Source organism: Mesorhizobium sp. WSM4308 (assembly GCF_002294905.1).
Taxonomy (GTDB): Bacteria; Pseudomonadota; Alphaproteobacteria; order Rhizobiales; family Rhizobiaceae; genus Mesorhizobium.
The window spans coordinates 1-57,671 of the sequence record NZ_NSFW01000019.1 but is presented as its reverse complement, the minus strand read 5'-3'; the positions used below and the strand labels follow the sequence as shown (position 1 = coordinate 57,671).

Below are 57,671 nucleotides of genomic sequence, written 5' to 3'. Positions count from 1 at the left end.
AGAACTCGCCGATGCTTCCTATGAAGCCCAGCGGGAGCAAGCCGGCCGCGCGGGCGGCAAACAGAACAGAAAGGTTCGGCGTCAAAAGAAGGTCGAATCCTGGGGCGCCGCCAACAGCGGCGCTGAAGTCTTCAGGGCCAAGCGCCATTGCGACCATCCTTGGATGCGCCGACGCAATGGCCGCAAGCCTTTGCAAGGCGCCCGGGGTCTCAATCTGGGCAAGGAACCGGATGCCTCCCTGCGGAAGATTTCTTTCACGTTCTAGTTCCGAAACCGCATTCGCGATCTCTATAACCCACTCTGCCGAATCCGTCTTCGGAAGAACCAGTGCGTCAACACCCGCCATCACGGCTGCATCGAGATCGGCCGCCAAGGCGCGCAGACCATGATTCACGCGGACCAAAACAGATGCGCCTTTCCGGCCCACCTCTGCCACGCATTCAGGAAGCTGCTGCCGTGACTCTCCTTTCCGATCCTGGGGCACGGAATCCTCCAGGTCGAGAATGACGCCATCTGCGCCCCGCTCATGGGCCGTCTCTACAAAGCGCGGAACGTGAACAGGAACGAAGAGCAGGGATCTCCAGCGCGGTACAGACATCGCGCCTTCAACGGCCGCAAAGGTGTCCTTGATCATGGAGACGCCTTTGCGGCCGATTTTAGCGCGGGCGCTGCCAGTGAGCTTTCTAGGCGGCCGGTGCGCTGAAATGATCCGAGGTACACAGGCATTTTGTAAACCGCGAGCAGTCTCACCTTACTGAAACGCGCGCTCACGCTGACGCGGCTCTTTCGCGCAAAAGCGCCCGCACCTCCTCGCGGACAGCCTCGGTATGAGAGCCAAGAGCCGGGACTGGGCGAAGCGAGGGGAGCTCCGAGTTGAAAATCGCCGCCGGCGCTATCGTCTCGACGGCTCCATCGGGTGTTCCAACCTGCACCCTGCGAATGTGTGGATGCTTTGAAACATCCACCACTTCGTTCAGTCGGCCATATGCCAGGCCGGCCGCCTCGAGCTCCTGCATCGCATCGTGGCAGGATAGTTCAAAAAACCGCTGTTCAATGATCTCATCAAGTTGCGCACGATGAGCGAGGCGCTCCATATTGTCAGCAAAACCAGGTGCGCGTGTGAGCCCGGACTGCTTCAGGAATTTCTCGCAGAAATTCACCCATTCGCGGTCATTCTGAACCGAAAAGATGACCTCTTTGCCGTCGGCACAGCGATAGGCACCATACGGCGCGAGCGACGGGTGTTTCACGCCTGCGCGTACCGTCTGGTAGCCGCTGTAATCATTTTGCAAAACCGGCACGTTCATCCAGTCGGCGACGGCATCAAACAGTGACACCTGGATGCTGGTCCCTTCGCCGGTGACCTCGCGGTGGTACAGTGCCTGAAGAATGGCGCTGTGCGCTGTCATGCCCGCCGAGATATCGCAAACCGAGACCCCTACACGCGCAGGCCCCTGTTGGTTGCCGGTGATAGCGCATAGACCTGTTTCGGCCTGGACGATCAGATCGTAGGCCTTCAAATGGGAATACGGCCCTGACTCCCCGAAACCAGAAATGTCGCAGGTGATCAGCCGCGGATATCGTCGACGCAGATCAGCGGACGCGAACCCCAGTTTTTCTATGCTGCCCGGCTTTAGATTCTGGATGAAGACATCAGCACTGGCAATGAGCGTGTCGAGGACGGCGCGATCCGCCTCCAACCTCAGGTCTAGACAGACCGACTCCTTACCCCGGTTGAGCCAGACGAAGTACGCGCTCTGCCCCCGCACCAGCTTGTCGTAGTTTCGGGCAAAGTCCCCTTCGGGCCTTTCGACCTTGATCACCCGGGCGCCTGCGTCAGCAAGGCGAGACGATGCGTAGGGAGCTGCAACGGCCTGTTCGACCGCCACAACCGTGATGTCCTTGAGACTGTTTAGCATCAGGGCGCTTCCTACGCGGCTTTCAGGTTTTGTGCCCGACGCCGATCAAGCATGGCGAGCAACCGATTTTGTTCGTTGCCTACAATGGAAAGACCTTCGTCGATGCCCATGCCAGGCTTCGCGAGCATCATGTCCGCCTGTGTTGCCACCGAAATGTGAACCGTCGCTCGCGCGGAGAGATCCGTCTCGCTGCAGCTGCCTCCCACATAGGCGTCCACGTTGTTCTCTTTGCACAGAAGCACCGCACGGGCGCTGTCGGCGATCGAGCCCACGTCCGGCGTCTTGATCTGCACGAGATGGGTCGCCTTAGCCTCCGCAAACAGACGCACATCCTCTAAGGTGTTGCAGCGTTCATCGACAACGATGCGCGCACGTGACGCGCGCGCATTCAGAATGCCGACGATCTGCCCGTAATTTTCGACCTGCGCCGGCGTAGACCCGAAGTCGGCTGGCGATTCGATATTCACCGTGAACTCCGGAACCGCGTCAGCAACCTTACTGATGAAGTCGGCGATGCGCTGGACGTCGAGCCCGATCTCCATACCGATCCAGCCGTACACATCGAAATGCAGCACCGGAGAATAGTCTGGTTGGCCGATTTGCTTGACGCGGTGCGCCACCCATTTGACGAAATCCAGAAAGGTTTCTCCCCCAACGCCGAATTTGCTACGCGAGTTGATGAGGCCATGCGGGATCACATCCACCCCCTTCAGGATCATTTTATCGACATTGATTTCGCGCGCATCACCGCTCTGGCAATAAATTGGGACACGACGATGCGGCATGGATAGGCAAAATTCCGAACAAACCACCTCCGCCATGGTACGACGCGCAGCATGGGCAGCAGCGCTTAAAAGGGCTTGGCTGACCCCATATTCGATGCATAGTGGGAGTCGTTTCCCAGTATGGAGATCGAAGACACTGGAGCAGGCTGTCAAAAAGCTGGACGCATCAATGTTTAAGAGCCGCGGGACAACAACACGTGACGTGAGATCCATGATGGCTCCGACGTCAAACAGGGGGTCACGCCCGCCAGCCCCTGAGTATTGCACTCCCATCATATCGCCCCAGGCGACCATATCGTCTTCCAGGACAAGCCCGACGCTTAAGCAAGCTGCCGGAACACGGATATCACGGAAGCCGGGCGTCAATGGCTCGCCGACGTAAACAAAACCGTCCTGGCCAACCCCTGCCCTAATGGCAGCTTGATCGTCATAAAAGAAGGCGCCGTTGCCGGGCGTGAGAATGACGTCTTTGATCTGCACTGAATTATACTCGAGTTTGGCCAAGCTATGAGCTGCGGCCGGATTTGCGCGCTCTGTCCTAAGTTATGCCCCGTTCGGAATCGGTTTTGCCAATATAAAGCCCCGAACGTGCCCATCTCGTTTTAAGATACGATAAAGTTGTTTTACGGGCGTCAGCGGGGACGGCACCGTCCGCCTCCCCTCTTGGTCGCGGTGCGCCGGATCGTCGCCCCTGCTTCCATAACAGAAGCTAGGCGATCAATCCGTCCGGCCAGCTCCCATCTCGGACCGCCACTTTCAACCATGGTTAGTATAAACCAAGCGATCAAGGATCAAGCAATCTTTTTGGCATGATTTTGGAAGACAGGATCAGCCGCTGATCGATCCGAGGAGCTGGCCTATAAGCTCCAGTCGAGGCCAGTGCCTTCATACCGGAGTTACTACAGCTGGCCAAGGCGCGGCTAATCTGTACCTCTAGTTATGCAGCGGCCGCGCAAGGATGGCTACCCCTTCATTGCGGTCGACATGCGCGCCCGATCCTATGGCTAGGACGATTGATGGCCCAGGCGCTCGGATGTCAATGGACGGAGCGGAAACAGAATCCATAGAGTGTAGGATACCTATAAGATCTCCCGACCTCACTTCATCCAACACAGAGCAGCGAGGTTCGAAGATACCCTGCGCGGGCGATTTCAACTCGTCTGATATCAGCGTCTCAAGGGTCTGACTGGACCTTTTGTTACGGAAAGACACGTCCTCGACTTTTCCTTCGACGAGTCCAAGCATAACGAGCGCGTTGCGAACTCCAGCTTCATAAATCGCTAGAGCTTCTGCGCTAACCGTACCACCGCCGAATTCCGCGCAAACGAATACCTTCCCTAGGCTATGTGCCCAACTGTCGAACATCCCAGCCGTGTCGTCATGTTGCCAGAGCAATGTTACGGGCAGCTTAAATGCCGCTGCCATTGCGAGCGTCTTAGCCATGAGATCCGCATCAGCAATTGGATGCGTGATGACCGCCGGGGGAAAATCCCACGTTGGGCCGAAGCTGTGCAGATCGAAAACGATGTCGGCATTTGGCAACAATACGCGTGAAACCGCATCCGCGATTCGTTCCGTAACAGACCCGTCGGCACGGCCCGGAAACACGCGGTTCAGATTCAAACCATCAAGCGGAGTATTGCGGCTCCATGCTTGAACTGCCAATGGATTAAGCACTGGCAGCACGATGATCCTACCACTGGTTTGCGCTTGTGGCAGCCACTCGATAAGCCGCCGCGCGACTAATGGCCCCTCCATTTCATTGCCATGATTCCCACCGGTGATAAGAAGGCGCGGTCCATCGCCCTTATTAAGACTAAAAACCGGAAGCGAGAACTCTTCATGGTCGGCGCCTCCCGGCACAACGAGGTGTCCTCTGCTCACGCCATGCGCATCGAGATCAAACGTAAGATGTGGTGCTTCGTTCATTGCTTAACCTATTGCGGGTGATCTGGCGACTTTGACCGGGCATATGGTCTTGTACACGGCTATTTTTTTCGCCTGGAACTATGCACACGCGGTCACCACTTCGCCAATATAATGTCCGAGACGGCACCATCGCGTTTTCAGATGACCAGGGCTCGCTCTGCTGACCTGTCCCTTGGTTCGTCACCTTGATCCCGGTGCACTAAGGGAGGAGGAAGGTCAAAGTCGCGGTGGGTAGCCGATTTCAGAAATCGCGCGATCAGCCGGTTGACGTTGGCTAGCTGTTCGTTGTTCAGACGGGCGAAGGATCTGTGCGATCCGGTCAGCGCCGTTGACCTCGAATTCCATCCTGGCGCGCAGCAAGAGGATCGGCAGGTCTGAGCTTGCTGGCGAGCAAGGCCGGCCGATCCCAGACATAGTCCGAATCCTTGATCCGCATGTGCCAGATGATAATTGCAAGAGCTTTACTGGTTTCCGTTTTGGACCAGGTGGCCATTTTATCCGCCCGTTGAAGCCCCGAACAGATGCTTGTCGCCAGTCCGTAGGAATAGGTCGGACGCATCATCAGGAAGTGGATCTGCCACGCCAGTTAGGCAGCGGCTTCCTGTAATGTTCGCTGCATGCTCGGTCGAGAACGCCACCAGACGGCATAGAGGACAAGCATCCAGATTAAAGGCAGAAGCATCAAAAGAGAAGCGACTGCAGCAATCGTCGGGTCGATTTGGTGGCGGATATTCTCCAGCATCTTCAAGGGCAACGTCCGCACCGACAGACCGCCGACCAAAGACGTTATGACCGCTTCATCGAATGACTGGAGGAATGCGAACATGGCGCCGCCGATCACTCCCGGCCTGATTAACGGCAGTGTTACGCGAAAAAACGTTTGCAGTGGTCCGGCACGCATACTCTTGGCCGCCTGCTCTAACGTCCGATCGAAGTTGGCCAACGTCGCAGAAACGATCACCACCACAATTCCAACAGCGCCGATACTGTGAGCGAGGGCGATACCACCCTTTGTGCCGATTAGACCAATCTGGATGAGACCCAGATAAGTCGCGATACCGACCACGATAACTGGAAAGGTGATAGGCGTGATTATGATCATTGTCAGCACGCCGCGAAGTCTTGCGCTTATTCGGCTCAATCCGAAAGCAGCAAGTGTTCCCAATAGAGTAGAAATAACAGCTACCTCGACACCAATCTCGACGCTGGTCCAAGCTGCTCCGCTCCAAGATGCATCGCCGAAAAACGAGCGATACCATTGAAGCGACAGGCCCGAAGGCGGAAATTGCAAAAATGCCCCGGAACTGAACGACATGATGACAACGATTATCCCTGGGAATAAAAGAAAGGCCATCACCAAAACGATAAAAACGATCGCGACGACTTTAGGCCATCGCCTTTCCGCCCCAGGCACGTAGCGCCGTCCCGTCCACCGTTTGACACGATAGGGACGCAGAATTTCGCTGAAGTTTCGTTTGATAACAAGAACAATGGGTAGTCGGGACATCGAGCCCTTCGGAGCTCGAGTTTGGCTTTGCTCTTGTTTGCCGGAGAGGTCAAGCCCGACCATGGAAAGCACCACAATGGCAAACCCGAGAAGGATGAAGGACGCAGCGGCAATGCGCGGAATATCGAACGAGCTATTCACCTCGGCCGCAATGAAGGTTGAAAGCATGGCATCGCGCAATCCCCCAAGTGCCGCCGGCGTGATATAGAATCCTAGGCAGAACACAAAAACTAGGAGCGAGCCACTCCGTGCGCCTGGAATGCTAAGGGGGAGAAATACACGCCTGAAAGCGGTGAAAGGTCCCGCTCCCATACTGCGTGCAGCAGCCATCAAGGACCGATCGATCCCCATCATCGCACTAACCAAGGGAAGTATCATCATCGGCAGCATGATGTGGACCATGCCAATATAGACCGCGGTTCGGTTATAGATGAGTTGCAGAGGTCGATCGATCAATCCGACGTCCAGCAAGATGTTGTTGATGACCCCGCGATCCCCAAGAATAACAATCCATGCGTAGGTACGCGCCAGCCCACTGGTCAAATAGGGGATGATCACGAGAGCGATGAGCGTCATGCGCAGAGTCTTGGATGCCGTGACGATCAGATACGCGGTTGGATAGCCTACGATTAAGCAGATGGCAGTTGCGACCAGACTTATTTCTATCGTTTGAAAGAGCACCCGCACATTAGCTGGCTGGGCGAAAAACGCTCCGTAGTATTGGAACGAGAAATCGGGGGCATTGACACTGCTTAGGAAAAGCAAGGTTATAGGGGCACCGAAAACCACAAGCAAAAGCGCGAACGCGGGCGCGGTTAACCCAAGTGGCACCTTGGCCATTCTGCGCAAAAGCTTCATGGATATCCCTTATCAATCGCTTATGGCGAAACGAAGCGAATGTCTGACCGCAGCCACGTGAGGCAAACCTCCTCGCCTGGCTGGAAAACAGGTTGGTCTGCCGCGACATGTTCCCGGACGATGAGAACATTGTTGCCAACGCGAACATGGTATTTTCGCAGAGGGCCGGCAAAAATCATATCGTCGACCGCACCGGCAACATATTGCCGCTGGTCCGTTTGAGCCCACTCCGCAGTCTTCGGAAGTACACTGATGCGCTCTGGCCTTATCATCGCAACGGTGCCGATTTGCGGCGCGTTGCCCCCTCTGGCCAGCAACAAGGCATCCTCGAGAATGTTCGCCTCACCCAGAAATTTAGCGACAAAGCACGATGATGGCCGATCATAGAGGGCCTCTGGTGTATCGATTTGCTCGACACGTCCTGCGCGCATTACAACAATCCGGTCTGACAGAGTAAGCGCCTCCTCCTGGTCATGCGTAACGCACACCGTCGTGATACCGAACTCCTTGTGCAAGCTCTTCATCTCGATCTGCATCTGCTCACGCAGGTTACGGTCGAGTGCGCCAAGCGGTTCATCAAGTAATAGGAAGGGTGGATCGGCAATCAGCGCGCGGGCTAGCGCCACGCGCTGCTGCTGACCGCCACTCAATTGGGATGGCATGCGACCGCCGAATTCCCCTAGATGCACGCGCTCAAGCATACGGGCTACCCGAACCTTCCTCTGATCGGGAGCCATGCCCCGCATTTCGAGAGGGAATTCCAGGTTTCGAGCCACTGTGAGATGCGGGAACAGCGCATAGCTCTGGAACACAATTCCTTGATCGCGCCGGTAGGACGGGACCGAAGCCACTGAATGGCCGGCGATCATAATATCACCCGAACTCGGGGCCTCAAAGCCGGCCAAGAGCATCAGGGTAGTGGTCTTACCCGAGCCGCTCGGGCCGAGAATCGTCAAGAACTCGCCGCGACGCACGGTCAGCGACAGATCCCTGACCGCCGGAACACTCCCGTACATCTTGGTAACACTGCTGAACTGAATTTGTGGCACCGATTGGTTCACATCTGCAGCGTCAACTTCCGAACGGGGGGCGGTATTCATTGCGTGCATGTTCACTGTGGCTCCTCCACCATCGCTGGCGTGCATTAGCAGGCATTTGCCGTACCTTCTGCCGTCGTACCCGATGCCGTGAGCGGAGAGGCTAGTGGGCTACCCCGCTCCCCGTCACATTTTCAGCATCAGTTTCGACTTTAGCCCGGTATGGAGTTACCCCGACCGGACTTTCGCACTTCAACCAACCCTACTGCAGGATCCACTCATTCCACCGCTGGATAAGCATCTCAGTGTTGGAAACACCGCTGGGGCCTACCTCATTGTACCATTTGCCGTTGATGGAAACGCTGCTCTTGATGTAATCTGGGTGGGTAGGGAGCTTGCGCGCAACTTTCTCGGGAAGAAGTTTGAACGCATTGCCGTTGCTTGGTCCCTCAGGAAACAATTGGCAAAATGCTGCCTGACGTTCCGCGCGAGTGGCGAATTCGATAAACTTCTGCGCAGCCTTCGCGTTGGGTGAACCCTTTGGAATGACCCAATAATCCCACTGCAGCTTCGCCTGGTTTCGATTGATCTCCGTCGCGGCGCCCTGATCGATCAACAGTAGAGCTCTTCCGTCATACGATTGAGCGATGTCAACGACCTTATCATGCAACATCTGTTGAATCTCTGATCCGCTGCTCCACCACTTACGGATGTGCGGCTTTATTTTGTCCAAACTGGCAAACACCCGGTCGATATCCATCGGGTAGAGCTTATCGGGAGATACACCGTCCGCTAACAGGGCCTCTTCCCAGGGTCCTTCTGAACCAAACTGGCCGGACACCAAGGTGCGAACGCCGGGAAACTTATCAGCATCCCAGAATTCAGCCCAGTTTGTCGGCCGGGGTTTATCAGCTGGGAATACGTCTGTGCTATATACCATATTATATGAGTAAATCAAATTTGCCACGCCAAACGGTTGCTTGGCAAATTCATAAATTCCGTCTAGCTCTTCTTTCCTGAACAAGGAGTAATCAATTTCTTCAAGAATTCCTTTCTTAGCTGCGACCAAGCCGGACCCTTGCGTAAGCGCCCCGACATCTACCGTGACATTGCCCGATTTTACCATCAACTCGACCTGTCCCATACCCATGTCGTCGGTGATTGGGTTGACCTTGATACCGGTCTCAGCTTCAAATGGCTTAGCGTAAGCCTCAATGTTAGCCTTTCCCCAATCGCCGCCGCCTAGCACTACGTTGATCTGGTTGGGTGTTTGGGCCGCAACGCGGCCCGCAATTGAAGACAGAGCGCCAGCCGCCATGGCGGTCGATGTCGCCTGCAGCAATCGTCGGCGATTTATTTCGTATTTCATGTCGTTACCCTCTTCTTGTGATCTCAGCCTTGATTAGCCAAGGTTGTTTTGCTTGGACAATGTCATGGTGCTAGAGCAGCCTCGGCCAAGTTGACCCAGTATCCAATGCCGTATGGCAGTGCTTCATCGTTAAAGTCGTAGGTTGGATTATGGAGAGCAGCAGTCGATCCATTTCCAAGCAGTATACATGCCCCCGGCCGCGCCTCTAGCATGTACGCGAAGTCCTCTGACCCCAAACTAGGTTTGACTTTGGGGTTCACCGATGAATGGCCGACCAGAGCACGCGCCACCTCTGTTGCCCGACGCGTTTGATCGGGATGATTGACAGTGAGGGGCTCCAGGCGGCGATGCTGAAACTCGACCTTCGCCCCGGAAGCGCGTGCAATATTTTCCGCGCACGCCTCAATCTGTTTTTCAGCGAAGTCGCGCAAAATCGGTGACAGTGTCCTGACTGTTCCGGCAATCTCCGCGCGTTCGGGAATGATGTTGTAAGCTTGTCCGGCGTTCAGCTTTGTGACGGAGATCACCAGGGACTCGGTGGGGTCCGTGTTGCGTGAGACTAGTGTCTGCAAGCCTAAAATGATCTGAGCTGCAACAACGACGGGGTCAATTGTCAGATGGGGAGCGGCCGCGTGACCCCCTCTGCCTTTGACCACAATATCGAACTCGTCGAGCGCGGCAAAAATCGAACCTTCGCAAATGCCGAACGCACCAACCTCCATGCCTGGCCAATTGTGCATGCCAAAGACCTGAGATATCCCGAAACGGTCCATGATCCCCTCCTGGACCATTCTTTGGCCGCCGCGGCCATCTTCCTCGGCAGGTTGGAAGATCAGGGCAACGGACCCTTTGAAGTTCCGGGTCGCGGCGAGGTATTTCGCGGCGCCAAGGAGCATTGCAGTATGCCCGTCGTGACCACACGCGTGCATCTGTCCGGACCTTTTCGACGTCCAAGGTTTGCCTGAAGCTTCGAGTATAGGCAGAGCGTCCATGTCGGCCCGCAACCCGATAGTGGGCCCATCTCCGAGTTGACCTTGGATCAACGCAACCACGCCGGTTTCAGCTATCCTGCACTCGATGTGGTTAATCCCGAAGGAAGCCAGCTTTTCCGCCACAAATGCCGCTGTGTCATTCACCCGATAGTCAAGCTCCGGATTCTCGTGCAGGTACCGGCGCCAAGTCATCGCTTCGATCTCGATCTCCTTGAACCTGTCAACGCCAACCATAGGCACGTTCCCGCATTTGAGTAATTTGGATCAGGCGCCGGTGCGTAATTAATGATCGATGCCACCGGTGTTTTCGTCAAATGCAGTTTGGATATCGTAACCATCTAGAACCGAGATAGCCCCGCGTTCAGGCCTCGGTGTTGGCGCCGGCGACTGCGACCCGATAACAAGCCGTTTGCCCTCAAATGGATAAGCTTCGGCCTTAGAGGACCAGCTGCGAAGTGCTGGCAATCATAAACTCTGGCTCTGCTGGCAACGGCCAATGGCAAAGGTCTGAGTAGGAAGAGCTGTCACCATCGCGACACTCCTCCCCCTCCCACGACCTACTTTCCAGGACTGCATGCGCTTTGCCACTCAATCCGCAAACCGCAGACCCTAGGCGGCGTGGACAAATTCGATGTTAGCAGGGTCGCTTTCCTGCGATCGGGTTGTTAGCATTGGGAATGACACTGGAAGAAGAGAGCGAACGAGCTACGTCGATGCTGATTGGCAAGGTTGTTCGCCGTGTCATGCGCCACCGCGATGGAGAGGTGGTGATCGAGTTTGAGGATGGCAGCCGATTTTTCGCGGATAGCGACAGCCCTCTCGAACTGTCCATCACCTTGGCGGAATAGTATATCCGCCTTACGGAATTTCGGACGTCGATGCGATTGACGTAGCCCAAGAGGATTGATTCAAGGCTGCTTTTTGGAGGCAGGTTTGAGCAGGGGCGATCTCACCGAAGCAGAATGGCGTGTTCTCAAGGGCTTGCTGCCCATCGACCCTGACAAACGCGGCCGAGGTAGACCTCCCAAGCAGAATCGTTCGATCATCAACGGCATTCTCTGGCGGCTCCGCTGCGGCGCTCCATGGCGGGATGTCCCGCCCAAATACGGCAGTTGGAACACCATCTATCGTCGGTTCCGACGCTGGAGCGAGGCCGGGGTCTGGGAGACCGTGGCGGTAATGCTCGCCGAGGTCATGGCGGACAGCGGCCACTACAGCATCGACAGCACCACAGTTCGCGCCCATGTCTCGGCAGCGGGCGGAAAAGGGGGACTCGTGCACCGGACGCCTTCCTTGCGGACAAGGGCTACGATGCCGATACCATTCGCGCCGATCTCGCCGAGCGGAAGATTAAACCCGTCATACCCGGCCGATCAAACCGCCGCGTGAAGATCGAGTATGACCGGGCGCTCTACAAGCAGCGGAACCGAATCGAGCGCATGTTCGGCCACCTCAAAATCAACCGGGCCATTGCCACCCGCTACGATCAATTGGCCAATAGCTTCCTCGGAATGGTCTACCTAGCCACCGCCAGATACTGGCTCAAATTTGTCCACGCCGCCTAGCATCACGCCCGATAAAGTGTTGGCGGGATTTCGCTCAGGAGTTCCGCGCCGCGCTCTGTCACGAGCACGTGTGCGCCGGCACCAAATAGGTAGCCACTTTCGCTGCACAAAATGTTTGGCATGTGCAGGGTCATGCCAGCTCGGAGTGGTTCATTTACATCGGGCTCCAGGCTTAGGTCGCCGCGCTCAGTCCAATTGATGCCAGTTTGGTATCCTGTTCGTTGGCGGAAGACGCCCTTGCGTCCAGATCGCTTCAACACCTCGCCCCCAGCAGCGTGAACGTCCGCCGGCGTAGCACCTGGTCGAATCGAGGAGACAAGGGCCGCAATGACCTCTTCAGCCAAGCCGTGCAAAGATTCGGTTTCGGGATGTTTGCCAAGGACTGCGCATCGAACCATTCCCACTGTATACCCGTGTTTCGAAGCCCCTATCTCCAGAAAGGCAGGTTCGTTGTTGCTGAGAGGATGATGGGTCGCTGGCGCATGGGGCAACTTCACTCGCTCTCCAAACAAAATGGTACCCGGCGCAAGCCCGATATCCCCAGCGGCGTTGCTGGGGTCGTTTGTTACCGCCGCAGCTAGGGCCGCTGCCATTTCGATCTCCGTAATGCCGGGACGAAGCGATTGCTGAAAGGTTCGAATTGCCACGTCAGTGAGTCGAACAGCATCGCGCATACACGCCAACTCAAGTTCTCCTTTCACTGCTGACACTGACGAGACCAGTCGGGTGACGTCAGTAATCTTCAGATCCGGGAGCTGGTCTTGGACTGCGCGCACGTCGGCGGGCGCGAGATTCCAGCAGCCAAGCTCGAAACCGACTCGCTTATTGTCCAGTCCGAGTCGACGCAATACATCGGCGCAGACCCTGCCAAAATCAGGCTGATGTGTATAGGTTTCAATTTCCTCGATGCAGCTATATGAACGTACTGCCTGCTCGTCATATTCTCGGACAACAAATATCGGGACCCGACCCGGCATCAGAATAAGAGGGAAAGGCGCGAAATATCCACCGCTCCCATCGTAGCCGCTGAGATACTTCAAGTGGCCGTGCGCCGTTACTACGATTGCGTCCAAGCCTGCCGTAGCAACCGCATCCAGCACATTGTTTTGCCGGCGCTCATACTCTGATATCGGAAACGGTACACCAGTCAGAGGAATTGCGGAGCGTGTCGTCGCCATATCTCACCTCAATCAGTGTGTCGTGGTTTGGTTGCGCAAAACGCGCGATCGCGTCCATGTTCGAAATTGAACAAAAGCTTCGCCGGCTCATGCGGGGTGACAATCCCCTTTCCTGGCGGCTAGCGTCAAATGCTGTTTTTATATCGGCTGCATCTCGCAGCGAGATGCGCATAGTGCCTTCATCGGCCGCTCAATGCAGGCAACGCTGGTCTCCGACAGCTTTGTTCTCGCCAGAGGATCGCCGACAAAGGCGCCGAGTTGCTCGGCAAGCTCGTCAGCCTCGGCCAGAAGAACCATGCTGACGACCTTGAGCTTGGCAGCGAGTCGGCGCGCCTTCGCATTCTTGCCGGCGAAGCCGCCGACGCCGGGGGAACTGTGCCGGCGCCACGCAACAGCATGTTTGCACTGATGTAAGGCCGCTGCGACACCAGCGACGGCTCTCCGCCGCCACCTCCGCATCTCGCTACCAGATGACACTAATACAAAGACTGCATTTGGCGCATCCGACGTGTAAGAGGATCGTGTCGCGCGAAGTGGTTAAGCTTGGCGGAACCGAATCGGTCGGAGCAATGAGCAAAGCGGCGGGCGCAGATGCGGATGTAGTTTCGCCGAAGACGTTTGCGCCGCTCAGGAATACGACATTTCGCTCAATCTGGTTTAGCCTCTCAAGTCTCTTCCCTTGGCTGGCTGATGCAGACCGTTGCTATCAGCTGGCTAATGGCAACGGTTCCGACCTCCGATCTGATGGTTGCGCTCGAGCAGGCTTCGTCTAACCTGCCCGCTTTCATTTTGTCCATTTTCGCTAGGGGTTCTCGCCGACAACTTCAGCCGTCGAAGAGTCATGTTCGCCGGCCGATGCCTAATGGTAATAGCATCCGCGATGCTACGGCTTCAGTGGTGCTGGGCTTTATCGCCCCGTGGATGATCTTCGGCTTCAGCTTCTTGATCGCAAGTGGTGCCGCGCTCAACGATACCGCCTGGCAGGCTTCTGTTGGCGATATTGTGGACCGACGCGAAGTTCCCGCTGCCGTCACCCTCCTCTCCATTGGCTTCAACACTGCACGGACCGTGGGACCGGCGCTCGCGGCATCATGATTGCGTCGTTCGGACTTATGACGGCTTTCGCTATGTTTACACTCACCTATATGATCCCTTTGGTCACCATATGGCGATGCAAATGGAAGGTTCGCTCCTCACTTCTCCCACGTGAGTCAATGAGGACGGCCATCTATGACAGGCTGCGCTTCACAGCGATGTCATCGGAAATCAAGACGGCGATCGCCCGCGGAACCTTCTTTGGCCTGTCGGGCATCGCCATACTCGCACTGCTGCCATTGGTTGTCCGCGATCAGCTGGGCGAAGGACCGCTCGCCTATGGCACCATCATCGCCGGCTTCGGCACAGGCGCCGTCATGGCTGGCGTCGCCAACAGCCTATTAAGACGGAGCTTGTCAGAAGAGCAACTAATGACGCTGGCATGCGTCGCCTGTGCGGCGTGCTCCCTTTTTCTGGCACTGCCTCTTCCATTGCGAGCGGCGTCCTGTTTCCCCTTCGCGAGGGTCGCGAGGCCGAGCCCGACCCTTTGGAGGAATTCGACGCGCCGGCAGTCGCCCTCAGTCTCAAGCCGAGAAGCGGCCCCATCGTGGTCAAAGTCGAGTACCTCATACTCGTGGAAAATCTAGAAGAATTCCTCGCCATGCGCGGGTGCCGGCATGTACAGAGTCGCGTTGGTGCTCGGCACTGGACTCTCCAGCGCAACCTTCAGGAGCCTGTGCTATGGACGGAGACATTCCGTACGCCGACCTGGACCGACTACCTTCGCCTGAATCATCGCCTTACCGAGGCCGACAAGGAACTGGACGAGAGAATCATCCTCCTCCACAAAGGAAAGCATTCTCCACGAATAACATTGTCAATCGAGCGCCCCACGAGTGCTCCACGCAAGCCTGAGTCATCAACGCCTTTTTTCCCCCGCCATTCAACGAAACGGCCAGCGTGCCACCGCAGGCTGAATGAAGATACATAAGAAGGCACGTCAACTGCTAACCACATCGGGCGGGCAACAAGCATCGCCGCCTTCGGGTATATGACAGACAGAATGTAGCGGACTTGAAAAATGAAAGGCGCTCACCCACCGCCAACATTTCTCGGCTGGTTCCCGGCATTCAAGGTCCTGCGGCTATACGCGAAGGCGGCAAGCCGCGTTGAAGTCGTCGATATTCAGTCGCATCGAAGGACAATGACGTGTTGCCCTGATGCCACTCTCTGCGAGGTTAGCTTGTTTCTCGGATGAGGAGACAGACAATGGTCTGCCCCCTGAAAGGTCCTCCCTGAGGTATGTGTCCATTCTTGAACTCGGCTCGACAATGATAGCGAACCCTGTTGACCGTCGCACTGTCAGTCTCGAATCAAGTGCTCTCCTACAGCAGATGCGATTATCGCCAATGCGTACTGGTAGCGCCCGAAGCGCGCGTTATCGGCAGCCGCCGAGGGCCGTGATGCGGCCGCGATCGAGCCTTGTAGTAACAGACGCGCTCTCCGGTGGTCGGGCCAGCACCTTACCCCTCTTCCCTATGGCCCCAAGGCAGAGCAATTGCCAATGCGGGACATCCCGCTTCTAAGTCTCCTGCAACATTATTGGAGGCCGCGACGGCCCTGCTCGTGACGATCAGGGGTGGTCGCCGCACACCAGCGGGATCATTGCCCCACAAGCGCATCCAGATTCCGGCCGGGCGTTCCGCTGTCAATATCAAAGTCGGCCGGCGGGCGCTAAAGTGTCGATCCTCACCTTGCCGCCAGGTGAGTTCGACCGATATGTTCCTGCTACAATGGTAAGCGGCCTATACTGTCGCATCCTCAACAGTCAGCGGGAGACAGGACGACCCTATGTTCGAGCTCCCTCCGTATGGACTCCTCTGAATATAACAAGGGCTTGTATTCGCCCCGTTGCCAATCGTGATTGAGGTCACGATAATGACTTGAGATCGGAACACCCGACTGACCTGGATTGTTAATAAAGAGACTGTCATCCCATGACCCAACGTCCATGATTATCCGCACTGACGGTCCTTCTGAAACAGAGAATTGGCCGCTTCGGTAACTCGAAAAATTGAGCGTTGAGCTACTTCCGCCGAGGGCTATGGCGCCCAACGACCATTGTTCAGACGTCAGTGCCTGCAGAGGGTGGCGCAAATCAAGCTTATGTATACTGCCCCATGCCCATGAGGCAGAATCGTCGCCAAATCGACATATGCATTCACTCCAGGCAGAAGTTAGGGATTCCATTATGGAATGCTTCAACTTTTCACTAGGCTCTGCCTGTTCGAGCCAAGAGGCTATGGCCGAAGGCTGTAAAGGCACGAGCAGTGCCAACACTTCATCGTCAGCGCTTTCTAAGCGAGCTACTGTCGGGCCAAGGTGTTTGCTAAGCCAAATCTCAAAGAACGCGGCGGCTGGCGAACTCGCATCCAAATGCCGGTCCCAGTTAGAAAATAAGTGCAACGCAGGCATGTTTGCAACCGAACCGAGAAGAGTGTCTAGTTTCGCAAGAATACGAACTGCTATCGGCGAATACACCGAACATTGCAGCGACATGCAGTCCCGCAACGAGATCTTCTCTGATCGTGAGAGAGTTGTATGAAGGGTATCATGTCTGCTGCTGTCAGACCACTCGTAGCCAAAAGCAGGATGCGATCTACTCCATTCCTCCGGAACATTCATTGCGTTGGCAGTGGCGACAAAACCTTTGGCGGGGTTCATCTCGAACGGCCCATCGTCCGGTGACAAATACCCTTCCCATTCGAACCGACCGTCTCCTGGAACCGGAAGCAGGCCGTCCCAATTTCTTCGGACCGGAGCCGCACCTGACGGTTTCCACGCAATTACATTCGACGTGTCCGCATAGATGTGATTAACTGAAGGACAACCCCAGTTTGCTAGACTGGAGGTGTATTCTGAAAATGTCTTAGAGCGCATTACGGCCAAGCTGGCCATGTAAGGTGCCATGCCGGGATCCATCCATACGGTTCTCAGTGCGAAGGCGCGGTCTTTTTCAGCATTTTGGTTTAAAATGGGTCCATGGCGTGTGAACTGAAGCTTTACCTCCTGGTCGGTGTGGGCGCGAACTGGAATTTTCTCGTGTATAGTCTTCACCTGCTCCCAGGCCCCTTTATATAAGTATTTATTTCCCTCACTCTTGGTTTCGTAAACATAAATATCTTCTTGGTCAGCGCCGAAAATAGTCAGACCAAAGGCGGCTGTCCCGTTGTGACCCATGGAGATTCCTGGGATCATAGGCTCTCCAGCGCCAATTACATCGAGCCCGGGCATACTCAGGTGTACAAGATACCTGATGGACGGAAGGACGTGCTTGCGATGCGGGTCTAGAGCAAGGATTGGTCGCTCCGTTGTGGTTTTTGTTGCGGATATGGCCCAGTTGTTTGAGCCCTCTTGGAACACCGTCTGCATGATCTCATCACTCGGTGTTACGCGGGTCCAACGGTCAGCTTCCTGAAGACTTGCTGCAAGTCTTTCCCTCGAGAATGAGACGGGACAGATTGCCAAGCGAAAATCCTGCAGTACTCGATCTGTCATAAAGGCGAGGTCAAGGCCCTCCGCTGGTCGTGGCGCTATCGGAGGTGACAATTCTTGTCTCAACCTGTCGAGGCGGGTACCTCGTTCCACACCTGCCAATGCCATCACCCTGCAGCGCAGAAGCTCCGAAATCGCATTTCGGGTTAGTGAGTGCGTTCGCACGCGAACGACGTCTTCGGGTTTCCAATAGTCGGGAGTGTGACCGAGGAGGCCAAACTCGGGTGGCAAGGCAATCAAACCGTCATGGCAACTGTCTACGTAGGAATTGATCCCCTCGGCAAACGCTGAGCATATCTCTTCGGAATCCGGGCCGTACGCCTGCCATTCTGCACTCATGGCTCCGCGAAATAAAAAGAGACGCGCCGCCCGATCCTGCTCCAAATATCCGGGGCCAAAGTCTCGTGACAGGAGACCGAGACCTCGTTTGCGCGCAATATCAATTTGCCAGAGGCGGTCTCGAGCTGCATTCCAACCCTGCGCGAAAAATAGGTCGTGCAAGTTCTGAGCCTTGATATGAGGAACCCCCCATTTATCAATGTCGATCGTGACCTCACTCTTAAGCTTGTCGGAGCTGTGGCGGTCGAAGGTTATGTTCTTTAACATGTGTTGATCCGTTTGGTTCACCCAAAGATGGTCGGGAATCTGCCAGAGGACGACGTCTGCAGATTGTGGTCGGTTGCGGGCAGAGGGTTGAGGCCGCACTCTTGCAACCTGATCATGTGTGGCGAGCCAATCCTCAGCGCGCCTGGACGCGAACTGGCACGGTGGGCTGCGCACAAGCTCAGCGGGATCCTACTCTCGCGCTTCCGGGAACGAGGCGCTTGCCGAGAACGCTCTGATGTATGTCAGCCAATACGTACGAATACAATATCCGCACATGTTGTCTCGCTGGCCTGAGGCAACGCATTCGATACACAGTAACTCGGTCGAACGGCCTCGTTGAAGGATGGCTCCCTCAATGCGACAAGATCTGGCTGAGAAACAATTTCGTTCTTTCGTGCTGCGGGTTTCTGAAGAAGTCGTGCGGTGTACCCTCTTCGACGATCTCACCTCGATCCATGAAGATTACTCGATCGGCCACGGCGCGCGCAAAGCCCATCTCGTGGGTGACGCATACCATGGTCATGCCGTCGCGTGCGAGTCCGGTCACAGTCTCGAGCACTTCAGCGACCATCTCTGGATCGAGCGAGGAGGTCGGCTCATCGAAGAGCATGACTGCAGGCTCCATACAGAGGGACCGGGCAATTGCGACGCGCTGCTGCTGTCCCCCGGAGAGCTGAGCCGGATATTTGTTCGCCTGTTCGGGAATGCGCACGCGCTCTAGGAATTTAAGCGCGATCTTTCTAGCCTCACCCTCTGGAACGCCCTTTATCCACATCGGCGCCGCCATACAGTTCATCAGCACGGTCATGTGCGGGAAAAGATTAAAGTGCTGAAAAACCATGCCGACGCTTTTGCGAACTTCAGCTACGTTGCGCATTTTGTTATGTAACCTAATCCCAGTGACGGTAATCTCGCCATCCTGGTGCGCTTCGAGCCGATTGACGCAACGGATCAGCGTCGACTTTCCCGAGCCTGAGGGCCCACAGATGACGATACGTTCGCCCTTGCGGACGGTTAGGTTGATGTCAGTTAGTGCTCTGAAGGCACCATACCATTTGGATACATTCTTAGCTTCGATGACTTCGTCGCTCAATATTGCATCTCTCTTGTTCATTGGCGCATCTGTAAGTGCCTTGAAAATGGCCGAACCAACTTAGACGTCTTTTTTAGCTTGACCAATGAATTCACGATCATCGCTTCTTACTTCTGGCAAAATGGTCCTCGATCCGGGATTGGACCAGTTCCAGGCAGGCGGATAAAATCCAATAAATCATTGCCGCTGTTACTAGCATCTCCATAGTATGGAAGGTTGGCTGGCCGAGTGAGTGAGCTAGATACGTCAGCTCCCAAACGCCAAGAACCGAAACGAGAGAGCTGTCTTTGAGCATTGAGATGAACGTGTTTCCCATCGGGGGAATGATAACCGGAAGCGCTTGCGGCAGAATGATTCTGCGCATTGTGAGCGCAAAGCCGAAACCTAATGACCGGGATGCCTCCCACTGGCCGCGATCGATGCTGGCTATGCCCGAACGGAAGATCTCCGTCATGTAGGCACCACTGCATAGCGAAAGCGCCAACACGCCTGCAGGCACGGCATTAATAACGTAACCTACCTGGGGCAAGCCCATGTAGATCAGATAAACCTGCATGAGAAGCGGCAGACCCCGGAAGCATGAAGTGTAGAAGCTGACTATCGCGTAAGCCATGCCGTTGCTTGACAGTTTCGCAATCGCGCCGATTATTGCGATAGCCGACGCAAATAGCAGTGACATCGCTGATACGTAAACTGTAGTAACTACCCCCTGCGTAATTAGAAATGGCAGGTTTGCCCAAATAAATGGCATGCTTAAGTCAAATGCCGCGAAGAGCGAAAGGAACAGTAGCACCAACTCAAACCATACGATCCCGATTTGGATTTTGAGCGGGACAAAACCAATCAGCACGAGGTTGAGGCAGAACATTGCGGCAATTACAAAAGCGATCGCAATGCGACTGTAAAACTTCACTTGTGCGTGATCGCCAATCACGGGCCGTAGGAGTTCGCCCATCGTGGTGCCCGCTACGTTGAAGATAAGAAAAACCGCGAGCACAATTGCAAATATGCAGCCGATAAACCATGGCTTGTGGACGAGCACCTCAGATTCAACTGTATCGTGGTAAAGCATAAGCATTTTCTTCCTAAGAAGAGGCGCCCCCGGGAAGGGGACGCCCACGATTGTGTCATGTTATTTATCGACGCTGAAATCCCCCCCGAACCACTTGACCGAGAGTTTAGCAAGAGTGCCGTCATCCTTCATCTTCTTGACCGCGGCAGCGACCTTGTCGATAAACTCCTTATCGCCACGCTCGATTGTGACAGCGCCCGGGGCGTAGAATAAGGGATCGCCAATAACCTTCAATGGATAGCCAGATTTGATTGCCGCAGCCGCCGTCGTTCCTTCAGTAATGACGCCATCGAGACGAACACCATCGCCGAGGCGCAGGTCGTCAAGCGTAAGAGAGTTAGCACTTGGATAAGCCTTCACTTGGCCCGCTGTAAATTGATATTGTATTGGCTTAGCGCCGATCCATGCCGGTGTGAGCTTGTGATTGGCATACAAATCGCCAAGAGTTCCCGCTCGGACGCCGACGATCTTGCCCTCCAGGTCGGAAGGCTTCGTCGCTTTGCTATCCTTGTGAACGACAGCGACTTCGCCTTCGTAGAAGTACATGGCCGGGAAGGCGAATTTTTTGGCGCGATCGTTGGTCGGCGTCATTTGACCCATGGCCATGTCCCAACGCCCCCCCCACTGGCCTGCCTGAATGATATCCCAGCCCGGGGTCACGAATTTGATCTTCACGCCCAAGTAGTCCGCAATGCCCTTCGCGACCTCTACATCATCACCGTCGAGTTCATGTTGGTCGTTCAAGTGAGACAAGGCTCCCCAGTCGGACCCGACCGCTACCGTCAATGTCTGTGCCGCGAGCACACGATCAAGGACTTCGCCGGCGCAAGCCTTGGCTGACAAAGACATCGACGCAACCGCCATGGAGACTGCAACTACGACCGTCGTTACATGATTGTTCATCTATAGTTCCCTTTTTTCTCGTTCTTATTTTCTTGAAAGCTACCTTCGTCGCCACCGAGAGGAGTGTCTTAGCGGTGCGCCATTGCTCCCTGCTGATTGGACCCATCCCGGTCCGTCATTTAACGAACGACACCTTATCGCTCTGCATTGTTGGCATTCAGCGAAATCGAGTTCGATGATGCAGGTTTCCTGCGAACTACCCTTGGCTTTCGCCGGATCGCTCTGGCGATTTCACAAAGCACGGATACCCTGGCCTCAGAGAGGTCGGCGAACTCGCCAACTCGCTGGACTCCGAAGGCTGCAGATTGCATCGCCACAAGACGTCTTGTTTGGAAGGATCTAAACTGGACTGGCGCGTTGAATTACACCTTGCAGGGCTGACTCTGGTCACGTGGGAACTGCGGTCCAAGCCCCTCTCTCTCCCTAATCTCGACCTCCCTAATCTCGACCTCCCTAATCTCGACGACCTCTTCGCCGGCCGTGTGCGCACCCGCTACTCAACCGTCGGGGCGCTCGAGGAAGAATGCTTCTCTGCCGACATCGTGGTCGGGGCCGTGCTGATCGCCGGTGCTGCCGCGCCAAAGCTCGTCACCCGCGAAATGATGTCCGGCATGAAGAAGGGCTCGGAGCTGGTCGACGTCGCTATTGACCAGGGCGGTTGCTTCGAGACGTCGCATGCGACGACTCAAGCCGAGCCCACCTACGAAGGCGACGGCGTTATCCACTATCGCGTCGCCAACATGCAGAGTCGCCCATGCCATTTCGCGATTTCTTGCCTTGCGAGTTCGCACGTATCCCTCTGGGTCAACATCGTTGATAGACCAGAGAATTTTTGACTCATCGTAGCTCGGACAGCGGAGACGCGTTACAATTGTCAACCCGTTCGGACCCGGTTTAATCGAGATGTACTCGGCATACTGCGCATGATGGCTCATGCCTCTTGTAGCTGGAAGCGTTCGGCAAGTTAGGTCCTACTTGCCACGCGAGAGCGGGGCCGCAAGTATGCGCCGGCCGCAATACAACGCTGATTTGCTGCGTTGTCGAGGACATTTCGCATAGAATGCGCGCCTGCCGCTGCTATGATCATAACATGTTGTGATTTAGTCCAGTCCGAACTCCCGAGGTTGGGTCGCAACTCTCGATAGCCAGCTGGCGCCGGGGGCGCCTAGGCATGAAATTGGATCCCATGTATGACAGAATTCAAACAACGGCAAACCGTCGGTAACGCGTCGGAGAGCGTACTCGAATTCGACGGACAGCAATACCTGGACGGCCGTGCATCGGATCCTCGCGAATTTGGCTGGATGCGCGGTGCGCCGCCGCCGCCAGACAAGCGTGTAACATTCGAGAATGAAACTGTTTGGACCTTTCCTCAGCTTCGCTGGTCGCTATCGCATATGCGTGAGCTGCGGCCCACAGTCCAAGTGTGGCGAGGGCGGGGCGGACCGTCGCAGCTTGAGTGCAGCAACAGGTCTACCGAAATCGATGGGCTCACGTTCGTCGACATGGACGACCGCACCAACCGGTTCGAGGAGGCGCTATTCGACACCTACACCGACGGCATTTTGGTCCTGCATCGGGGGCGGATCATATACGAACGATACTTCGGCGCACTCGCGCCGCACGTACAACATTCGTGTCAGTCAATCACCAAATCGTATGCGGGCACCCTAGCCGCGGCGTTGGTGCATGAGGGCATTCTCGACGACAGGAAGACAATATCGCAGTTTGTGCCGGAATTACGAGGTACAGGGTGGGAAGATGCAACGCTCCGCCAAGTCATGGACATGCAAACTAACGTTGCTTTTACTGAAGATTACACAAGTGTAGACAAGTCATATAGATGCGAATACCTGCGTACCATACGAAAGGAAGGGGCGCACGGCAAATTTGTCTACAAAGGCGTCGATACCAATGTTATGGCTTGGGTTATGTCGCGCGCAACGGGCCGGTCGTTCGCACAACTGTTGGAGGAGCGCTTATGGTTGCCACTGGGCTGCGAAGAAGACGCCTATGTCGAGATCGACCCGACAAACGGTATGCCGAGGGCGCATAGCGGACTCAATGTGACGTTGCGCGACTTGGCGCGTTTCGGCGAGCTGATGCGATGTGAAGGCTCGTGTAATGGCAAGCAACTGGTTCCCGCGAGTGTTGTCTACGACCTTCAAGATCTCGACCACCCCGCCAAGCCGGACCTCCCATTCGGCTATACATACCGAAGCCAATGGTGGGTATCACACGACGAGCTTGATGCTATTGAAGGTCGGGGCCTTTACGGCCAGAACCTGTACATAGCGCCAAAGGCGGAGATGGTGATTGCGCGCTTCGGGTCGCACCCCGCTTGCGACCACATTGATCGGATTAGAAGGCCGCAGATGCAGGCATTGGGGAGGATGCTCCGCGCGTAACTTGATGCACTAGACGGTCACCGCGCTTGTTTAGGAATTTCCTGCAAATTCGCGGTTGAAGAACTGGGGCGCCTACGCCGAATTCCTGCGTTCGGCTAGGGGGCAATTGGCGCAAAAGGCCTGTAGACGCTGCTACGCTTATGAAGTAAATACCAGAAGCCTCGCTTCCCATATGCATAATGCAGACCGATCTGGCTCGCTTTTGCTGAGGAAACAATGATCACCGAACATTGCATATTGATTGGGGCCGTCGCGACTTTGTATTGCGAGAATGGAACCGGTGGACCTATTGTATTCTTGCATGGTGCCGCTTTCGGGCTTATCCGTCAGCTTGACCTGAAACAAAACCCAACCCAAACATCAACGAGACCCAGGATCAGACCGAAAAATGGCCGCCTTCAAATCGGAATGCTGGCCGGAATGAAATCGGAATGACTGGCCGGCTTCAAATCGGAATCGGTGGCCGGCTTCATCGGAATACGCAGGCAATGGTATCGGCATCAGTGGCAGCGCTCTTGCGCTGCTTCTGGACGGTGAGATCGGCGGTTACCTGGGAAAGCCGGGCGACCAGCGCCTTGAGCCGCTGCTGGGCCGCGCTCGGCGGCAGCGTCGGCTGCAGCCGTTTGACCTCGCTATAGCGGGCGATGACGGCGGCGTCGATCCTGTCGGTCTTCTCCAGGAAGCCCATCGCCTCGGCGAATCAGCGTACGCTCCTCGCATTGGCCATGCCGCAGGCTACTCCCAACTCCCACGACAGCAGGAAGGGAAGCCGTTCGTAGCCGCCACTGGCCTCCATGACGACGAGCTCGACACCATTGACCTAACACCAGGCAGCAAGCTCGGCTATGCCTGCCGCATCGTTGCGAAAGCGGCCCGCCGCTCCGCTCGGCACGACATGGGTATCGAGCCAGTCTTTCGAAACATCCACTCCACAGATAGTCTTGTTCACGGTAACCTGCCTTGTGCGTGCGATTGGAGCCAAGCGACTATTCGGTCGTACGTGACGAAGGCGAAGATCCCAGGCTCACCCACGGTTGTGGCCGGAGGGGTGTCGGGCGACTTCGCCTTGCTTCGAACCGGATGGCCATCCGGTTCGAGGCTCAGTCGCTTCCATCGCACAAAGTCCTCTGCGTGCAGATACAAGGGGTTAACCTCGAAGAGTCAGTGTCGGAGAAAATAACGTGCTGATTCATCGGACTTTAGGGCCGAGCTTGTTGGTCGCTCGATAAAAAGCATGATTTTAGGCGGAAGCTGTCCTGCATGCAATTTCAGCACTTGTTTACCCAATTCCTTGTCTGCTTCCGTGAGACGATGGTTCAGGCGAAGGTAGTCGGTCCAGGTCGGCGTGCGGAATGTCTCTATCCATTGCATAGGCTCCTGAAGGTTGCGCTGGAGAGTCCAATGACGAGCGCCGACGCGACTGTGCACATGCCGGCGCGCCCGCATGAGTTCCAGGAATGCTTCGCGATTTTCCTCGGGCACTAGGTACTCGACTTTGACCACGATGGGACCGCTTCTTGGCTTGAGATTGAGGGCGACTGCCGGTGCGTCGAAGTCCTCCAAAGCATCTGGATCGGATTCGCGGCGCTCGCGAAGGGGAAACAGGAGGCCCGTGGCGGCGACCAGCAGAAGGGCTCCAGCGGAGCCCTCCAGTGCCAAGGTCAGTGAATGGTTCTGGGCCACCGTGCCCCACACCCAACTGCCCGCTGCGATGCCGCCATCGATCAATGCATAGTAAATCGAGATGGTGCGCCCCACGACCCAGCGCGGGCTTGCCAGTTGCACGGTCACGCCGACCCCGGACCAGGCGGTGACCCAGCCCGCGCCACCCATGGCGAGTGCAATTGCCGCCACTGCAATCGAAGAAGTCAGCGCAAGCGAAAGGGAGCATGCCGCGCAGGCGACGCATGCGAGCGTCATCAGCCGCTCTTGTGACAAGCTCCGTCTGAACACGCTGTTCGAGATGCCGGCGAAGACGGCGCCTGTCCCGAATCCGGCCATGAGCGTGCCATAGGCGAGCGGTCCGCCTCCCAGCTGGTCGCGGACAACCAGCGGCAGCAGCGCGAGAATGGCGATGCTCGCCAGACCAAAGAGGGTTCCGCGAGTGATCGCCGTCTTAATCTCCGACGACATCGCCGTGAAGCGTAGCCCGTCATAGATCGCCGTCCTCATCGACTCACGTGGGAGAGGTGATGAGCGAACCATCCACTTGCAGCGCCATATGGTTACCAAAGGGACCAGATAGGTAAGACTGGTTACGGCGAAAGCCGTCATCAGCCCAAAAGAGGCAACTACTATGCCACCGAGCGCCGGGCCTACGGTCCGAACAGTGTTGAAGCCAACGGAGAGGAGCGTGACGGCGGCGGGAACGTCGCGTCGGTTCACCATATCGCCAACCGAGGCCTGCCAGGCTGGATCGTGGAGAGCGCCGCCGCATGCGATCAAGAAGCTGAAGCCGAGGATCATCCACGGATCGACAAAGCCCAGCACCACAAAAGCCGTCAGCATCGCAGATGCCAATACCATAAGGCACCGGCCGGCGAACATGACCCGGCGCCGGCTGAAATTATCAGCCAAGGCCCCGGCGAAGACGGATAAGATGAACGCTGGCAGGTTTGAAGAAGCCTGAACCAGCGCGACCATCAGATCGGAAGTCGAAATCGTAGCCATCAGCCAGCTGATGGCAACAGTCTGCATCAACCAGCCGAGCGAGCTGACCTGCGTGGCGAACCAGATTGAACGAAAGCTCGGATTTCTGAGGGGCGCAAATGCTCCTGGCGAATTTGGATCGGCGACTTGGTCCGCAAGACTGCTCATCAATCTAACTCTTGCCTATGAGCCAGTTTTACATTGCTCCGACAGCCAGCAGCCGCCCAACCCGTTGAAGGTCCGAATCGGCCAATGTGCGCAAATAGTTACAACGCCCGGCAGGAGATTGAACTCGCTGCCGGGCCGATGCGCCTTGGGAGGAGGCGTAGTTGGAACCTTTGTGAAGACTTGGAACCAGCCGCATCAGGCCAGCCTACACTTACAATATGAGGATCAGACCACTCCAGGATTTTAGTGCATTGAATGGGTACTCTTCCAGCAATCCTCGCCAACAAATGCAGGAGATCGGCGTCGAGCTCCTAAATCTGCATAATATCGGTGATTCGCGGGCGAGCAGTGCAGTGGGCACATTCTCCAAGCTAAACGCTGAACGGGCTTTTTGCTTCTCAAATCGCCATAACAGGGAGAGATGGGCAAATACTACTTCAATATGCTCCCAAGGACGCTGAGTTGACTGCAGCCTCAGCAGAGCTCTCCGCGTGCCTTTTTGCGGCTCCCCGCGGTGCTCGCGCCCGCCGCGCCTGCAAAGGCTTTCCTCAACAGTCGTTCAGTTCGAGCAGCCTTTGCCAACTCTGACTCAAAAGCTGCCCGACTGGATTGACGGCCTCAGCTTCTTCGGCGGGTCACTGAGGCGATCCGTCTGCTACAACCTGGTGTGGCCAAGGCGCTGTGGTTCGCGCCGACGCTGAACGCGACCGTTGCGACAATGACCGAGCAGTACGACACTGCCATATTGATCGCTGGGAAGCGCGCGAAGGGTAAATTCAACTTGCCCACCACCGCGATCAAATGTGCGCCGGGTAATGGCGCCGCTAACAGGATCGACCACCGGAACCGGTTACCGGCAGAGTCGGTCTGCATCCGGGAATTGCAGGGCCATCCTGTGTATAGGCTTAAATTGCGCTATTCTTCTCTACTGTGACAGGCGGGAGCCGCCGTCGACGGGGATCACTGCGCCCGAGACGTAGAACGCGTCGTCCGAAGCAGGAAGGCGATCACCGCCGCCTGCTCCTCCGGCGAGGAGACGCGCTCGAGCGGATTGGCGCGACCATCAGGCGTTGGTAGCTGCGTACGTGCAGCGCTCGAGTCATGTCGGTGGGGACCACGCCGGGCGCCACCGCATTCACGGTTATACCCTACAGGCCCTGCTCGCCGGCCTGCTGGAGCGTGAGATACGCGATCCCGGCCTTGGCCACCGAATAGCCTACCGTTCCGGGATAGCCCGTAAGCCCGAGGATCGAGCTGACATTAATGATCCGCCCGCCCGGCTGGCGCATCCGCGGCCGCAACTCGCGGGTCAGGCTGATGACTGCACGCAAGTTGATATCGATCAGCGGGAACAAAAGGCATCGTCAGTATCGGCGAGCGACTTCGAACCGCCAATGCCGGCATTGTTCACGAGGACGTCGAGCGTCTCGATCCTTGCGGCATCCAAGGCGGCCAGAACCCGCCCTGCGGCGTCGGGCATGGCCAGATCGCAGACGAGCGCCGTCTGGCCAAGGCCCGCAGCTGTGTCGTGCACTTTATCCAGAACATCCACTAGCAACACCCACGCCTCTTCCGAGCCAAGCCACGCCGCTGTTGCGGCACCGATCCCGCGCGCCGCGCCGGTGACGACGACAGTGTTTCTGACCGGAGCTTAGGCAAGGCTGCCTCCGTCGACCGTAAGCGCGGCGCCGATGGTGAAGCCCGCCGCATCGTCCAGCAGATAGCCGACAGCTGTCGCCACCTCGGACGGCAACCCCATTCGGCCCATCGGATGCGCAGCGATGATCTTCGTCCGGCGCTCGACCTGTGCCGCTTCTCCCCGGGCGAAGGCGACGCCGGCCTCGGCCAACGGCTGGCGATGGTTCCGGGGCAGACACAGTTTGCGCGGATATTTCTGCCGCGTGGTTCAGCGCCAGCGTGCGAGTCATCATCACAACCGCCGCCTTGGTCACCGAATAGATCGGCACGTCCTTCGAGGCCTGCAGACCAGCAGTCGAGCTGAAGAGCACCACCGATCCGCGGCCAAGCTCGCGCATCTGCGGGATGCAGCTTGCAGATTCGCCAAATGGCCCCGACGTTGAAGCTGAACATGGCTTCGTACCCTTCACGTCTATCAGCCGCTTCATCGCACCGTAATGCCAGCGGCCGCGACCAAGCCCTCAACCGGCCGGCCAAAGCTCTCGCGGGCGAGGTCGACCAGCCCTTCCAGCATCGCCGGATCGGTCACGTCGCAGACAACTCAACGGGCACCAGGACAGGCGGCCAGAGTTTGGTCCAGAGCCTCTTGCGACAGGTCAGCCAACACCAAATCCGCTCCACCCGCCGCCAGCAGTTTGGCACTGGCCGGGCCAAGCGCGCCACCCGCCGGTAATCAGCACCGTTTTTCCGGCAAAGGTCGTGTCAATCAAGATTGTAGTCCTCCTCCAAGATAAGAACTCCCACTGTACCCGCTCTGAAAGCGAATACCGGACAGCGGATGATCCGCGTCATTCCAAATCCATTGGTGACCGCCGCAACGGTCGAGGCGCAGGACGGCTTGCGCCGCCCCAAGAACACCGCACTCTACCGGCGTTCCTGTCTGAGAGTTTTCAGAGACATGAGGACGCACGCTCGGCGACCTGATGATGTGTGGCGAACCAAACGTCACCCTTTGCTTTGGCGCGTCGAATTAATTCTTCTACGATCCAGATCCGTGAGCGATATCCAATGACGTGTGGATGCAGAGTCAGCTGAAATAAATCGGCATCTTGATAGGCCCCTTCGAACTCCCGAATAAATACAGAAAGCACGTCGTCGACTGATAAATCTGGCCGTGAAGACCCATCGGGACTCATCCAAAGATAAGTGGCATCGTCTCGAATCCATTCGACCGGTATTTCAATCACTCCCGTGGGTTCCTCGTCTTCCAGCAGCTCATAGCAACTATCATCGGCCATAAGGGATGAGTCGTATGTCAATCCGGTTTCACGTATGATCCGTAGAGTTGCGTCGGAAAAATCCCAGGAAGGCGTTCGAATTCCCGTCGGGCGTTTGGAAGTGATTTTTTCAAGAGTGTCGGCACTCCTCATCATTAAAGAGCGCTCGCTCTCTGCGCTCAGTTCCGAGTTTAGCTCGTGTATCCAGCCGTGCATGCCAATTTCATGGCCTTCATCGACAACTGCGCGTTGCTCGTCTGGATACAACTGAGCGATCACAGCGGGAACGAAAAAACTCGCCGGAACGTCGTACTTTCTCAAGAGTTCCAAAGCCCGAGGCATCCCTCGTCGGCTCCCGTACTGACCCCAGGATAATCTGCTTAGCGATCGCCCTCCCCTGCGCAATTCGTTCGACTCATGATCGACGTCGAACGAGATGGCGAAGGCACAGCGTTTACCGCCGGGCCACATTGGTCTTAGTGCCTTGCCCGCTCTGACTTTGTTGATGCGCCGCCGCCAATGGCTTTCAGGCCATTCCCAGGGATTGAGTGCGGTCGAATTGGCCACCAGTTCCTCCTGAGCAGTGTCTGCATTGAATTCCGCCGAAAACTCAATGAGCGGAACGCGGCACCAGCTCAGCTGGCAGCCCCGCAAGCCGATCAGGCCGTCGCTTGAGTTTGCGCCTTGATTACGACAAGATGGCCCAACTCATTCAGATTTTCTCACTCTCGCGAACAAGCTCATCCATAACCGAGCGCACGGCGCTTTCTGCGATTGCAACAATCTCCTCCGCCTCAGCTTTGGTTGTAACCAGCGGCGGAGCAAAGCCCAAAATGTCCCCGTGCGGCATGGCCCGAGCGATAAGACCACGGTCACGGGCGGCCTTCGAGATTCGCGCACCTACCTTGAGCGCCGGATCGAAACGCTTCCGATTGTCGCGATCGGCAACGAACTCGATTGCGCCCATAAGACCGACGCCCCGCACTTCGCCGACGATCGGCAACTGCGCGAACCTCTCCTGCAACTGCGCCTGGAAAAACGCGCCGACGTCACGCGCATTGCCGGGGAGGTCTTCTTTCTCGACAATATCGAGGACCGCGTTGGCCGCGGCGGCGCCGATCGGATGACCAGAGTAGGTGTAGCCGTGCGAGAATGCCCCGACCTTGTCGGCTCCATCCTCCAGGACTTTATACACCTTCTCACCGACGATTGCCGCTGAAAGCGGGAAGTAGGCCGACGTCAAACCTTTAGCGATCGTGATGAGGTCTGGCTCGATGCCATAGTGCTGTGAGCCGAACATGGAACCGGTGCGGCCGAACCCTGTGATCACTTCATCGGCAATCAGCAGCACATCATGTTTTTTGAGGACCGTCTGTACCGCTTCCCAATAGCCTTCCGGCGGAGGCGTGATACCACCTGTGCCGAGGACGGGCTCGCCAATGAAGGCGCCGACGTTGTCCGGGCCGAGCCGCTCGATCAACTGATCAAGCTCGGCGGCGCGGCGAGCGGAGAATTCGCGCTCGGTTTCGCCCGGGGTTGCGCCCCAGTAATGATGTGGAACACCCGTGTGAACAATCTGCGGAAGTGGCAGGTCCATGTGGTCGTGATAAAAGCTCATGCCCGTCATCGAGCCCGACACGACGCTGCAGCCGTGATAGCCGCGTTCACGGGAGATGATCTTCTTTTTGGTCGGCTTGCCACGCAGGTTGTTGTAGTACCAAACAAGCTTGGCCTGGGTCTCGTTCGCATCCGAGCCGGACATGCCATAGAACACCTTGCTCATCTTGCCCGGCGCCATCTTCACAAGGCGATCGGAGAGGATCGCAAGCTCGTCGGTCGTGTGCGCCGCATAGGAGTGGTAATACGCCAAGCGATAGGCCTGACGCGAGATCGCATCGGCGACTTCCGTGCGGCCATACCCGACATTGACGCAGTATAGGCCGGCAAAGCCATCGATAAATTGGTTGCCATGCGCGTCCTGGATGCGGATCCCCTTCCCTGTCACCACGATCGTTGGGTCGCCGAGCTTGCCAGTGGCGAAATCTTTAAGCTGAGTGAAAGGATGCAAGACCGAGTTGCGGTCCTTTTCGGTGATCTCTTTGATGTTGATGGTCATTGAATGCTTCCTTTCAGGCCGCGATGTTGCCGATGCAGAGGTATTTGGGTTCGAGATATTCGATAAGACCGTGCCTTGAGCCCTCGCGACCAAGGCCGGATTGTTTCCAGCCGCCGAACGGAATGCCCGGCCCCGTAAATTTTGGAGTATTCACGGCAACCATGCCATATTCGAGCCGGTCGGAGAGCCGCATGGCTCGGTTGAGATCTTGGGTATAGACGTAGGCCGCAAGTCCCATCTCGGAATTGTTGGCTCGCGCGACCACCTCCCGTTCGTCGTCGAAGGGCAGGATTGCAGCGACAGGTCCAAACGTTTCGTCCTTCGCAATCACCATGTCATCGGTCACATTAGCAAGCACGGCCGGCGTGACGAAGTTCCCGCCAAGCGAATTGTGCTGTGCGCCTGCTACCATTCGAGCCCCGGCTGCTAGAGCCTCAGAAACCTGGTGCCTGCATTTGTCAGCACCAGACGTCTTTGTCATCGGACCGATGTCGACACCTGGCTCCAATCCGTGCCCGACCTTTAGTTTACTGGTGGCCTCGGCAAATTTTTCCGTAAAATGCTCGTAAATCTCTCGCTGCACATAAATCCGGTTTGCCGCGAGACAGTCCTGACCGGATGTCGCGAACTTGGCTGCCATGCAACCGGCGACCGCAGCGTTGATCGGCGCATCGCCGAAAAGGATGAAAGGAGCATTGCCGCCAAGTTCGAGCGAGACTTTCTTCACTGTCTTCGCGGATTGCTCGAGAAGGATTCTGCCGACCTCGGTGGAGCCCGTAAAAGAGAACGCACGCACGTGGGTATGCAACAACAGCCGTTTGGCAAGTGGCGGAGCTTCGCCCGTGATCACCTGAAACACGCCGGGCGGAATGCCAGCATCCCCGGCAAGGCGGGCAAGCGCGAGGGCCGACAGTGGCGTTTCGGGTGCCGGCTTTACAATCATTGTGCAGCCAGCGGCCAGTGCAGCTCCAGCCTTTCTGGTGATCATTGCCGCTGGGAAGTTCCATGGCGTAATGGCGACAGTCACCCCGATCGGCTGCAAATGCACGGCCAGCCTGCTTGCGGGGAGATGGCTGGGAATCGTTTCGCCGTAAGCCCGCTCCCCTTCCCCTGCAAACCAATCTAAAAAGCCGGCAGCGTATGAAACTTCGCCGCGGGCTTCAGCAATCGGTTTTCCTTGCTCGGCCGTTATGATGACAGCCAGGTCTTCGGCGCTCTCCCGCATGCCTGCCGCCCATTTCCGCAGATATGCACCACGCTGTAACGGAAGCATGTCGCGCCACTTGAGGAACGCTGCTCTTGCGCAATGGACCGCGTCGTCAACGTCGGCGTCTGCGCAAGCCGCAACTTGAGCGATCTCGTCACCGCTGGCAGGATCAAACACGGCAAGAGTATCTGATTTGGAGAGCCAGGCGCCGTTCAGATACGCATCACCACGCAAAAGGTCTGGCCGTTTGAGCCTGCGTAATGCCGTGATTGACGTACCCCTCATCTAAGACTCCAATGGTATGCTGATGCCTTTAGGTTATTGCTGCCACAGCGCCGATCGGCAGCGCAGTTGATGCCCCTTTAGCTGCATTCCTGCAAACAGCAGCCAATTCGCGTAGAATTGGACACGGCTCACAACTTCACTTGCCAGGAGGCTTAGCGACCGCGAGCGAAGGTCGCGCTGGTCGCCGGCGGCGCGGAAAGTAGTTGGTTCCAGCGCCGATCTCCCGATCCCGAGTTCCCGATCTGGCCTCGTGGCATTAAGTTCTCGACCGACACCGATCAGGCGCACTGACGCAGGCGCAACCGCCTCGAATCTTAGACGGAACTCGCCGCAAGGCTACTTTCGTCCGGCACTGTGCAGGGTGACCGCGACCGCTTCAGACACGATGGCATCGCGGACGACTTCATTCGGAAGGAGGTCTTGGGGTCCCGAAATTGAGGTCCCCGCGATAACCCAGACATTCACTTGGTGAAGTGGTGAAGTCGCACGAAACAGCAGAAAAGGATGAAGCGAGCCCCGGGCAAAAGGCGAGCTTCGCTGCCGAGCCATCTATCGGGAACAACGTGTGCTGATGTCGCGACGTGTTGCACGGACGGGGCGGACCATACTCGCGTTCCCACCGGCGCGCAGGGTTGGCAAGAGCCCGCTTCAGGCGCGCGTAAACTCGTCCTCAATGCTCCTCAAAAGCTAAGTCCTCTTGCGTCATCCGCGCATTTGTAGAATGGGGCAACGTTCACGCCGCGCTCGCGTCACAGGTGGCTCATTTCGGCCTACGGATCTTAATCTCCGCTGATGCAGAGAACTCATGTGCTAGGCGAGATTCTCCTGTCCCAGAGGTTGGGCATGCCGCACCTCTCAGACAGCGCCGTCCTTAAGCTAGATCCGTTCATCCGCTCGCCGCAGAAACAAATTTCAACCGGCTTCGAACGGACCCAGTGAGATCGCAAAACGATTTGGGTCACATCCAAATCACCTAGTCCACGACGATCAAGCGGCGATCAACATCTGCCAATCGCTCACCGCCCCTTTCGGTTACAATAAATGATTCAGAGATGGCGGCGCCGAACCCTTCGAGCCTAACCCCCGACTGAAAATGGAAGCACATTCCTGGTTGTAGGATGGTCTTGTCGCCCGCGCGAATACTAACCGTGCGTTCGCCCCATTCCGGCGGGAAGTTGAGTCCGATTGAATAGCCGGAGCGGCCTATCTTGATATACCCGTTCCGCTTGAGGATATCTTGCCACACCGCATTAAGCTCCTCAACGACGGTACCAGGCTTTGCCATCTCGAGCACAGCATCCCCGCCTTCCACTATAACCTCAGCAAGACGCGAGACCTCTGCGGGTGGCTTTCCGATGTGGACGGTGCGGCACAGCGGCGCACAGTAGCGGCGTCGGGTGGCGCCGAACTCCATGAGAACCAGGCCAGAGGTCGGCAAGGGCTCCTCGGTCCAACTGAGGTGCGGAGCGTTCGTTTGTTCGCTAGTCTGGATAAGAGGAGGACCGCTAGAGTCGCCATATTTACCGTCCACCCCTCGTGTCTGGGCCCGGTACACCTCCGCGACGACCTCATGTTGCGGCACTCCAGGCCTTAGGTTAGCGATTGCCGTCTGCATCGTATGCGTTGCAAGGTGGCCCGCTTCTCTCATGTAGACTAGTTCAAGGTCAGATTTTATAAGCCGTGCCCAATTGACTAATTCGCGGCTATCAGAGAATTTTGCATTCGGAAGGCCTTTGACGAGATGTTGATGTGCTCGGGCAGTATAGAAGTGGGCGTTAAGCTCGACACCGATTCGATCAGATCCCCAGCCGCGCGAATTGATAAGCTCGCAAAGATCGTCAAATGGATGTAATTCTGGATGTTGAAGTCTATGATCGGAAAATGAGCTTATATTTTCTCTAGGCAGATCCGTCGTTATATAAGCGGAATTTACATCGACGAAACGTCCGAACCAGAGGGGCATGTCCGACTGGAGATGCACTAAGACCACCTGAGGCACGTAGAACGAATAGCCGTCAAAGCCGGTAAGCCAATACATATTCGCGGGATCCTGGCAGATCAGCAAGTCCAGCCCCGCTCGCTCCATCCGCTGCTTCACGTCATGAACACGACGCCGAAACTCCTCGGGCGGAAATGGCTTCTCATATTTCATCTCGTCGAGTCCTTCAAAACAGGCATTCCTCGAACGGATCAGGCATTCGTCCTGTCCGCATACTTTCTCTTCGTATCACGTCACAAGAGGCTGTTTTCCCCGAGGATTTCTTCTTGTCGCGGAAAATCTGCATTTCCTAGGCACTTGCCGTACGTTATCCGCATATGAGCGCCAAATTTTCGGTGGCTCTGCGTCTCCGGTGGAAGATCATGCCCTCCCTATGGTGAAGACGCACTCTGCCTGTCGCAACAGAATTTCAAGCACGGGCGGCAAGATCTACGTGGGAAGCGCCGACGAGACCAGCGAAGATCGGGACGTTGCGGCCGCCACGCTCATGCAGCATCCGGGGCGTCCGCGGCCCAATGGACGGGGTTTGAGCACCCCCATCAGGCCGGCCACTCCTAATATGTGAGCATGATTCTCTGGTACAAATCAGCAGCCTTGGTCAGTTGATCGATTTCAACGAACTCGTTGTTCGTATGGGCTTGGGCAGTACGCCCGGGTCCGATAATCACACACGGGATCCCAGCCAATGACAGCTGATTTGCATCCGAGCCGCCGGTGGCTCCCTTCTGCTCTCCGGTCCCCGCGACGTGGGCACAAGCCGCTCCTGCGACTGCTGCAATTTTGCTCGACCCGGAACTGATTGGAGGCGGGTCTTCCAATGCGGGAAGCAATGACCGAACATTGATCTTGTCTTCGCCCTGGCGAAGGCCTTCCAGTATGCTTTCTACCTCCGCCAACGCGTCCTGCGGCCGCTCCCCGGGTATGAGACGCCGATCGACCCAGATACGGCATACCGGCGGTACAGTGGTAAGTTCCAAACCTCCTTCGATGAGGCTCACGGTCAGCTGTGATGACCCTACCAATGGGTGCTGCGCCCGAGACACAAGGGATCGATGGTGCTCATCAAGTGCCAATACCACCTTGGCCATGCCCGTGATCGCGTTCACTCCGAGATGAGGCTTCGACGTATGAGCCGGTACACCCTGAACCTCGATTTGCCAGCGGACAGAACCCATGTGAGCTACAACGAGCTCTAATTCGGTGGGTTCACCGACTACCGCACCCTCATAAGCGACACCGGAATCGGCTATAGCGCGGGCGCCAAGTTTGCGGTACTCTTCGTCAATGCTGGCTGCCACAACAACCGTGGCCCGGGGCTGCCGTTCACCAAGTGAGCTAAGCGCAATCAACATAGCTGCAAGTGAGCCTTTTGTGTCGCAGCTACCTCGCCCATATATTCGCCCGTCCCGTTGCTCACCCGAGAATGGATCTGATTCCCACCTATCGATAGGAACGGTATCCATATGAGCAATGAATAGAATACGCCTATCGGGTTCTTTCCCAGGTACCCAGGTCAGGAAATTCGAGCGACCATCGGCCACCTCCTGTATCCCGTAAGCCAGCTTCCGCTCCTTGCAAAAACCCTCGAGGAACTTGGCTACACCTTGCTCTCCACTACCTTTTGGCGACAGCGATGGATTGATGCTCTCGATCTTTATAAGATCTTGGAGAAGTCCGATAGTCTCGGCGCTCTGGGTCGACATGTACTCTCCTGTGTGCATGAACTAGCCGTGTCGCTCTTACTTCGACCAGCTCTTGGCCAGATTGATTACGCGATCGACTTCATCGGCGGTGTTGTAAAGATGCAGGGAAAACCGGAGCATGCCTCTGCGTATTGAGACGATTACCCCGTTCTTCGTGAAATGCTCGTGAAGCGACCGAATGCGGGCGTCGACTGGGCGCCCTTCAACAAGATCGCTGGAATCGCCAACGGCTACGATACTTCCAGTGTGAGCGCCTGGTGGCCCGCCGCAGACCGGAAGCCCGATATCTAAGAGACCAGTGGCCATACGTTTTGCGAGTGAGGTAACGCTCTGGTCGATCGCCTCGGTTCCGATATCAAGTAGCTGGCCCATTGATGCATATGCAGCCAACATGCCAGGGAAGTTGTAATGCCCGATATCAAAGCGGGGCGCGCCAGAGCGCAACTTTACAAAACTAGGTACCGGAGCTGATTCTGGCGCGTTTCCGAAATCTACGCTGAAGCGCGCAAGATAGGCCGGGCTCAGCCGATCGGCCCATTCTTTACGGCAATATAAAAAACCCGATCCATAAAGACCCATCAAACCCTTCACAGTGGACACTGCTACACCGTCTACGCCAAGTCGATTGACGTCGGTGTGGAGTATCCCAACAGATTGCGTCGCGTCCGCCAAAAGAAATGCACCGTAGTGCCTACAGGCTTCGGATATCTGCTCCATGACGGTCCGAAACCCCGGAACCATCGTCACCGTCGCCAAGGCAACAACGCGGGTATGAGAATCAATCGCCTTTACGAATGCATCAGGGGGAATTGAGCCGTTATCCGGCTCTACGACTCGCAACTCGACATTGTAGCGGTCTCTGATCTGAATCCATGGCAAGATATTATTTGCGTGTTCCAATTTTGGGCATAGAACGACGTTGTCTCCATCTCTCCAATCGATCGCATTAGCGATGATGTTGATGCCTTCCGATGCATTCTTGGTAATTGCAATTTCATCGTGATCTGAATTGATAAATTGTGCGAACCTAGCGCGAGTACGCTCGACGTGTTCGAGCATTCTTTCTTCGTCGTTTAGGCCATGCAGCCGATTGTTCAAATGAGGCTCGATTGAAGCCAATGTTGTGCTTGATATGAGGCCCTGGTTCGCGACATCCATGTAGATGGCGTTTGCTGTGGCTGGAAACTCCTTTCGGAGGATGTCCAAGGGAAGCATATGGCTTTCTCTCCTGGGAGTGCGGACGGCGGTTGAGCTACCTTGTTCAGGCGATCGTTCCGGCAAGGGTAAGAATGCCGCCAGACTGGTCTGCGCTGACCTGCCCATTTTACACGGTGCTCGTGCCGACTTTGGTCTAACATTCGGTCTCCCACGCCGCATTCCTGCGCCAAACCGCGATTCACGCAGAGATCGCGAGCCATTCTCGCGGATCACTGAAGCGTCTCGACGGAATGCAGCTGCAACAACTGCCTCACGAGAGATCAATTTGGGTAATTCTCAGACCGCGGATAGGGCTTCTTACCAGTGCTTGGAGCGACGTTAGCCTGACTGAGCCGACGACCTTCTCCTCCAGCCCCACACCCATGCGGATCATAGTTCACTCGCGGCCGACGCGCGAGGGCCGTAAGGCATCCGAAAGCCGGGGCCGGTTCATAGCCTGACTCTCATGGTCTCCGATTTATGCTGCAACGCCGACACCCTTGGTGATGTCGCTCCCTAACACGCTTGCCTCGAACTGATGCGAGCGTGCTGCAACTCATGTTTTCTGCGCCTGAGCAACGAGATCGGTAGGATCTTTTCGACCGGGGATCGCCCCCACCCGATCGAATCTGCCGTTCTTGCGCTGGCCCGCAACTGCTCACCAGCAACGCCCATCGATTCAGCGGCACCCCTCAGATAGTTATACTATGCCGGTATTGTGCGCAGATGGCGAAAGAAACGCCGATTTTCTGCGACTTGGACCGACTTTAGCGCCGAGAGGGCGTTTGGCACTTGCTACATTTTGGACGTACGGACTGGCGGCCTTGGCATTGGCCGATATCATCATGAGCAGAGATTGTGAATGGATCTGGATCGAATTGACCGGAAGATTCTCAACGTCGTGCAGCGCAACAATCGCCTTACGACAGAGGAATTGGGCGAACTTGCCGGACTATCGGCTACCGCTTGTCAGCGGAGATTAAAGCGACTTCGAGACGCTGGCGTCATCGAAGCGGACGTTGCCATAGTTTCACCGGAAGCCGTCGGTCGGCCCCTGCTCCTGCTGGTATCCATCACTCTCGAGCGCGATCGCGCCGATATCATCGATCGTTTCAAGCAGGCAATTCGGCGGACGCCTGAGATCATGAACGCTTACTACGTTACGGGTGAAGCGGATTTTATTATTACGGTCTCTGCTCAGGACATGGCCGAGTACGAGGCGTTTACCCGTCGTTTTTTTTACGAACATCTTGAAGTAAAGGGGTTCAAGACAATCGTTGTAATGGATCGGATCAAGGCGTCGTTTGCTCTGCCAATTGCTGAAGAGTAGCCTTCAAAAGAGCCCGCCCAGGCAACCACCACGCGCCTTCCGCGGGTCGCAGTTGTCCCGCACTTCTGAATGTCGGCTGTCCTATTTTGAATGGTCCCGCATATATACCAGGGCACCTCCTCTCAGCCTGCAGGTGTTATGCGCCAATGACCAAAAAACGATGATATTCTGCGGGACCAAGGCGCCCTTCGCGCAACCAAGCTCTTTGGCACTTGCTACATTCTGGGCGGAGCGGAATTCAGGATTGTCGGTCCCCGGCTAATTGGAGCGGCTTCAGTCGGCGGAATAGCTGGGGTGCCTACGTCGCACAGAGGATGCTGTGCTCCCGGCAGCGCGGAAACGGGTCTCCCGGCTCTCGCAAGGACAAAGCGTGAAATTCGCCTGCAACCGGCAAGAAAGGAAAGTCCCCGTGGCAATTCTCAATAGCGTCGCAGAGTTTCTCCCCGAGATAGTGGCTTGGCGCCGGGACATCCATGCACATCCCGAACTGGGCTTCGACATCCCCCGTACTTCGGCATTTGTCGCCGAGCGCCTGCGCGAATTCGGCTGCGACGCCGTCGCGACCGGCATCGGCAAAACCGGCGTCGTTGGCGTCATCAAGGGCAACGGCGTCGTGAGCGACGGTAACCCAAAGGTTATCGGATTGCGCGCTGACATGGATGCGCTGCCGATCAACGAAGCGACCGATCTGCCCTATGCGTCCAAGAACAAGGGCTTGATGCATGCGTGTGGGCATGACGGCCACACCGCGATGCTGTTGGGTGCCGCGCGCTATCTTGCCGATACTCGGAATTTCGCTGGAACGGCGGTCATGATCTTCCAACCTGCCGAGGAGATCGGTACCGGCGCCGTTGCCATGCTAGATGACGGTTTGATGGAGCGGTTCGGCATCGAGCACATCTACGGAATGCACAATCGTCCGGGCTTGCCGGTAGGTGTCTTCGGAATCCGGCAAGGTCCAGTGATGGCGGCAACTGATAGCATAGAAATTAGCATTGAAGGGCGAGGGGGGCACCCTGGAAGGCCTCATGAATGCATCGATCCGATTCTGGTCGGCGCTCAGCTTGTGACGGCCCTGCAGCATATCCTGGCTCAGAACATTGACCCTGTCGACTCGGCAGGAATTTCGTTCCACCAGTTCCAGTCCGGGCAGAGACTAGTCCCCGTCGTTCCGCAAACAGCGGAGTTGGTGGGCACCATGCGGACGCTAAAGCCGGAGGTGCGCAAGTTCGTGAAGGAGCGGGTGGGCGAAGTGGTCGCCGGCATCGCCCAGATAACCGGCGCGAAGATAGATATTAAATTTCAGAGCTTCGACGCAATTCTCTTCAATGAGGTCCAGCAGACCGACCTTGCGAGAAGCGCGGCCAAGGGCGTGGCCGGTGAAAACAATGTGCTCGAGACGCCACCGGTAATGGGGGGGGAAGATTTCTCCTTCCTGGCGCAGGCGCGGCCGGGTGCTTTCGTCTGGTGCGGGAACGGTGACAGCGCCGGCCTGCATCACCCTGCCTACAATTTCAACGACGAGGCGATTCCTTATGGAACATCGTACTGGATCAAGCTCGTAGAGAACACGTTGGGATCCCGTCCGACGTCTTGATGATCGGTCTGACAAGGGCCGCAGAACGAATGAATAACTGCCGTCTTATGCCAGGCTTGAATGTAGCGGACCTCGTAAAATGAAAACTCGTTCATCCGTGCCAACATCTCTTGAGGGTCTGTCGGCGTGCGAATGCCTGGAACTCTACCGAAGGCGGCAGCTCTCGCCTGTTGAAGTCGTCGATGACTGTCTCAGCCGCATCGACGCCAACAACCCGGCGCTGAACGCATTTTGCCTCGTCGACCACGAAGGGGCCAGGTCTGCTGCCCGGGCCTCGGAGGGTCGATGGATGAAGGGGGAACCAGCCGGAGTACTAGATGGCATTCCGGCCACCATCAAAGACCTCACCTTGACACGAGGCTGGCCGACAAGACGTGGCTCATTGTCCGGCAGCACCGAGGGACCCTGGACTGAAGACGCCCCTGTTCCAGCCCGTATCCGTGAGACCGGTGGCGTTATCCTGGGCAAGACAACCACTCCAGAATTTGGCTGGAAAGGGGTAACAGACAGCCCGGTCTACGGGATCACCCGCAATCCCTGGAATCCTGACCTGACACCAGGCGGGTCGTCGGGAGGGGCGGCAGTTGCGGCTGCGCTCAACCTTGGCTTTCTTCATCAGGGTAGCGACGGCGGGGGATCAATCCGGATACCGGCGAGCTTCACGGGGACCTTCGGCTTCAAGCCAACCTTCGGCATCGTTCCGCAATGGCCAGCTAGCGCCATGACAACGCTGTCTCATTTGGGGCCGGTGACCCGCACCGTTGCGGATGCGATCCTGATGATGAATGTGATTGCACGAAAGGACGCTCGCGATGGCTATGCGGGTCCGGCGTACCTAGGTCTCGACCCCGATCCAGCAAAGACCACCATCAGGGGCCTGCGGATCGGCTACAGTCGGAACCTCGGCTATGTCAAGGTGGCGCGAGATATCCAAAACGTTACCGATAATGCGATCGACCAGCTTCGAGCTCTTGGGGCCGAGGTGGCCGAAGTCAATCCGGGATTTGCGGATCCGGTGGAGGTGTTTTCTACATTCTGGTTCGCTGGCGCCGCCCGTATTGTGTCACGAATGAACAAACAGCAAAGACAATTACTAGATCCTGGCTTTCTGGAAGGTGCCGAACGCGGGCTGAAGATCACCCTTACCGAATTTCAGGAAGCTGAGGCGATGCGGTTCGAGCTCTCCGCTCTGATGGCGAAGTTCCACGAAAATTACGATCTCTTGGTCACACCGACGATGCCTATCGCGCCGTTCCCCGTCGGGCGAAATGTGCCGGATGATAGTTACAAGGGGTGGGTGGACTGGACGCCCTTCACCTACCCTTTCAACTTGACCCAGCAACCAGCAGCATCGATTCCATCGGGCCTGGATGATCAAGGGCTGCCCGTCGGGCTACAACTGGTCGGCGCGCGCTATTCCGACACCTCCGTCCTAGCCGCGGCATATACGATCGAAAGTCGCCTGGGGCTTCCTTCTTTCGCGAGGAGCAGATTCCACGCTGCCACCCCTTAAAACTTGAGACTGCCGCGCTCAAGCACCTGACGGCCTCCAAGCGGTCAAGCCACGGACGCGAATGTCATTCGATAAAGGGGCGCGGCGTCATAGATGGGCAGTCCTGTCCTACGACGGATTGCTGACGTCACCATCGGGGACAATGTACATTCAAATAGGAGTGCGTCAATCTTGGGATGTGCGGCGCGAAGTCGCGACACAGACTGCAACCCGGGGACTCCATTTCGGTAACACTAGCCGGCCGCGTATTACCTTCGATGCCGCCGATGGCTACTCTTGCCCCTGCGGATGAATCCATGCCCAGCAGCTCTTCGCCGCAGTGTCTTGAGTCTGCGGCCAGACGGCGAGCTTTGCGCCGGCCGGAAGCTGCCGGAGGAGCGTGGGCGCCAGTAGCAGGCTCGACATGGCCACGGGAAGTTTGACAGACGTGGCCAGTGCAGCCTGGCACCAGATACTGAAGCCGCAGTCCCTGGTTATCGCGACGGCTCCGCGCTCAACCAACCGCCTGGCAGCTGCAATGTAGGCCGGCTCGAGAGAGGCATCGCCAGGACTGACCCTCTCCGCCAAAGCCCCGGCCGCGGTCTCTATTATAATTGGGAAGTCGAAGTTGCCGGGTTGAAGACCGACCCCGATGCGGTGGCGGAAATTCACCAGGGCGCAAGTCCGATCTCCAGCCTGTGATTTTTGCAACACTGGCCATCCAATGAGGATCCAACTGCCGTCTGATCGTGACAATTCAGCTGCGTCAAATGCCTTTGCCGCCAAGATGGCGCGTATCGTCAGGTTGTGCTGACCAAGCTGGGACGCTCTACGAGCGCAGGAATCCTGCATTCGCCTGACGCTTCCGGCTCGGTTGCAAGGCTCGGGAATAGTAATGACGAAACAGTGGATCAGCACGCCGTAAGCCCAGTGCAAAAAATGCGGGCTTCGTGCCGAACCTTTTTTTGGAACGGCGGGCGCGGATCTCATCATTGAGATTACCGGAAAGCCTGTCCGGACTTTTCCGAAGCCGCACTGTTATCCTGTTCGAGAGCGACGCATCGATGGTTCCTTTCCCCGCCTCATCGACAAGCTCACCCGTGTCCACTTGGCTCATCCACGACGACTTCGGCAACCATGCTCTCTCCGATCAGCAGCGCTTCCACCTCTTCGAAAATCGTCGAGGAGCGCTATCAGAGAAAATCCACCCTGATCACCGCCCAGGTCCCCGTGGCAAGCTGGCACGACCTTATTAACGACAGCACGGTCGCCGACGCTATACACGACCGCTCGTGCACAATGCACACCGCATCGCCCTTCAGGGCGAGAGCATCCGAAGAAAAAAGCCTCGGCCCTCTTGACCGACTCCGAGAACACCGAAATCAATCAGCCCTACAGCAACCAGGCTGCCGAGGACCAACCTCGACGAACTGTCGGACTTTTGTGAAAACGCTGTCCGGGAATTAGCGGAATCGCTGTCCAGCTTTTGAAGCGCGCAATAACACTATGGCCGTCATCGAAATGAGCAAGGCGAAGTGCTGATTGCCGCGTTTGTTCCGGGATTAAGCGCCAGCCTCTCAAGAAGATTTATGCCGACTCGCCATCATTGTTGAAACTGCTGCAGCGCTCGCACGTTGAAGCCGGCCAGGCCGGGCATACGATTATGCGGATCGCCTTCGCCCAACTTCAATTCTGGACGCCAGGGCTCGATGTAAGGGACCGGCGAGCGTCAAAAGACTGCGGATGGGTCGCCGCTCGTCCCCTGGGATACGATCTCTGTCGGATTTTGTCGCGCCTGCGACATAGTGGTTGTGCGGGCCAGTTTAGTACCTGATATGACCGTAAGTTTGATATCAAACTCAAAGCACTGGCCGACGTGCATTTTGCGAGGTTGGCACGGTTTTTGAAGCGATCATTTCGCGTCGGAGCGCTCTCATCCGCCGGTTATCATCTGTTTTGGCATAAACCCTGCATAAGGCTTTATTGATGGTACCGCAACCCAACTCGCCGTCTTTCGAGCTACTTGGGCAAAAAGAGCACCGCCAGCGGAAAGGGTCGGGAACCGGAGAGGGAACCGGGTGGTGGACCTATGTTTGTGGAGGGGGTTGTGAAAAGGGTCAGCCATGGTGCTTCGAGCCTCTTGTACTCGTGCAGGTCGTCAATGTTGATATAGCGGTTGGCCTCCATCCAGTTTTCATTGGTTTCGTGACAGCAGACAAACGTCAAAGGAGATAGCTCATGCGAGTAGCCATCGTAACGAACAGTGATTTCAACGGTGTGATTAACCGGTTCGGTCAGCCTTGTCCGCAGCCGCCGCAGCCTTGGCCGCATAGCGGCACGTTGGAAGATGTGGTGGCGGCACTTCAAGAGGGCGGCCACGAGACGGTAGTGTGTGAAGGCGATAAAGGACTGCTCGCCAGTCTCGAGCGGTTCATGCCACCTGATCCGCAAGGTCGCCCCTCGGGAATGGTCTTCAACTTGGCGGAGGGAATTCAGGGCGAAAAGCGTTACACTCATGTTCCTGCCATGCTTGAGATGGCCGGTGTTCCATACACTGGATGTAGCCCCTTCGGGATTGGGCTGACGGGAGACAAAGTCATTACCAAAATGCTCATCCGCGATCAGGGCGTGCCGACTCCGAACTTTCGCGTGATGCGTCGCGGCACCGAGAACACCGGCGACCTGAGATTCCCAGTGGTAGTGAAGCCGCGGGAGGAGGACTGCAGCTTCGGATTGCAGATCATACATGAACACTCTAAGTTGCGGCAGGCCGTCGAAGTGATCGTCACGCAGCATGCTCAGGATGCGCTAGTGGAGGAATACATCGAGGGGCGGGAAATCTGCGTTGCGTTGCTCGGAAACGGGGAGCCCGAAGTTTTGCCTCTAGTGGAGCAGGACTTCGGTGACCGCGAAACGCGTGTTATGAATTGGGATGCGAAGTACGTGGCGGCCGCAGCGGTGCCCAAGATTTGCCCGGCGAAAATCGAGAGCGGGCTTGAGACGATGTTACGGGATATTTCGGTTGCGACCTTCCGTGCCTGCCACTGCCGGGACTATGCCCGCGTCGATTTCCGGATCGATCGCTCAGGCCAACCGTTTGTCCTAGAGATGAACTCGGTGCCGGCCCTTGGTATACACTCCAGTTATGGCACAGCTGCAACGGCCGGCGGACACAGCTTCGTAAGCTTGATCAATCGCATCCTCAATGTCGCCCACACCCGCTATTTCGGAATCGGCGTCTCATAGTGGATTGATCGGATCAAAAGAGTCCGATTTCGGGATTCCGTTTTGCGGTTTGGCGTGCGAGTTAGATGCATGCGCAATAGCATCCCCCTTCACCGTTTTGGCCAGCGACCGTCAGCGCCTGCAAGCGCTCGTCGCGGCGCCAGGAAGCCCGCAAGCACGTTCGGGGGCCGCATCGTCGCGCTGTGCTTCGAACCACGAAGCCAAAGCATACTTGGACCACCGGCTAGGTCGAGCGAATGAACCGCACCATCAAGGACGCGACGGGCAAGCGTTTCCACTACGACGATCATGACCAACTGCGTCGGCATCTTGCCGACTTTGTTGCGGCCTACAAATTTCGGCCGCAGGCTGAAGGCCCTCAAAGGTCTCACCCTACGAGTTCATCTGCAAGGCATGGGCTTCCCAGCCCGAGCGCTTCACTCTCAATCCGCTCCACCAAATGCCTGGACTTGTCTATTCGGCGTGTTGAAGTCAATCCCATTCAAGCTTCCTAGGCTGACCTGCCGACGCGATTATCCTAGCCTGATTGATGTAACCGCGGCGTCAAACCGAGATACGGCCCCACGTCCTTCGAATTCCTGAAGGGGGCAGGAATATCGACCGTGGCGTTGAAACCCAGTGCAACGATAGGGCCGACGCCCAGCACGGTCATCAACCGCCTGCAAACCGTGTCACCCCTCACGATCGACAACAGTCTTTCGTGTAGCACCGTGAACTGCTCGCAAAGTTTCCGACGGGCGGTGAGCAACGTCTCCATGATGTCTCGAGTTCCGGAATGTCACCGGAAGGGTCCCGGATGCGATCCGCGAATTTGCCGGCCGTCGACAATGCCAACTTTGAGACCGAAGTTACGAAACAGGCCACGGATGTCGTTCTCGATGGCGATGGCCTTTTCCTGAAGCGACTTGAGGGCCGTCAGCAGCGCCCGGCGATTCTGGGTCGTCAGCGTCTTGACAGTAAGACCGTATGTCCGCCTCTGCCGATGAGGTGGCTCGCCCTACACTGCGCGTCCGAGGGTTGCTCGGACGGGCCGAGCCGATCCTCACCACAGGAGGACGAGCCGTGGCGGATTATAGAGAAGCATTTGTCGGAATCGATGTTGCGAAGCTTAAGAACGCTATTGCGATTGCGGAGGCAGGCCGGGAAGGAGAGGTTCGGTTCTTCGGTGAGGTCGACGCGTCGGCGACCAGCATGCGGCGGGTCATAGGCCGGATCGCCAGCCGCTTTGATTACGTGCATTTCTGCTATGAGGCTGGGCCGACCGGGTACGGCCTTTATCGCCTGATCCGGTCGCTCGGGCACGAGTGCACCGTGGTTGCACCATCATTGATACCAAGGAAGCCCGGCGATCGGGTGAAGACGAACCGTCGAGACGCCATTTCCCTTGCCCGACTATTGCGCGCCGGCGAGCTGACCGCGGTGTGGGTTCCCGATGAAGGGCACGAGTCCATACGGGATCTTGTTCGCGCGCGGGCGGGCGCGGTCGAGACGCTGCGGGTCCATCGCCAGCAGGTGAGCGCATTCATGCTCAAGCACGGCCGTAGCTATCCGCGAAAGAAGAGCTGGACGATGCGCTATCTACGCTGGCTTCAGGAACAAGGTTCGATCATCCCGCGCATCAGATCGCACTCCAGGAGATGGTCGAGGCGGTGCGCGTCTCGAAAGAGCGGGTCGAGCGGCTGGAGCGTGTGATCGAAGAGTTCGTCCCGGCCTGGTCGCTGGCACCGATCGTGTGGGCGCTTCAGACATTGCGTGGGGTAGACCTAATTGTCGCCGTGACGTTCGTCACCGAAGTCGGCGACGCCAGCCGGTTCGAAAGCCCACGCCAGCTCATGGGATATCTCGGTCGGGTCCCCGGCGAGCGCTCAACCGGGGAGACAGTCCGGCGCGGCGGCATCACAAAGGCAGGCAACGGTCGGGTTCGCCACATGTTGGTCGAGAGCGCCTGGACCTATCGACATCCGCCCAAGGTCGGGAAGGCGAAGCTATACCGGTTGGAGCAGGCGTCACCGAAGGTGCGTGAGATCGCCTGGAAGGCGCAGTCCCGCCTGACAGCCCGCTACCGCATGCTGAGCGCTCGGGGCAAACGGACAACGGTCGTCTGCACCGCGATCGCCCGTGAACTGGTCGGCTTTATGTGGGCAGTCGCAAGGGAGGCGCGCGTCACCTGATCGCTCGCCGCGATGGCGCACATATCGCGCATGGGCGGAGGCGGGACCACGGCAGGGGAATGCCCGTCAGACGCTTTGTGGCCGGCAAATCGACCGACGCCCGCAGTAAGATAGGAACAGCCCCGGACGCACAATCGGGAATGCGGTAGCCAACCCGCGCATCAGAGCTTGATCACCGACGTCCTTCAGTTCCGCCTCCCCACCCATGCGCGATCATCAGAATGAGCAGCCGTTCCTCGGATCGGGCGACCTCATGCGTTCCAAACCTTGACAGCGGACATCAGAGCGGTGTTTCCGGACCACCTTTCGGGAGTGGTCGCGATCTGTGAGGTTGCCGATCCTGTATTGGGATCGGAGATCGGCTTGTGTCTGGACTTGACCTTACGCTTGACCCGGAGCGGCAGCTTCGGCGTTTCGAGGTGATCAACGGTGCCGGCGGTCGGCGTCACTGGTCGGTGGATGACAAGGCGCGGATCATCGCAGAGACGCTGGAGCCGAATGCGATCATTTCCGAGGTCGCCCGCCGTTATGGTCTCAGGCCGCAGCAGGTCTTCGCCTGGCGCCGCGAAGCGCGCAAACAGGCCGCTTCGGTGCAGCAAGATTCTCCTGCCTTTGTGCCGGCGGTTGTGGCGGCGGCGGAACCTGCAGCCAGCCGTTCACCGAAGCAGCGGAAACGGCAAGCCACCCGAGATGCCGGCATGATCGAGCTTGAGATCGACGGCATCGCGATGCGCGTCGGCCGGGGCGCCGATACCAAGACGGTGGCCGCAGTGATCCGCGCGCTGAAGGCGACGTCGTGATCGGGCCGACGGGTGCGGTCAAGGTCATGGTGGCGACGAAGCCCGTCGACTTCCGCAAGGGTGCGGAGGGATTGGCGGCGCTGGTGCGAGAGACAATGGGGGCCGATCCGTTCAGCGGGGCCGTCTACGTCTTCCGGGCGAAGCGGACTGACCGGATCAAGCTGATCTTCTGGGATGGCACCGGGGTTTGCCTGCTAAGCGTTTGGAGGATGGGGAGTTCCGCTGGCCGAAAGTGCATGACGGCATGATGCGGCTGACGGCCGCGCAGCTCTCGGCGCTACTCGAAGGTCTCGACTGGCGGCGAGTCCATGAGGCGCGCCGGACCCGCGTGCCAGCCCAGGCGGGCTGACCCGCGACGAAGTGAATCAGCCTAGATTCCGCTGTCGCGGGCTGTCGGCGAATATGGTCTGATCCGTTCATGGCGATGACGGCTGACCAGCTTCCCGACGATCCGGACGCGCTGAAGGCGATGGTCCTGGCGCACGACGTCGAGAATGCCCGTCTGATTCAGATCATCAAGGAATTGCAGCGTCACCGCTTCGGCCGGCGTGCCGAGACGCTCCCCGAGGATCAATTGCTGCTGGGGCTCGAAGAGGCGGAGCAGATCGAGGCCGCCGGTGAGGAAGAGAAGGAGCAATCTGCTCCCGCCGAGCGGCAAGCAAAGGCCACGAGGCGCCGGGCCAACCGGGGCGCGCTGCCACCCCATCTGCCGCGCGTGGAGATGGTCGTCGACATCGAGGACCATGCCTGCCCATGCTGCCGCAATGGCTTGCATCGGATCGGCGAGGACGTGAGCGAGCGGCTCGACATCGTTCCGGCGCAGCTGCGTGTAATCGTCGTGCGCCGGCCCAAATATGCCTGCCGCGCCTGCGAGGACGTCGTGGTTCAGGCTTCCGGCGCCGGCCCGGCTGATCGAGGGTGGTCTTCCGACCGAGGCAACGGTCGCCCAGGTGCTGGTCTCAAAATATGCCGATCACCTTCCGCTCTATCGTCAGGCGCAAATCTACGCCCGGCAGGGTATCAATCTCGATCGCTCTACGCTCGCCGACTGGGTCGGCCGCGCCGCCTGGCACCTGCGTCCGGTGCATGAGCGGCTGCTTGGCAAGCTGAAGTCCTCGGCAAAACTCTTCGCCGACGAGACGACCGCGCCGGTGCTCGATCCCGGCCGCGGCAAGACTAAGACAGGTCAACTCTGGGCCTATGCCCGCGATGACCGACGATGGGAGGGGAGCGACCCGCCGGGCGTCGCCTATGTCTATGCGCCGGACCGAAAGGCCGAGCGTCCGATCGCTCATCTCGCAGGCTTCACCGGAATCTTGCAGGTCGACGGCTATGGCGGCTATCGCGTGCTGGCCGACAAAAGCGGCGTCACGCTCGCCTTCTGCTGGGCGCATGTCCGTCGGCGCTTTTATGAACTGGCAGCAGCCGGTCCCGCGCCGATCGCCAGTGACGCGCTGAGACGGATCGCCGAACTCTACAAGATCGAGGATGACATCCGTGGCCGATCGGCCAACGAGCGCCGCGCGATGCGTCAGGACAAAAGCCGCGCCATCGTCGCCGATCTCGAACCCTGGCTGCGTGAGAAGCTCGGCCTGATCAGTCAGAAGACCAAGCTCGCAGAGGCAATCCGCTACACGCTCTCACGCTGGGAAGGCCTCTCGCACTTCCTTGACGACGGCCGCATCGAGATCGACAGCAACACCGTCGAACGCTCGATCCGTCCGATCGCAATCTCGGGGTCATTCTGCCCATGTTGGGCAGGAGGTCGAAGTCCCGTGCGCAGCAATGGATCTGGGCTCCCCGCGCGCGTCGCTTGCTGCACTGCTTGAACTGAACAAGCTCTTGATCCAGCGCCGTTTCCGGCGAGGCTCTCCGGATGGTTTCATCATCGGGGAGACTCAAAATGAGAACCTTGCCGCCACCGACACGATCTCTCGTGATCGTTCGCCAGCTCAGCATGCGCTCGACTCGCACAAGCTAGTCGGGCTGAGCGCAGCGCAACGAACGATCGTGATCGCCCGGCTCGCCAATGTGCTGATGGCCGCCGCCGGTATCGTGACGGAGGAGAGCCGCGATGACGAGCCGTAATCTGATTCCGGCCACCATCCTCAAGCGCAAGGCCGTTGTCTATGTACGTCAGTCCACGCAGGCGCAAGTGCAGCTCAATCTTGAGAGCCAGCGTCGGCAATATGAGCTGGTCGACGTCGCGCGGCGCTGGGGATTCCGCAAGGTTGAGGTGATCGACGAGGACTTGGGACGCACCGCAAGTGGAGCTGTGGAACGTCCCGGTTTCGAACGCCTGGTCGACGATCTGTGCACCGGTCATGTGGGCGCTGTGCTTTGCCTGGAGGCGTCCCGCCTGTCTCGCAACGGACCGGACTGGCATCGGCTGCTCGAGTTGTGCGGCGAAGTCGATGCACGGGTGATCGATCTGGACGGAGTCTACGATCCGGGACTGCCGAACGATCGCCTGCTGCTCGGCATGAAGGGGAGCATAAGCGAGTTCGAACTCGGGGTGCTGCGTGCTCGCATGTACGAAGCTGACCGCGCCAAGGCACAGCGCGGCGAACTGCGCATCTCTGTGCCCTTCGGCTACGTCTGGCACCGGGATTACGGTCTCGGGTTCGATCCCGATATACGCCTGCAGGAGACCATTCGCCTGATATTCGCGCGTTTCCGCGAACTCGGCAGTGCCCGCCAGGTCCTGATCTCGATGATCGACGATGGCGTGCATTTCCCCAGACCCTCCGACGGCAAGAAGATGGTGTCCTTCGCCTGGGTTCCGGTCCGCTACCGCAACGTGATCTCCGTCCTGAAGAACCCGTTCTACGCCGGCGCTTATGTCTATGGTAAGAGCGAGAAGCGCACCGAGATCGTGGATGGCCGCGTCCGCAAGAGCTATGGTCATTACAAGCCGGCCAGCGATTGGGCGGTGGTGCTCAAGGAGCATCACGAAGGCTATATCGGATGGAGCGAGTACGAACGGAACCAGGAACTTCTCGCCGCCAACGCCTATGGCAAAGCCGGCGGCGTCAAGTCGGGCCGCGGCGGTCGCGCGTTGCTCCCGGGTCTTCTCTCCTGTGGTCGATGCGGGCGAAGACTGGTTGTCACGTATGCCGGACGTGGCCAAGGTTACCCGGTCTATCGTTGCGAGAACACCATGATGGCGCAGGCGCGATGCATGTCGTTCAACGGCTTTCGCACCGATGCGGCGGTGGCCCGCGAAGCCTTGGAGGCGGTTGCGCCGATGGCGATCGAGGCGGCGTTGGAGGCTGAACAGATGCAGCTGGAGAGCGAAGCCAGGCGGCGGCAGATGATCGAGATGGACCTGCAGCAGGCACGCTATGAGGCATCGCTCGCCGAGCGCCGCTACGCCGCCTGCGACCCGGAGAACCGGCTTATAGCGGCCCAGCTCGAGAGGAACTGGGAAGCTAGGCTCAGGCGCGTGGAGACCTGCGAGGCCCGGCTCAGTGAAGTCCAGCGTATGGAGCCTGTCGACGCGATCCCTGACTTCACCGGCCTCGCCCAGGATCTCGAAGCCGCCTGGAATGCGCCGGGTGTCGATATGCGGTTCCGTCAGCAACTGCTGCGCGCGCTCATCAAGGACATTGTGGCGGACGTCGATGACGACGCGCGCGATGTGATCCTGACCATCCATTGGCATGGGGGCCAGCATTCCCAGGTAAGGGTTCGCAAGTCCAAATCCGGAGAGCATGGCCAGAGTACGCCTGAGGAGGCTCTGGCGGTCATGCGATCCATGGCAACGCGATGGTCGGATGCCGAAATCGCCGCCACACTCAACCGCATGGGCATGAAGACGGGTCAGGGAAAGACCTGGACGGCGCGACGCGTCCAATCCCTGCGCACGGTGCACAAGATCAGCGGCTATCGGTCTTCCGACAAGAACGGCGAGTGGCTTACCATGTCGGACGCGGCCGCGAAGCTTGGCGTGTCGCACGTCAAAATCCGCCGGTTCGTCAGGGACGGCATATTACCAGCCGAGCAGGTCATGCGCGGCGCGCCCTACCAGATCCGCGCCAGCGACCTTGAAGATGAACGGATCAAGGCCGATTTGGCGCGCAAATCTCCGCGTATCATCAACGACGATAATCAGAAATCGCTGTTTCCCGCCATTTGAAGAGGGGGTGCATAATGAATCAGTCTTCGCGCTCAACCGCAAGAACGCGCTCTTCGCAGGCTCTGACGGCGGCGCCGAACACTGGGCAGTCATCGCCTCGCTGATCGAAACCTGCAAGCTCAATGGTGTCGAACCGCTCGGCTTATCTCGCCGATGTCCTCACCAGGATCGTCAACGGCCACCCCAACAGCCAGATCGACGATCTCCTGCCTTGGGTCTACATCAACAAGCTCGAGCTCAAGGCCGTGGCCCGAGAATACCGCTTACTCTTGACATGCACGGGCCGGAACAGGTTAACCCGCATATCTGCGCGATGCCGCGAGCATGGTTGCGGTCGGTCTTGTTGACCTGTGCCTTGAGAACGCCTTGGAATGACGGGGCTCGATACAGGTCACGTAGTCCGGCTGCCGCCAGACCAACCATTGGGATAAGGGGCCGGCTTCAAGCCTGATCCGGGCGAGATTCCATGCGGGGTTCTTCAATGCGTCAGCAAGATCGTCCGGATGACTAGCAACCTTCATCTCTCGGCAAATTCGGCGCCCTTCTCACGATGCAAACGGTGGTCTCTTTCACGGAGACGTCCAGTCCGGCATAATTTTTCATGCTGCGCTTCCTTTCCTGATGCTTGTGGCTGTTCACACAGACCACGTTTTGTCATCATCTCGAAGCGCAGCACTTCAAAACAACCCGTTCAAGGCGGGGGGCAAAGCCGAATACCACAATCTAAACACCTAGCGATGCTGTTCAAATTCGCCTTGCCGGCATGGGACCCCATCGCTGTCATCACAGGAAGCAGTACGTGGGAGGGGAACTGCTCGCAGTGATGAATCGTGTTCCGAGCCACTACCCATTCAGTTTCGTCCCAGTTGTTACCTCCCGTATTCAGGTTGCGGTCGAACCGCGGGAAGGCCGAACTAGTGATTTCCAGGCGAATTTGATGGCCGGCCGGAAACCAATTACTTGTGGCGTCGAGATCAATCTCGATTTTGCATATAACGCTCGGTTCCATGAAAACAGCCCGATCAAAGCCCTCGCGATAGCGGACGCGCAGTATCCCGTCCACCACGTCAATCGCACGGCCATCGGGATGTACGTCCAACAGTCTGGCCACGAAGTCCGTGTCCGGGGCCGAAGAAGAGACGAAGAGGACCGCCCGGACAAATCCGGTAACCTCCATGCCCTCTGTGAGGGGCGGTGAAGTGAAGCAGAGGACGTCTGGACGAAGCTGGACGTCCTGGTAATCGCGGGGTCCTATAGTAGTTCCACTTGACTTCCCGCCGTCCATCCCCAAGAACGGCGCCGGATCCCCAGGGTCGTAGGTAAACGTGTCAGCCGGCTCGTCGGCACTCGGAGGCTCTACATCAAGAGTCCCGTCGCCTAGACGGGTCGCGGCATTCCCGCCGCTGCGGAGGAACCAGTGCTGCAGTTCCACACCAAGAGGGGGCCATTCTGACGCGGCACGCCACTCGTTGCGACCCATCACGTAGTACTGGACGCGGGGCATTCCCTCGATCCGGTCGGGCTTGTCGTTCAGCCAGCAGTCGAACCAGTCCAGGTAGATCTGCCAGCAATCCAGGCGCGCGTCGCCCAGCTCGCGCTCGCCGATAACCGTCGGGGCTTTGAGACTCTCGGTGCCACAATGCGTGGCTGGCGACAGAATGATATGTTGGTGATCGCGTGCCGCCGGGCTCAATCCGCGAGCACTAAAAACGCGCTGCTGGTGAAGCGCGTCGGCAGCCCCCACGTCGTACCACGAGTTCACGAACAGGGCTGGGACGTCGATGGTCGAGTCCTCGCTAAGCATCCCATTCCGATCCCCCCAGGGATCGCCTGGGTCACGCGAGACCCAGTCCTCCCAGTCAGTCGGCGGTCCCCCAAGGCTCTTAAGCATGTTGACGAGCGGCAGCGACGCGAAAGCCCGCTGATACTCCTCATCGCTTTTCGGTTGCACTCGGGACCGGTCCTTCGCTGCGGTTTGGTGGAACCAGGGGACAAACGCGGCAACCTCCACCGCACCGCCGAGACGGAGATCCCCGTTGCGATATCGCCCTCCGGCAGAGCCGTTCGCGCCGCCCGATCCCTGCGCAATTGCGCATCGGTGGGCTGGATGGCACAACTGCGCCAGCAAAACCTGCGCGATACCAAGCGCCGAGCACCCATATGTGCCCACGCGTCCATTCGACCATGGCTGCTGCGAAATCCAGGACAGCGTGTCATAACCGTCGTCCCTTTCATTCTCCATGAGGGTATACGCCGCCGGAATCGAAGACTCCACGAAGCTCCTGCACAAGTACGGCGAAGCCTTGTCCAGCAAACATTCTTGCCACTTTGTGGCGAGGCTCAACCGGACAGCGATAGGGCGTCTTACCGTATTGAGTTCGGATAAGGATTGACCCGAGTTCCCCAGTGTAACCAATAGGCCGATACAGGTCCGTGGCGAGCTCAACGCCGTCCCGCATTGGAACGCGCAAGCCGGTCTGCAAAACCACTTCGTATCGCGGCGTTGGCGGTTTAATCGGGCCTAGTTCATTACACACTTCAGAGTGCCTCCCAGACATTGAGACTGATTCAAGATGGAGTGGCCAATTTCGACGGGTCTCAGCATTCTATCTGCACGGTGGTGTGTTCGTCGCATTCACAGTACAACGATGAACTCTGTGCCGTTGCTAAGTTGTTTGAAAAGAAACTCAACCGTGCTTCTCTAGCAGGTCCGGCACTCAATGATGGCGCGTTGCCACCCCAATTTCCCTATTGCTTAAATCAATGTGACAGCGCGCCTACGCCGCTGTGCAAAACATCAATTGTGAGTCTCACCGCCATTATGTGCCGATCCATGGACCCCCATTCCATGCTGATTGACGCGGGCCGATGGGGCAAGCTGCTTGATGTGAGAAGCGACGGGCTCCCCGACCGATCGCAGCTTGTTATCACCGTTTGTTTGAAATAGTGGAGGTAGGCTAGCCAGGCGGCAAGCTGTTCAAATTCGCCTTGCCGGCATGGGACCCCATCGCTGTCATCACAGGAAGCAGTACGTGGGAGGGGAACTGCTCGCAGTGATGAATCGTGTTCCGAGCCACTACCCATTCAGTTTCGTCCCAGTTGTTACCTCCCGTATTCAGGTTGCGGTCGAACCGCGGGAAGGCCGAACTAGTGATTTCCAGGCGAATTTGATGGCCGGCCGGAAACCAATTACTTGTGGCGTCGAGATCAATCTCGATTTTGCATATAACGCTCGGTTCCATGAAAACAGCCCGATCAAAGCCCTCGCGATAGCGGACGCGCAGTATCCCGTCCACCACGTCAATCGCACGGCCATCGGGATGTACGTCCAACAGTCTGGCCACGAAGTCCGTGTCCGGGGCCGAAGAAGAGACGAAGAGGACCGCCCGGACAAATCCGGTAACCTCCATGCCCTCTGTGAGGGGCGGTGAAGTGAAGCAGAGGACGTCTGGACGAAGCTGGACGTCCTGGTAATCGCGGGGTCCTATAGTAGTTCCACTTGACTTCCCGCCGTCCATCCCCAAGAACGGCGCCGGATCCCCAGGGTCGTAGGTAAACGAGACAGACGGCTCGTAGGCAATCGGAGGCTCTACATCAAGAGTCCCGTCGCCTAGACGGGTCGCGGCATTCCCGCCGCTGCGGAGGAACCAGTGCTGCAGTTCCACACCAAGAGGGGGCCATTCTGACGCGGCACGCCACTCGTTGCGACCCATCACGTAGTACTGGACGCGGGGCATTCCCTCGATCCGGTCGGGCTTGTCGTTCAGCCAGCAGTCGAACCAGTCCAGGTAGATCTGCCAGCAATCCAGGCGCGCGTCGCCCAGCTCGCGCTCGCCGATAACCGTCGGGGCTTTGAGACTCTCGGTGCCACAATGCGTGGCTGGCGACAGAATGATATGTTGGTGATCGCGTGCCGCCGGGCTCAATCCGCGAGCACTAAAAACGCGCTGCTGGTGAAGCGCGTCGGCAGCCCCCACGTCGTACCACGAGTTCACGAACAGGGCTGGGACGTCGATGGTCGAGTCCTCGCTAAGCATCCCATTCCGATCCCCCCAGGGATCGCCTGGGTCACGCGAGACCCAGTCCTCCCAGTCAGTCGGCGGTCCCCCAAGGCTCTTAAGCATGTTGACGAGCGGCAGCGACGCGAAAGCCCGCTGATACTCCTCATCGCTTTTCGGTTGCACTCGGGACCGGTCCTTCGCTGCGGTTTGGTGGAACCAGGGGACAAACGCGGCAACCTCCACCGCACCGCCGAGACGGAGATCCCCGTTGCGATATCGCCCTCCGGCAGAGCCGTTCGCGCCGCCCGATCCCTGCGCAATTGCGCATCGGTGGGCTGGATGGCACAACTGCGCCAGCAAAACCTGCGCGATACCAAGCGCCGAGCACCCATATGTGCCCACGCGTCCATTCGACCATGGCTGCTGCGAAATCCAGGACAGCGTGTCATAACCGTCGTCCCCTATATGTTCCCTAGCGTATACGCCGCCGGAATCGAAGACGCCACGACGCTCCTGCACAAGTACAGCGAACCCTTGTCCAGCAAACATTCTTGCCACTTTGTGGCGAGGCTCAACCGGACAGCGATAGGGCGTCTTACCGTATGGAGTTCGGATAAGGATTGACCCGAGTTCCCCAGTGTAACCAATAGGCCGATACAGGTCCGTGGCGAGCTCAACGCCGTCCCGCATTGGAACGCGCAAGCCGGTCTGCAAAACCACTTCGTATCGCGGCGTTGGCGGTTTAATCGGGCCTAGTTCATTACACACTTCAGAGTGCCTCCCAGACATTGAGACTGATTCAAGATGGAGTGGCCAATTTCGACGGGTCTCAGCATTCTATCTGCA

38 protein-coding genes and 12 pseudogenes (1 of these 50 running past the window's edge) are annotated in these 57,671 nt (G+C 57.6%); 20 read left to right on the top strand and 30 right to left on the bottom strand.

The window, feature by feature from the left end; all coding sequences use genetic code 11:
* From CK227_RS29160 to CK227_RS29125, 9 genes are all read right to left on the bottom strand, one after another.
* On the bottom strand, positions 1 to 634 hold the 5' portion of the coding sequence (locus tag CK227_RS29160) for a CoA ester lyase (RefSeq protein WP_210326668.1). It extends 269 nt beyond the left edge of the window; the window shows 634 of its 903 coding nt (coding positions 1-634); the start codon lies at positions 632 to 634; its stop codon lies off the left edge, out of view.
* 133 nt (positions 635 to 767) lie between these two features.
* Positions 768 to 1,919 (bottom strand): CaiB/BaiF CoA-transferase family protein, encoded by a 1,152-nt coding sequence (locus CK227_RS29155; protein ID WP_063169312.1) that lies wholly within the window; start codon positions 1,917 to 1,919, stop codon positions 768 to 770.
* An 11-nt stretch (positions 1,920 to 1,930) separates the two neighbouring features.
* Positions 1,931 to 3,184, bottom strand: a complete 1,254-nt coding sequence (locus CK227_RS29150) for a methylaspartate ammonia-lyase (RefSeq protein WP_063170371.1) — start codon at positions 3,182 to 3,184, stop codon at positions 1,931 to 1,933.
* A 453-nt stretch (positions 3,185 to 3,637) separates the two neighbouring features.
* Positions 3,638 to 4,633, bottom strand: coding sequence for a succinylglutamate desuccinylase/aspartoacylase family protein (locus CK227_RS29145; RefSeq protein WP_063169313.1), 996 nt, complete (start codon positions 4,631 to 4,633; stop codon positions 3,638 to 3,640).
* A gap of 319 nt (positions 4,634 to 4,952) precedes the next feature.
* On the bottom strand, positions 4,953 to 5,126 hold the full coding sequence (locus tag CK227_RS36920; RefSeq protein ID WP_164548525.1) for a hypothetical protein: 174 nt from the start codon (positions 5,124 to 5,126) through the stop codon (positions 4,953 to 4,955).
* 93 nt (positions 5,127 to 5,219) lie between these two features.
* The gene (locus CK227_RS29140) at positions 5,220 to 6,998 is read right to left on the bottom strand and encodes an ABC transporter permease subunit (protein ID WP_063169314.1); all 1,779 of its coding nucleotides are present in this window, start codon (positions 6,996 to 6,998) and stop codon (positions 5,220 to 5,222) included.
* A 20-nt stretch (positions 6,999 to 7,018) separates the two neighbouring features.
* The gene (locus CK227_RS29135) at positions 7,019 to 8,107 is read right to left on the bottom strand and encodes an ABC transporter ATP-binding protein (protein ID WP_224570037.1); all 1,089 of its coding nucleotides are present in this window, start codon (positions 8,105 to 8,107) and stop codon (positions 7,019 to 7,021) included.
* Positions 8,108 to 8,297: 190 nt separating this feature from the next.
* Positions 8,298 to 9,404 (bottom strand): ABC transporter substrate-binding protein, encoded by a 1,107-nt coding sequence (locus tag CK227_RS29130; RefSeq protein ID WP_063169315.1) that lies wholly within the window; start codon positions 9,402 to 9,404, stop codon positions 8,298 to 8,300.
* 62 nt (positions 9,405 to 9,466) lie between these two features.
* The gene (locus CK227_RS29125; protein ID WP_063169316.1) at positions 9,467 to 10,630 is read right to left on the bottom strand and encodes a M20 aminoacylase family protein; all 1,164 of its coding nucleotides are present in this window, start codon (positions 10,628 to 10,630) and stop codon (positions 9,467 to 9,469) included.
* A 443-nt stretch (positions 10,631 to 11,073) separates the two neighbouring features.
* On the opposite strand from CK227_RS29125, the gene CK227_RS36915 reads away from it, so the two are divergent.
* Entirely contained in the window at positions 11,074 to 11,244 is a 171-nt protein-coding gene (locus CK227_RS36915) for a hypothetical protein (protein ID WP_164548526.1), read from the top strand.
* An 85-nt stretch (positions 11,245 to 11,329) separates the two neighbouring features.
* Positions 11,330 to 11,961 (top strand): annotated as a pseudogene (locus tag CK227_RS29120) (IS5 family transposase).
* A gap of 2 nt (positions 11,962 to 11,963) precedes the next feature.
* Here CK227_RS29120 and CK227_RS29115 read toward each other — a convergent pair.
* On the bottom strand, positions 11,964 to 13,139 hold the full coding sequence (locus CK227_RS29115) for a Xaa-Pro peptidase family protein (protein ID WP_063169317.1): 1,176 nt from the start codon (positions 13,137 to 13,139) through the stop codon (positions 11,964 to 11,966).
* A gap of 258 nt (positions 13,140 to 13,397) precedes the next feature.
* On the opposite strand from CK227_RS29115, the gene CK227_RS36910 reads away from it, so the two are divergent.
* On the top strand, positions 13,398 to 13,553 hold the full coding sequence (locus CK227_RS36910) for a hypothetical protein (protein ID WP_164548527.1): 156 nt from the start codon (positions 13,398 to 13,400) through the stop codon (positions 13,551 to 13,553).
* A 155-nt stretch (positions 13,554 to 13,708) separates the two neighbouring features.
* Positions 13,709 to 15,165 (top strand): annotated as a pseudogene (locus CK227_RS29105) (MFS transporter).
* Positions 15,166 to 15,995: 830 nt separating this feature from the next.
* Here the strand turns inward: CK227_RS29105 and CK227_RS29100 are convergent.
* The 4 genes from CK227_RS29100 to CK227_RS29085 all read right to left on the bottom strand — a co-directional run bounded on the left by CK227_RS29100 (position 15,996) and on the right by CK227_RS29085 (position 21,403).
* The gene (locus CK227_RS29100) at positions 15,996 to 18,335 is read right to left on the bottom strand and encodes a penicillin acylase family protein (RefSeq protein WP_063170375.1); all 2,340 of its coding nucleotides are present in this window, start codon (positions 18,333 to 18,335) and stop codon (positions 15,996 to 15,998) included.
* A gap of 352 nt (positions 18,336 to 18,687) precedes the next feature.
* Entirely contained in the window at positions 18,688 to 19,431 is a 744-nt protein-coding gene (locus CK227_RS29095) for an amino acid ABC transporter ATP-binding protein (protein WP_135921822.1), read from the bottom strand.
* A 94-nt stretch (positions 19,432 to 19,525) separates the two neighbouring features.
* Positions 19,526 to 20,500 (bottom strand): amino acid ABC transporter permease, encoded by a 975-nt coding sequence (locus CK227_RS29090; protein ID WP_063170377.1) that lies wholly within the window; start codon positions 20,498 to 20,500, stop codon positions 19,526 to 19,528.
* Positions 20,501 to 20,560: 60 nt separating this feature from the next.
* Positions 20,561 to 21,403 carry a transporter substrate-binding domain-containing protein gene (locus tag CK227_RS29085; RefSeq protein ID WP_063169318.1) on the bottom strand — a complete coding sequence of 281 codons (843 nt, stop codon included), beginning with the start codon at positions 21,401 to 21,403 and terminating at the stop codon, positions 20,561 to 20,563.
* 458 nt (positions 21,404 to 21,861) lie between these two features.
* On the opposite strand from CK227_RS29085, the pseudogene CK227_RS29080 reads away from it, so the two are divergent.
* A pseudogene (locus CK227_RS29080) lies at positions 21,862 to 22,239 on the top strand (alanine dehydrogenase); the annotation flags it as partial.
* Between the two features lie 354 nt (positions 22,240 to 22,593).
* Entirely contained in the window at positions 22,594 to 23,811 is a 1,218-nt protein-coding gene (locus tag CK227_RS29075) for a serine hydrolase (RefSeq protein ID WP_063169320.1), read from the top strand.
* A gap of 505 nt (positions 23,812 to 24,316) precedes the next feature.
* Here CK227_RS29075 and CK227_RS29070 read toward each other — a convergent pair.
* Together CK227_RS29070 and CK227_RS29065 are read right to left on the bottom strand one after the other, a co-directional pair.
* Positions 24,317 to 24,703: pseudogene (locus CK227_RS29070) on the bottom strand (transposase); the annotation flags it as partial.
* A gap of 269 nt (positions 24,704 to 24,972) precedes the next feature.
* Positions 24,973 to 26,628 carry an MFS transporter gene (locus tag CK227_RS29065; protein ID WP_063169321.1) on the bottom strand — a complete coding sequence of 552 codons (1,656 nt, stop codon included), beginning with the start codon at positions 26,626 to 26,628 and terminating at the stop codon, positions 24,973 to 24,975.
* A 581-nt stretch (positions 26,629 to 27,209) separates the two neighbouring features.
* On the opposite strand from CK227_RS29065, the pseudogene CK227_RS37505 reads away from it, so the two are divergent.
* A pseudogene (locus tag CK227_RS37505) lies at positions 27,210 to 27,376 on the top strand (IS21 family transposase); the annotation flags it as partial.
* 400 nt (positions 27,377 to 27,776) lie between these two features.
* Here CK227_RS37505 and CK227_RS37875 read toward each other — a convergent pair.
* The 9 genes and pseudogenes from CK227_RS37875 to CK227_RS29015 form a co-directional block, all read right to left on the bottom strand.
* On the bottom strand, positions 27,777 to 27,983 hold the full coding sequence (locus CK227_RS37875; protein WP_199489648.1) for an SDR family oxidoreductase: 207 nt from the start codon (positions 27,981 to 27,983) through the stop codon (positions 27,777 to 27,779).
* Positions 27,971 to 28,252, bottom strand: a pseudogene (locus CK227_RS37870) (SDR family NAD(P)-dependent oxidoreductase); the annotation flags it as partial. The pseudogene CK227_RS37870 and the gene CK227_RS37875, both read right to left, overlap by 13 nt.
* Before the next feature lie 27 nt (positions 28,253 to 28,279).
* Complete coding sequence (locus CK227_RS37865; RefSeq protein ID WP_063169323.1) at positions 28,280 to 28,477, bottom strand: SDR family oxidoreductase; 198 nt, start codon at positions 28,475 to 28,477, stop codon at positions 28,280 to 28,282.
* 739 nt (positions 28,478 to 29,216) lie between these two features.
* Positions 29,217 to 30,110, bottom strand: coding sequence for a polysaccharide deacetylase (locus tag CK227_RS29040; protein ID WP_224570030.1), 894 nt, complete (start codon positions 30,108 to 30,110; stop codon positions 29,217 to 29,219).
* Positions 30,111 to 30,255: 145 nt separating this feature from the next.
* A complete protein-coding gene (locus CK227_RS29035) occupies positions 30,256 to 31,659 on the bottom strand; it encodes an aspartate aminotransferase family protein (protein ID WP_063169325.1) in 1,404 nt (467 codons plus the stop codon).
* Positions 31,660 to 31,672: 13 nt separating this feature from the next.
* Positions 31,673 to 33,151 (bottom strand): NAD-dependent succinate-semialdehyde dehydrogenase, encoded by a 1,479-nt coding sequence (locus CK227_RS29030; protein WP_063169326.1) that lies wholly within the window; start codon positions 33,149 to 33,151, stop codon positions 31,673 to 31,675.
* A 973-nt stretch (positions 33,152 to 34,124) separates the two neighbouring features.
* Positions 34,125 to 35,303, bottom strand: a complete 1,179-nt coding sequence (locus CK227_RS29025) for a Xaa-Pro peptidase family protein (protein WP_063169327.1) — start codon at positions 35,301 to 35,303, stop codon at positions 34,125 to 34,127.
* A gap of 401 nt (positions 35,304 to 35,704) precedes the next feature.
* Complete coding sequence (locus CK227_RS29020; RefSeq protein WP_063169328.1) at positions 35,705 to 36,853, bottom strand: M20 family metallopeptidase; 1,149 nt, start codon at positions 36,851 to 36,853, stop codon at positions 35,705 to 35,707.
* Between the two features lie 36 nt (positions 36,854 to 36,889).
* Positions 36,890 to 38,068 carry an aminotransferase class V-fold PLP-dependent enzyme gene (locus CK227_RS29015; RefSeq protein ID WP_063169329.1) on the bottom strand — a complete coding sequence of 393 codons (1,179 nt, stop codon included), beginning with the start codon at positions 38,066 to 38,068 and terminating at the stop codon, positions 36,890 to 36,892.
* Positions 38,069 to 38,912: 844 nt separating this feature from the next.
* Here CK227_RS29015 and CK227_RS29010 point away from each other — a divergent pair.
* The 3 genes from CK227_RS29010 (at position 38,913) to CK227_RS29000 (ending at position 42,490) form a co-directional block, all read left to right on the top strand.
* A complete protein-coding gene (locus CK227_RS29010; RefSeq protein WP_063169330.1) occupies positions 38,913 to 39,380 on the top strand; it encodes an Lrp/AsnC family transcriptional regulator in 468 nt (155 codons plus the stop codon).
* A gap of 409 nt (positions 39,381 to 39,789) precedes the next feature.
* A complete protein-coding gene (locus CK227_RS29005) occupies positions 39,790 to 40,977 on the top strand; it encodes a M20 aminoacylase family protein (protein ID WP_063169331.1) in 1,188 nt (395 codons plus the stop codon).
* A gap of 79 nt (positions 40,978 to 41,056) precedes the next feature.
* Positions 41,057 to 42,490, top strand: a complete 1,434-nt coding sequence (locus tag CK227_RS29000; protein WP_063169332.1) for an amidase — start codon at positions 41,057 to 41,059, stop codon at positions 42,488 to 42,490.
* A gap of 808 nt (positions 42,491 to 43,298) precedes the next feature.
* Here CK227_RS29000 and CK227_RS37860 read toward each other — a convergent pair.
* Positions 43,299 to 43,604, bottom strand: a complete 306-nt coding sequence (locus CK227_RS37860; protein WP_164548505.1) for a hypothetical protein — start codon at positions 43,602 to 43,604, stop codon at positions 43,299 to 43,301.
* A gap of 2 nt (positions 43,605 to 43,606) precedes the next feature.
* On the opposite strand from CK227_RS37860, the gene CK227_RS28990 reads away from it, so the two are divergent.
* From CK227_RS28990 to CK227_RS28980, 3 genes and pseudogenes are all read left to right on the top strand, one after another.
* The gene (locus CK227_RS28990) at positions 43,607 to 43,936 is read left to right on the top strand and encodes an ATP-binding protein (protein ID WP_272482847.1); all 330 of its coding nucleotides are present in this window, start codon (positions 43,607 to 43,609) and stop codon (positions 43,934 to 43,936) included.
* A gap of 771 nt (positions 43,937 to 44,707) precedes the next feature.
* The gene (locus tag CK227_RS28985; RefSeq protein ID WP_063169333.1) at positions 44,708 to 45,715 is read left to right on the top strand and encodes an ATP-grasp domain-containing protein; all 1,008 of its coding nucleotides are present in this window, start codon (positions 44,708 to 44,710) and stop codon (positions 45,713 to 45,715) included.
* A 188-nt stretch (positions 45,716 to 45,903) separates the two neighbouring features.
* Positions 45,904 to 46,184 (top strand): annotated as a pseudogene (locus CK227_RS28980) (integrase core domain-containing protein); the annotation flags it as partial.
* A 48-nt stretch (positions 46,185 to 46,232) separates the two neighbouring features.
* On the opposite strand, the gene CK227_RS37490 reads toward CK227_RS28980, so the two are convergent.
* Complete coding sequence (locus CK227_RS37490) at positions 46,233 to 46,472, bottom strand: IS110 family transposase (protein ID WP_063169335.1); 240 nt, start codon at positions 46,470 to 46,472, stop codon at positions 46,233 to 46,235.
* 209 nt (positions 46,473 to 46,681) lie between these two features.
* Between CK227_RS37490 and CK227_RS28970 the strand changes: the two are divergent.
* The 7 genes and pseudogenes from CK227_RS28970 to CK227_RS28940 form a co-directional block, all read left to right on the top strand.
* Positions 46,682 to 47,886 (top strand): annotated as a pseudogene (locus CK227_RS28970) (IS110 family transposase).
* A gap of 419 nt (positions 47,887 to 48,305) precedes the next feature.
* Positions 48,306 to 48,686 (top strand): transposase, encoded by a 381-nt coding sequence (locus tag CK227_RS28965; protein ID WP_199489649.1) that lies wholly within the window; start codon positions 48,306 to 48,308, stop codon positions 48,684 to 48,686.
* Positions 48,683 to 49,035 (top strand): annotated as a pseudogene (gene tnpB, locus CK227_RS28960) (IS66 family insertion sequence element accessory protein TnpB). Before CK227_RS28965 ends, tnpB begins: the two are co-directional and overlap by 4 nt.
* Positions 49,036 to 49,104: 69 nt before the next feature.
* Positions 49,105 to 50,422, top strand: a pseudogene (locus CK227_RS28955) (IS66 family transposase); the annotation flags it as partial.
* Between the two features lie 49 nt (positions 50,423 to 50,471).
* The gene (locus CK227_RS36905) at positions 50,472 to 50,774 is read left to right on the top strand and encodes a hypothetical protein (RefSeq protein WP_063169337.1); all 303 of its coding nucleotides are present in this window, start codon (positions 50,472 to 50,474) and stop codon (positions 50,772 to 50,774) included.
* Complete coding sequence (locus CK227_RS28945) at positions 50,761 to 52,824, top strand: recombinase family protein (RefSeq protein WP_063169338.1); 2,064 nt, start codon at positions 50,761 to 50,763, stop codon at positions 52,822 to 52,824. Before CK227_RS36905 ends, CK227_RS28945 begins: the two co-directional genes overlap by 14 nt.
* Before the next feature lie 28 nt (positions 52,825 to 52,852).
* A pseudogene (locus tag CK227_RS28940) lies at positions 52,853 to 53,045 on the top strand (transposase domain-containing protein); the annotation flags it as partial.
* A gap of 44 nt (positions 53,046 to 53,089) precedes the next feature.
* On the opposite strand, the pseudogene CK227_RS37485 reads toward CK227_RS28940, so the two are convergent.
* The 3 genes and pseudogenes from CK227_RS37485 to CK227_RS28920 form a co-directional block, all read right to left on the bottom strand.
* Positions 53,090 to 53,427 (bottom strand): annotated as a pseudogene (locus tag CK227_RS37485) (IS110 family transposase); the annotation flags it as partial.
* Between the two features lie 88 nt (positions 53,428 to 53,515).
* The gene (locus CK227_RS28930) at positions 53,516 to 55,099 is read right to left on the bottom strand and encodes a CocE/NonD family hydrolase (protein ID WP_245433495.1); all 1,584 of its coding nucleotides are present in this window, start codon (positions 55,097 to 55,099) and stop codon (positions 53,516 to 53,518) included.
* A gap of 682 nt (positions 55,100 to 55,781) precedes the next feature.
* Complete coding sequence (locus CK227_RS28920; protein WP_245433496.1) at positions 55,782 to 57,515, bottom strand: CocE/NonD family hydrolase; 1,734 nt, start codon at positions 57,513 to 57,515, stop codon at positions 55,782 to 55,784.
* Positions 57,516 to 57,671 lie beyond the last annotated feature (156 nt).

Bases quoted from the DNA above. Each gene is read 5' to 3' on its own strand.
- CK227_RS29155 (WP_063169312.1), bottom strand. From the start codon at position 1,919: ATGCTAAACAGTCTCAAGGACATCACGGTTGTGGCGGTCGAACAGGCC.
- CK227_RS29145 (WP_063169313.1), bottom strand. From the start codon at position 4,633: ATGAACGAAGCACCACATCTTACGTTTGATCTCGATGCGCATGGCGTG.
- CK227_RS36920 (WP_164548525.1), bottom strand. From the start codon at position 5,126: ATGGCCACCTGGTCCAAAACGGAAACCAGTAAAGCTCTTGCAATTATC.
- CK227_RS29140 (WP_063169314.1), bottom strand. From the start codon at position 6,998: ATGAAGCTTTTGCGCAGAATGGCCAAGGTGCCACTTGGGTTAACCGCG.
- CK227_RS29135 (WP_224570037.1), bottom strand. From the start codon at position 8,107: ATGCACGCAATGAATACCGCCCCCCGTTCGGAAGTTGACGCTGCAGAT.
- CK227_RS29130 (WP_063169315.1), bottom strand. From the start codon at position 9,404: ATGAAATACGAAATAAATCGCCGACGATTGCTGCAGGCGACATCGACC.
- CK227_RS29125 (WP_063169316.1), bottom strand. From the start codon at position 10,630: ATGGTTGGCGTTGACAGGTTCAAGGAGATCGAGATCGAAGCGATGACT.
- CK227_RS36915 (WP_164548526.1), top strand. From the start codon at position 11,074: ATGACACTGGAAGAAGAGAGCGAACGAGCTACGTCGATGCTGATTGGC.
- CK227_RS29115 (WP_063169317.1), bottom strand. From the start codon at position 13,139: ATGGCGACGACACGCTCCGCAATTCCTCTGACTGGTGTACCGTTTCCG.
- CK227_RS29100 (WP_063170375.1), bottom strand. From the start codon at position 18,335: ATGTTAAAGAACATAACCTTCGACCGCCACAGCTCCGACAAGCTTAAG.
- CK227_RS29090 (WP_063170377.1), bottom strand. From the start codon at position 20,500: ATGCTTTACCACGATACAGTTGAATCTGAGGTGCTCGTCCACAAGCCA.
- CK227_RS29085 (WP_063169318.1), bottom strand. From the start codon at position 21,403: ATGAACAATCATGTAACGACGGTCGTAGTTGCAGTCTCCATGGCGGTT.
- CK227_RS29075 (WP_063169320.1), top strand. From the start codon at position 22,594: ATGACAGAATTCAAACAACGGCAAACCGTCGGTAACGCGTCGGAGAGC.
- CK227_RS29065 (WP_063169321.1), bottom strand. From the start codon at position 26,628: ATGAGCAGTCTTGCGGACCAAGTCGCCGATCCAAATTCGCCAGGAGCA.
- CK227_RS29035 (WP_063169325.1), bottom strand. From the start codon at position 31,659: ATGACCATCAACATCAAAGAGATCACCGAAAAGGACCGCAACTCGGTC.
- CK227_RS29030 (WP_063169326.1), bottom strand. From the start codon at position 33,151: ATGAGGGGTACGTCAATCACGGCATTACGCAGGCTCAAACGGCCAGAC.
- CK227_RS29025 (WP_063169327.1), bottom strand. From the start codon at position 35,303: ATGAAATATGAGAAGCCATTTCCGCCCGAGGAGTTTCGGCGTCGTGTT.
- CK227_RS29020 (WP_063169328.1), bottom strand. From the start codon at position 36,853: ATGTCGACCCAGAGCGCCGAGACTATCGGACTTCTCCAAGATCTTATA.
- CK227_RS29015 (WP_063169329.1), bottom strand. From the start codon at position 38,068: ATGCTTCCCTTGGACATCCTCCGAAAGGAGTTTCCAGCCACAGCAAAC.
- CK227_RS29010 (WP_063169330.1), top strand. From the start codon at position 38,913: ATGGATCTGGATCGAATTGACCGGAAGATTCTCAACGTCGTGCAGCGC.
- CK227_RS29000 (WP_063169332.1), top strand. From the start codon at position 41,057: ATGAAAACTCGTTCATCCGTGCCAACATCTCTTGAGGGTCTGTCGGCG.
- CK227_RS28990 (WP_272482847.1), top strand. From the start codon at position 43,607: ATGCTCTCTCCGATCAGCAGCGCTTCCACCTCTTCGAAAATCGTCGAG.
- CK227_RS28985 (WP_063169333.1), top strand. From the start codon at position 44,708: ATGCGAGTAGCCATCGTAACGAACAGTGATTTCAACGGTGTGATTAAC.
- CK227_RS37490 (WP_063169335.1), bottom strand. From the start codon at position 46,472: ATGGAGACGTTGCTCACCGCCCGTCGGAAACTTTGCGAGCAGTTCACG.
- CK227_RS36905 (WP_063169337.1), top strand. From the start codon at position 50,472: ATGGATCTGGGCTCCCCGCGCGCGTCGCTTGCTGCACTGCTTGAACTG.
- CK227_RS28945 (WP_063169338.1), top strand. From the start codon at position 50,761: ATGACGAGCCGTAATCTGATTCCGGCCACCATCCTCAAGCGCAAGGCC.
- CK227_RS28920 (WP_245433496.1), bottom strand. From the start codon at position 57,515: ATGCGGGACGGCGTTGAGCTCGCCACGGACCTGTATCGGCCTATTGGT.